Consider the following 55,356-nt stretch of genomic DNA (forward strand, 5'->3'; position numbering starts at 1 on the left):
CATACAGACATCTGACGACGACTGGCCCGGACGGGCCAGTGCGCCATGCCACGCGCCGGCTACGTGGAAAACGCGCGCGCCATGGCGCACATCCTCACCAACTGGCCTGGTTTTGCTCCGCCGCCGTTGCCGACTTTTGCGCCGCCGTTGACACTTGTGCCGCCCTTCACTTTGGAATATATTAAACAATTTCAGCATGTTGCACTGCCCGCAATCTTGCGGCGCGTTTCCGTTGCACAAATCACCTGACAGCTGTGTCCTTAGCTGCAAATGGTAGGCCTCATGCCTGTCTGTCGATGAACACCGTGACGCTGCCGGCCGGACCGCTCCACCTCACCCCACAAGCTCGGGCCGCTCTGGCCAGAGTGATCCGGCGACGGCCCTTCGCATAGCAGCCGCAAATCCGCATCGTTGTCGATATGGCGGTCGAAGGGCCAAGCGGCGTGATCTTGCGGGCACATCGCAGATACCGCGCCACGGTGGCGCTGGCTGGCCTGCGACTGTTACCCATGACGAACAGGCTCGATATATCGCCCGAATGCGGCGACAATTTCCGTGTCATCTCTCCCGAACCGGTCGGCGGGCGGGCCGCGGAAATCGACGTGGGCGCGGGTTAGCCAATAGCAGAGCCGAAGGTTGCTGATGCGGGCCGGCTTGTCCTTCAGGATGGCGCCGATCACATCGAAAACACGGCCATTTCTCACGTCGAACTGGAACAGCGGCAACCTGATTTCGCCATTTTTCACAACTGTTACGATGACATCGTCCCGGGCCAAAGCCTGCATGGCACCTTCCGGGTCATCCGTTTCGATGCGCAACAGCACGCATGCCTGCGACGCATTGATCAGGTCGATTCTGGCCAGGAGGCGCGCCTCGACGCTGGATTTGTCGGTGGAGTTTTCCGGTGTCATCCTATTTCTCCCTGGGAACGGCGCGGTTCCGCGTCTCATCGAAGCTGAATCCGGCCGGCAGCGTGACCTCCCTGACGGAAAGATAGCCGCCGATGCATTCGTAAGCGTTCTCAGACGACCACGGGCTGCTTAGCTTGACGGCCTGAAGTTCCATGGGAGGAGATCGTCTAGTCGCCAAGGCTCTGTCTTTGGCCTCCTGGAGAGGAGGTCGGACAAAACGCGAAGCCGGGCCTGATATGGTCCGGAAGGGCATATCGGAACCGACATCCCGCCAAGCTGCGTTGTCAGCCTGAACTTCGGCGCGTCGGCTATTCCTTCGAATAGCTACCCAAAGCATGGCGGATCTTGCTCGATGAAGGCGATGACAGGTCCGGCCCGGAAGGTGCCGCCCGCACCATGTGTCGTCATTCGTCCTCTTCATCTGGCGGCACATCCGGAACCACCCGGTTCAGGATATGGAGGGCGGCATCGACATTGTCACGTGCGGCGCGGCGGCGCATCAGTTCATGGCCTTCTGCGTCTTTGAGCAGGACCGGAACCTCGGAAAGGCTTCGGATCCGACCTGGGGCCGGCACCGCCATTGACAGCGCCAGATGCAGGGTGGGCATCCCGGCCGCCGCCGCGCCCCGAATATCGGAACCGAGGCTGTCGCCAATCATGAGAATCCTTGAGGCGGGCAGGCCCAGCCTGGTTCGCAGCACCTCGAAGAATTCGCGCTCCCGCTTCAGCGCCCGCATATCCGGATCGCAGGAGAAACAGGTGACGTCGACCCGATCGCCCAGCAGCCGTTCCACGGCCGGAACATAGGCCGGAGCCAGATTGCTGGCCAGCGCCAGTCGGAACCCGGTTGCTCGCAGGCGACGAAGAACATCGGGGGCATCCGGCGCCACCTCGATCGATGCGATTTCGGCATCCAGATCGCGGCCCCATTCCGGTCGGAATTCCACCCCGCAGGCCGCAGCAAACGCCTCGATCGTGGGGATGGGCTCGCGGCGCGGGTCGAGTTTCAGGCTACCGCCTTTTCGGCGCGCTTCGGCCAGCAGCGCTTTCCAGGGATTTCGGGGAGAGCGGATATGCAGGAGCGTGCCGAAGCAGTCGAAGGCCACGGCGCGGATAGCTTTCATCGGCATATCGGGTCTCCCTTGGGAAGGCTCAATTCATATGGTCGCCATGAAGACGGAGACCCGATAAGGTCATCTCCCTGATCAGGAGATATTCCCCAATTGGGGGCGATAACACCGACGCCTATCAAAATCATCACGGCGCACTTCGTGGCTCGACCTGATGCCAATGCGCGTTTACCGGCAAGCGTTCGGCCCGCCGCTCGATCTCCGGCAGCGTGACTGGCCGGAAATCCCAGACATCGACCCCGACATTGACGCTGTTTCGCGACCCCTGCCAGTTCTGATGGACATGGCCGAAAAGCTGCAGACCCTGGTGCCGGGCACCGGGCCAGGTGATCATCGGGTAATGGCAGAGGAACAGCCGCCGGCCATCGACGGTGATGTCCGCCGTCTCCGTCACGCTGCCCCACGGCAGGTCGCAGACCCATGGCTGATCGTGGTTGCCGCAGATCAGGTGCTTTCGGGCGGGAATGGCGTGGAATATAGTCCGGACTTCGCGCCGCTGCGCATCCGTCGCCTTGCCCGCGCTGAAATCCCCCAGAATCCAGAGATCGTCATCTGGCTGAACCCGCGCGCGGCATTCACCCAGAAGACGGGCATTCATCGCGGCAATATTTACGAAAGGACGATCACAGAAGCCAATGATCCTGTCATGGGCGTAGTGCGGATCTGCGGTGAACCAATGCATGTCAGCGCTCATCTTCAGAGGCGGCGATCGCGTTCAGCAACTTGTCATACCAGATGCGCTGGTCGGGGGAGGGTTTCATAGGGGTGTTCCTGCGTGGCAAATGAATAAACACCGCGCCGCTTCACTGCAGCAACGGTCGCTGTTGCATCTGTTCGGCCCGGTCGAGCATGCGCAGCACGGTGCGCAGGGTCGGCAGGCGATCCTGCCGTTCGGCCCATTCCAGCGCGGCCCGGATAGCGTCGATCGCCTCGGGCGAGAGGCCCCGCCGTGCGCCCTCATGGGCCGCAAACCCCAAAAGGTGTGCCAATGTCGGCGAAGCGAGCCGGATCGGCGGGCATCGGCTGAGCAGCGGATCCGGCAGCAGGCGGTAATTGTTCGAGGTCAGCACCCAGATGATCCAGCCCATGTCGAACGGCAGCTCGAAATAGGGGCAGGTCCAGTTCCGGGCGCTGAGCGGCTCGAGCAGCGGCAGCAGCGCCGCGGTCAGATCGAACGACCGGCCCTTGTCGGACTGCGCCGTTCCGGCCTTTTCCACCTCGTCGACCACCACAACCGGGTTCGCCACCCGCTCGGTCAGGATCAGGTTCACAAGCCGCCCCGGCGCCGAATTGCCCCAGCCGCGCTGGCTGCCGACCAGGCCGAAGGAGGCGTTCTCGGTGGTGGCGTCATAGACCATGCCCGGCACGCCGATCAGCGATCCGAGACGCCGGGCCCAGTGGCTCTTGCCGATCCCCGGTGGACCGTCGAGCAGGATCGGCGGCAGCCGCAACCCCGCATCGCCACGCTGGACCGAGCGCCGCATCGCATGCCAGACCACCTCGGTCGCCGGGCCCATCCAAGGGAATTCCGCATGCAGCGCGGCGGCCAATTCATCCGCCCGGTGCTCGTTCGGGACGCCGATCAGAGCGACCCCGTCGCGCAGGGGCATGATCCGTTTCCGGTCCTCGGCCTTCATCCGCGACAGGGGCGATTTCGCGGTCCGGCGCTCAACGATCCTCTCGGCGCGCTCGCGCAGGCGCTTGGTCTTTGAATAAGGTAGATCGATGCTCTCCAGCATCACTTCGTGCCCGGCCTCATCAATGGTGCCATTGGCGTTCAGGGGCGGCTCGATGCCGATCTTCGTGGCAATCAGCCTGACAAGATGCTGGCGCAAGCGCCGCTCGATCACGTCGGCGGAGAGGTTCGGATCCGGAAAGGGGAACAGGGCGAAGGGAATGCGGGTCATGGCGAATCTCCGGACATGAGGGGGCCGTCAGTCGGGGGATCCCGCCTGCGCAAAAGAGTTGGGATCGGGAACGTCAGGCGCCGGTGAAGATCAGGCCGCGCAGCAGGAGGTCTGTCTCCTCGCCTTCGGGCACCTCGTCGGGCGTGCCGAGCGAGACGTTGATGACCGGCACGCCGTGGATCTGGGCGGAGAGCGGCCGATGCGTGTGGCCGAAGAACCAGTAATCGGGCCGGTGCGCGCCAATCCAGTCCTCCAGCTCGGAGGCAAAGGCCGGGCTGAGGCCCGAGAGCGGCCCCGAAACGGTTGCGCTCGGAGCGTGGTGCGTGACGATGACCGTCTGGCCGGGCCAGGGTTTGGTAATCTCCCGGGTCAACCAGTGGAGATGATCGTGGTGGATCGCGGCAGTATCCTCGGGGGTGAGGAGTTCACCGTCTGCCCCGCAGATCCGGGCATAATCCGGCATTGCCATCGCGGCCCGTGCCATGGCCGTCTCGGTGTCGCCCATCAGCGCAAAATCGGTCCAGAGCGTGCAGCACAGAAGGCGCGTGGTGCCGAAGGTCAGGACCTGATTCTGGGCGAAGTTCGCCCCGGCGCCCTCAGTAATCCGAAGCAGCAGCCTGTCGTCGAGCCTGGCGCCATAATAATCGTGATTGCCCGGAATGACCCTGATCCGTTCCGTCGCGACCAGCCGCGTGAGCCGGGCCAGCGCCGGAGACCAGTTCCGGTGCGGATTGTCTGCAAGGTCACCCGCGACGATCAGCGCGTCCAGATCGCGCAGCACCGGAACGATCCCGGCGAACGGATCACGCCCCGCTCGGGCCCAAAGGTCGAGGTGCAGATCGGCGGTGATCAGGATGTTCATTGGTCTCGCGCCTCCGCAGCCAGACGGCGGATCTCGTCCGCGTGGGCAGCCAAGGCTGCGGCCAGAACATCTGGATTCGCCAGCGGGCGGAAACCGAACGGGTCGGGGAACTCCCCTTTATCAGGGGCGAGCGGCCGCCCGAGCCGATACCAGCGGCTGAGCGTTCGCGCCCAGCCCGCCTTGGCGTCGATTCCGAACAGCTGCGACGTGACGATGCCGGTGTCGTGCAGGAGCGGGTGCCCGGTCACGTCGCCGAAGAGCACGATCCGGCCAGTGAACTCCCGCATCGTGATCCAGCGGTCGAGATAGGGGGCGTTGGTCAGGTCAGCGACGGTGGGACCGGCCTCGACCGAGGCGATGACGGGGAGATGGGCGGCGACCAAGTCGCGCAGGTGTTCGGGGAGCATGGCGGATCTCCGATGCGGGTATGAGGCTCCGATCCGGAAAGCGGGGCTTTCCGGGCGGTGTGTTGCGAAGGGTGGCGGACCCCGGATCGGCCAGGCTCGGGGGGTTGCGGCCGGTTCGAGGAGTGATCCGGACGATGCGGAGAGGGGGTGGGGTCGTCAAGGTGGGCGAGTTGCCAGCTCTGGTGGCAGGGTGCTGTGACGGGTCGGCTATGCCGTTTTGGAGGGATTCCGGCAACTTATTGAATCATAATAAGATTTCTGGTTCCTCGCCAAGGGTGGGCGATAACTGCCTTGGAAATGGTCGCCGAAATCCCGAAAATGGGTCTCAACTGGCTGTCGTTTCAAAAAGTCGCAACCGTCCGCCGTTTCGCGCGCAAAACGCCTCGAAATTTGGGGTGCTTTGATACCTATATTTTAAATAACTGATTCTGAATGAAAAAAATGCGCGCTTGGCCCTTGATTTTCACACCCGGATCGCGGAAAAGCCCCCATCTGAATTCCACAACCCTTCAAAGGGCGATCGACAATGAAAACCTATACCGCGAAACCTGCGGAGATCGAAAAGAAGTGGATCCTGATCGACGCCGAGGGCGTCGTTCTGGGCCGCCTCGCTTCGATCGTCGCCATGCGTCTGCGTGGCAAGCACAAACCGACCTTCACGCCGCACATGGACATGGGCGACAACGTGATCATCATCAACGCCGACAAGGTGCAGATGACCGGCACGAAGCGTGAAGACAAGCGCTACTACTGGCACACCGGCCACCCGGGCGGGATCAAGTTCCGCACCGCGCGTCAGGTGCTGGAAGGCAACCACCCCGAGCGTGTGGTGATCAAGGCGGTCGAACGCATGATCTCGCGCAACCGTCTGGGCCGCGAACAGATGTCGAACCTGCGTGTCTACGCCGGTGCCGCGCATCCGCATGAAGCCCAGCAGCCCGAAGTTCTCGACGTCAAGTCGCTGAACAAAAAGAACACCCGGAGCTAATCATGGCCGAAGAACTCAAATCCCTCGACGATCTGAAGTCGGCCGTTGCTGGCACCCCGGCCGCCGTGGTCGAAGACGCCGCCCCGCGTGAGCCGGTGCGTGACGCGCAGGGCCGCGCCTATGCGACCGGCAAGCGCAAGGACGCCGTGGCCCGTGTGTGGGTCAAGGCCGGTTCGGGCAAGATCGTGGTCAACGGCAAGGACATGACGGCCTATTTCGCCCGTCCGGTGCTGCAGCTGATCGTGAACCAGCCGTTCTCGGTCGCCGGTGTCGAAGGCCAGTACGACGTCTACGCCACCGTTGCCGGTGGTGGTCTGTCGGGCCAGGCCGGTGCGGTGAAGCACGGCATCTCGAAGGCGCTGCAACTGCACGAGCCCGCGCTGCGCGCGCCGCTCAAGGCTGCGGGCTTCCTGACCCGCGACTCGCGCGTCGTCGAACGGAAGAAATACGGCAAGGCGAAGGCCCGCCGGTCCTTCCAGTTCTCGAAGCGCTGATCCTTCGGAACAGAACATCGGAAACGCGGTCCTTCGGGGCCGCGTTTTCATTTGGCGGGATGTGATGCGGGCATGAAAAAGGGGCGCGAAACCGCGCCCCTTCATTTTCCGGTGGGGAAGGGCTCACCAGTAGCCCAGAACCTTCCACCACAGCCCGCCGATCACCGCGAAGACCAGCAGCTCGACCAGGCACATCACCAGACCGACGCCCCACCAGCGGCCCATCGAGACATAGCCCGAGCCGAAGATGATCGGCGAGGTCCCCGTCGCGTAATGCGTCAGCGTCATCATGATGCCCGAGGCGGCGACCATCATCAGGATGAAATAGCCCTGATATTCGCCGGGGATCAGCGCCACGCCCACCGTCAGGAAGGCCAGCATCATCGCGCTGATATGCGCCGTGGTGGAGGCAAAGATGTAGTGCGTCAGCGTGAAGACCAGCACCAGCACCGCCGCGATCATCTCCCACCCCATGCCGGAGGAGGCGATGGCCACCTTCATCCCGTCCGAGAACCAGGCGATCACGCCGAGCTTGTTGAGCTGTTCGGCCATCATCACCAGCGCGCCGAACCAGATCAGCGTGTCCCAGGCGCTTTTCTCGCCAAGGGCGTCCTGCCAGGTGATCGTGCCCGTGATGAGCATCGTGAACAGGCCGATCATCGCCACCGCCGTCGGGTCGAGCGTGAAGGCCGGCCCGAAGATCATCGCCGGCACGTTCGCCCAGAGCAGCAGCAGCATGACGAAGGTCAGCAGCATGATGATTTCCTTGGGCGCAAGCGGCCCCATCTGCTGAAGCTCGCCACGGGCGAAGGTCACCGCATCGGGCGTCTTCTTGATGTCGGGCGGCGAGATCAGATAGATCACCAGCGGCATCAGGAACAGCGCGCAGACACCCGGGACCAGCATCGCCACCGCCCAGCTCGTCCAGGTCAGGTGCACCGCGCCGTTCGTCGCCGTGGCGACGAAATTCTGCACCAGCGGGTTCGGCGCCGTCGCCGTCAGGAACATGGCCGAGGTGATCGGGTTGGCGTGGTAGTTCACCAGCGCCAGATAGGTGCCGACCTTCTTTTCCGTGCTCTTCGCGGGATCGGAATCGAAGGCATTGGCGATCGACTTCATGATCGGGTGGATGATCCCGCCGCCGCGCGCCGTGTTCGAGGGCGTCACCGGCGCCAGCAGCAGCTCGCAGAACGCCAGCCCGTAGCCGATGCCGATCGTGCGCTTGCCGAGCGCGGCGATGAACATCATCCCCAGCCGCCGCCCGAGCCCCGTCTTCTTCAGCCCAAGGGAAATCAGGATGGCGACCACGATCAGCCAGATCAGCGGGTTCGACAGGCTGCCGAGCGCATCGGCCACCGCGCCCTTCGACGTGTCCGAGGTCACCTGCGACAGCGAGACGATCACCATCGCCATCAGCGCCATCACCCCGATCGGCATGACCTTGAGGATGATCGCCACGATCGTCGTCAGGAAGATGGCGAGCATCGCCCAGCCGTTGCTCGTCAGCCCCTCGGGAACGGGCAATGCCAGAAGGGTGAACAGCACAATGGTGGTAATGATCGCCGGGACGATGCGGAAGGGAACCGCCTCGTAGATATGTACAAGCAATGATTTTATGCGTTCATCCATCTTTCTGTCCTCGACTGGAGGGAGGGGCGCGCCGCGTCCGTCTCATGGGTCGGCATTTATGCCTTATCGGGCGCGAATGTCATGATGCAGATCAACTTTATCGGCCGCGTGACGAAAGTTGGCGCAGTGTCTCTTTCCGGTTCCACGCGGCTAGGGGCGCGTGCGGGCATCGTCCCTGCGCAGCCGGGCGACGATCTTTTCCAGAACGTGGTGACGTCCGACGGCCTGCGCCGCGCGGTCCTTCTGCGCCGCTGCCGCATCGTCGATCCGATGCTCCTGCACCGCGATCGCCGCCTGCCGCGCGCGCGTCCAGCGGCCGAACCGTTCCGCCGCTAGCGCCACGGCCGGTGCGTCGGTGCCCGCCCGCAACGCCTCGGCGGTCTGGCGCTGCAACGCCTCCCGTTCCCGGGCCAGTTCGCGCCTGCGGGCGTTGAGCCGCGCCAGTTCCGCAAGCTCCAGCTCCCGTTTCATCCGGGCGATGCCGTCCAGCGCCGCCAGCTTGCCATGCCGGGTCAATAGCCCCTCCTTTCGCGCGCGATGCGGCGCATGCGTTCGGCAAAGCGGATCGCCGCCGCGACCGCCTGATAATGTTCGGTGCTGATCTCGTCGCCGATGTCGAGCGCCTTGTGAAGCGCCCGCGCGGTCGGCGGATCGGGATGGATCGGCACGCCCGCCTCGATCGCCGCGGCGCGGATCCGGGCCGCCACCTCGTCGACGCCCTTCGCCACGCAGACCGGCGCGCGCTTCGCCGCGCGGTCCCATTTCAGCGCGACGGCGTAATGGGTCGGGTTGACGATCACCACATCGGCCTTGCCCACCTCGGCGATCATCTGTTTCGAGGCGATCTCCATCCCGCGCTGACGCCGCTGCGCCTTCATGTGCGGATCGCCCTCGGACCGTTTCATGTCGTCCATCAGTTCCTTGCGGCTCATCCGGTTGCGGCGCAGGAATTCCATGCGCTGCCACAGATAATCCGCCGCGCCGATGACCAGCGCCGTGACCACCAGCAACGCGAGGAACTCGACCAGCATCCGCAGCATTTCGGCGATGGCCGGGCGCACCTCCATCGCCTGCGTGCTCAGCACCCTTTGCACATGGGCGGACAGGAAGAGGCCGAGGATGACCGCGATGATGACCAGCTTGACGAAGCTTTTGGCAAATTCGAACAGGCCGGAGCGGCCGAATTTCTGCCCGGCATTCTTGATCGGGTCGATGCGGCTGAGCTGCGGGGCAAGCTTTTCCGGCGCGAAGACCAGCGAGCGTTGCACCGCGACGACGATCAGCACGAAGATCGCCGGGACGAGGAACCACGGCAGGACCGACAGCCCGACCCACAGCAGCGTCGCCCCGTAGACCGGCCCGGCGCCGCGGATGGACTGCCGGTCGAAGGAATTCGCCTGATCCCAGAAGATCATCAGATGCTCCCCGAGGGACAGGAGGCTCCAGCCGCCGCCCGCCACCGCGACGACAAGCAGCGCGGCATAGCCCGCCGCCACGTTGAGATCGGCCGAGCGGACCACATCCCCCTTGCGGCGCGCCTCCTCCAGCTTTTGCGGGGTCGGGTCGAAGGAGCGTTCGGCGGCTTCCTCCTCGCTCATGGCGGGATCCTGAACGGATCGGCGAGGAAAGCGTCGAACGACCCGAGCCAGAGCGCAAGACCGGCGGGTGCCGCGAGCGCGAGCAGGATCAGCCCGCCGAAGGTCAGCGCCGGCGCCCCGACGAAGGCGACCATCAGCTGCGGCATCGCCCGGTTGATGGCGCCGAGCGCGATATTGTAGACCAGCCCGCCCAGCACGAAGGGCATGGCGATCGAGAAGGCCAGCATGAAGGTCTGGCTGACCCCCGCGACCCCCCAGGCCCGCAGGACGTCCGCATCCGGCAGCCGGCCAAGCGGCATGACCTCATAGGAGGCGATCAGCAGCATCGCCACCTTGACATGCAGCCCCATATGCGTCGCCAGCGCGAGCCCCCCCATCAGCAGCATCTGGCCCACGGCAGGCTGCGGCTGCCCCTCGGTCCCGCCGAAAAGCTGGGAGAGCGAGATGGATTGCGCGATCATCATCCCCGCCGTCTGCAGCGCCAGAATGAACAGCCGCAGCATGGTGCCGATCGCCAGACCCACCAGCGCCTCGCCGAAATAGCCGGGGCGGAAGGCGGGGCCGGTGGGCAGTTCCGTGACCGGCAGGCCGCCGAAGACGATCATGGTGAAGGCGAAGGTCAGGAACAGCCTGACCCGCGCCGGCAGGGATTGCTCGCCAAAGCCGGGCAGCAGAGCCATCGCGCCGCCGACCCGCAGGAAGACCGGGAAGATCATCCCCAGATAGGTCTGGATCTGGTTCAGCAGCTCGGCCGCGGTCTCGTTCACGCCGGCACCATCCCGATCATCGCCGGACGCGCATCGGTGCCAAGCTCGTCATAGCTGAGCACCGGCGTCGCGATCCCCTTGGCCTCCAGCACCGTATGCAGGAACCGGCGCCGGCGGGTCGAGGTGATGACGGCGGGGTAGGTGCCGCTTTCGCCCGCTTTCGAGATCCTGTCCGCGACATTGGCGGCGAGGCGGTTGAACTTGTCGGGCGGCAGGGCGACATCCACCTGCCCGCGGTCGCCGGTGACCTGATAGCTGGTGAACGCCTCCTCCCATTCCGGGGCCAGCTGCAGCAGGGGAATGGTGCCGTCGGGGCGGCGCAGGTCGGCGACGAGCTGGAATCCCAGCCTCTGGCGCACATGTTCGCAGATCGCCTCGGGCGTTTGCAGGGGGCGCCCCTCGGCGATCGCCTCGATGATCAGCAGCAGGTTGCGGATCGACACACGTTCGGCCAAGAGCAGCCGCAGCACCGAGAGCAGCAGATCCACGGGCACCTTTTCCGGTACCAGTTCGTCGCGGATGCGGCGGTTCGATTCCGCCCGCGCCGGGTCCGACAGGTTGACCGTTTCATCCAGCAGCCGGCGCAGCGCGCGCAGGGTCATCAGCCGCGGGAAATTGCGTTTGATCACCTCGAGCAGATGGGTGGCCAGCACCTCGGACGGGCTGACGACGGTCGAGCCGGATAGCGACGCCTCCTCCCGGCTCGCCTGCGGCAGCCAGCGGGCGGGGGCGCCGTAGACCGGCTCGCGCACATCCTCGCCATGCGGCAGGATGTCGGCATTGTCGGAAATCAGCGCCAGCACCCGGTCGGGGCGCAGGCTGTCGCGCGCCTGTTCGACGCCCTGGATGCGGATGCGGTAGCTGCCGGGGGGCAGGGTGGCGTCATCGGTCAGGCGGATCTCCGGCAGGATCAGCCCGAAGCTCGCCGCGACATGGTTGCGCATGTTCGAGATACGGGAATCGAGCCCCGTCGCCGGGTCGAGCGCCATCGCCACCAGATCGGGGGCGAATTCGACATGGATATCGTCGACGTCGAGCACATCGCCGATCCGCTTGGCGCGGCTGGCCTCGGGGGTGGCGGTCATCTTCATCGCCTCCAGCCGCCGCGCCTTCAGCGCGCTTTGCCGGATCGCATAGGCCGCGCCGACCAGCACGAGCCCGGCGGTGGCGAAGGGGACGAAGGGCAGGCCGGGGACGATCCCGAACAGCGCCATCAGGATGCCCACGGCGACCAGCGCCGCCGGATAGCGGCCGAACTGCTGCAACAGGTCGATGTCGGCCGAGCTGCGCGCCCCGCCGCGCGACAGCAGGATCGCCGCCGCGATCGAGATGATGACCGCCGGGATCTGCGTCGTCAGCCCGTCGCCCACCGTCAGGATCGCGTAGGTTTCAAAGGCGGAACCGAGGCTCAGCCCGTGCAGCAGCACGCCGACCGCGATGCCCACCACGAGGTTCAGCAGCGTGATGAGCAGCCCCGCCACCGCATCGCCCTTGACGAATTTCGACGCGCCGTCGAGCGAGCCGAAGAACGTCGTTTCCGCCTGTTCGCGTTCGCGCCTCTCGCGCGCCTCGGCATGGTCGATGGCGCCCGCGCTCATGTCGCTGTCGATGGCGAGCTGCTTGCCCGGCATCGCATCCAGCGCGAAGCGCGCGCTGACCTCGGCCATCCGGCCGGCGCCCTTGGTGATGACGACGAAATTGACGATCATGATGACGCCGAAGATCACCAGACCGACCAGCACCGAGCCGCCCATGATGAAATCGGCGAATCCCTCGATGACATGGCCCGCGGCGGAGGTGCCGGTATGCCCCTCGCCGATGATCAGCTTGGTCGAGGAGACGTTGAGCGACAGCCGCAGCATCAGCGAGCCGAGCAGCACCGTCGGGAAGGCCGAGAAATCCAGCGGCCGTTCGATGAACAGCGTGATGGTGAAGATCAGGATCGCCAGCGCGAAAGAGGCGGCGAGCCCGATATCCATCACCCAGGGCGGCACCGGCAGGATCATCATCACGATGATCGCCATCAGCGCCATGGCGAGCAGGATCGTCGGGTGAAAGACCGTCGCGAAGGTCAGGCGCGGCATCATTCGGTCCCTTCGGGGGCGGCGGCGCGCAGCAGCGATCCGGGGGCCGCGCCCGCCGCGCTGCCCGAGCCGGTGAACAGGCTGGCCGGGGCGGGTGACAGGCCGGCTTGCGGCGCGGGGGCATCGTCCGATGTGGGCGGGGCCTCGGCGGGTTCCATTCCGGTGAACAGGCTCGCCCGCGGCGCGACGCCCGAAGGGGGGCGGATCTCGGCCTGACGCAGTAACAGCGGATAGGTGTTTTCGCGCGGCGCGCGGGGCTGCGCCCCGGCGGGCGTCAGCATGGCGACGATATCCGGGATCTCGGGAATGTCGGACCCGGACGGCGTGTCGAAATTCAGGCTGGCGATCGCCGAAAGCGGCGCATCCGCAGCCAAGCGGGTCCGGGTGACGGAGAGCGGGCCGCCGCCGGTATCCTCGGTCATGAAACGCTGACGGAACTGCGCGAACCGCGCGGCATATTTGTCGGCAAAGCTCTTGGTGCGGGAATGATAGGCGCCCGCCGCGTCGTTCCAGTTGCCCGTCTCGGCGTAAAGCTCGGACAGGAAGCGCGCGGCGTACAGCGCATTGGGCAAGGGCTCGAACATCTGGTCGATCGAGGAAAACGCCTCCCCATGCCAGCGATAATTGATCTGGAAACAGCCGATGTCGAAGCTCTGCGCCCCGCGGGCGTTCTCGCGTTGGACATAGGCGCGCGCCTCGGCCAGCGTCTCGAACCAGTGGCCCGCGCCTTCCATGTTCACGGTCCAGGGCCAGGGGCGAAAGCCGCCCGCCGCCTTGCGCCCGGTTTCGGTCAGCGAAATCGCCTTCAGCACCGAAACCGGCACGCCCGAGCGGCGCGCCGCCTCTTCCGCCGCGCGTTCGCAGACCGAGGCGACCATCTCATCATTCGTCCGCGCCTCCGCCATCGGCGACAGCACGAGCGAAAGGATCAGCATGGCGAGCGAACGCCAAAGGGAAGGCATGGGATTCTCCCGCGCGGCACTTCTGTTCCGCGCAGGTTACGGATCGAATCTTTACAAGCGGTAAGTGCCGTCCGGGATCAGGGCAGGGGCAGGGGCCGGATGCGGCGGATATATTCCGCATGCAGCACCGGCGGTGCCACGACGAGCCCGTTCATCTGCGCCGAAGGAGTGTTGAAATGCAAGGGCTTGCCCTTGCGGTCGGTCGCCAGCACCCCGGCGCGTTCGGCGATCAGGCTGGCCGCCGCGATGTCCCATTCCCACGCCCCGCGCAGCGAGATCGTCGCGTCGAACCGCCCCTCGGCCACCAGACACAGCCGGTAGGCCAGCGACGGGCGGAAGCTGCGCCGGTAATCGGGGATCTCGCCCTCCCACTGGCGCGGATCGTCCGACAGGCGCGAGGTCAGCACCGTGCTGCCGTCGATCTGGGTGGTCTGGCTCGGGTGGATCGGGCGGCCGTTCAGCAGCGAATGGCCGTCCGCCACGGCGGTGTAGTTCAGGTTCATCACCGGCAGATAGACCACCGCGGCGATGACATGGCCGTTCTCGGCCACGGCAAGCGCGTGGGAAAAGCTGCCCTCGTCGTTCAGGAAGGCGCGGGTGCCGTCGATCGGGTCGATGATGAAGATGCGCTTCGCCGACAGGCGGGCGGGATCGTCGACGCTTTCCTCGGACAGCCAGCCGTAATCCGGGCGGGCGCCGCGCAGGCGGCTTTCGAGCAGGTCGTTGACCGCCAGATCGGCGACGGACACCGGCCCCGCGCCATCGGCCTTTTCCCACGCACTCGGCGCGTGTTTCCAGTAGCGCAGCGCAACCTCTCCCGCCGCCTCGGCCGCCTCGGACAGCAGCGCCAGCTCTTCCAGATAGTCATTCGCCGGCAAGGGTGAGCCCTTCCAGCAGAAGCGACGGGACGACATGGCTCAGATGCGGGCGGGCGTCGTTGGCGGGGGTGATGCGGGTCAGCATCTCGCGCAGGTTGCCGGCGATGGTGCATTCGTTGACGGGATACAGCGGCACGCCCCCCTCGACCCAGTACCCCGAGGCGCCGCGCGAATAATCCCCGTTCGTCGGGTTGATCGTCGCGCCGATGAAGGAGGTGACCACCAGCCCGGTGCCCATCTCGGCCAGCAACTCGGCCTGACTGCGCAGCCCCTGCGTCAGCGCGATGTTGCCGACACCGGGCGCGGGCGGCGAAGAGGTCCCGCGCGTGGCGTTCCCGGTGCTTTGCAGGCCAAGCTTGCGCGCCGTCGCCAGATCCAGCGTCCAGCCTTGCAGCACGCCATCCTCGACGATGGCGCGGCGGATGGCGGGCAGTCCCTCGGCGTCGAAGGGGCGGGAACCCGAGACACGCGGGCGACGCGGATCCTCGATCAGCGAGATGCCTTTGGGCAGCACCTGTTCCCCCATCGCGTCGCGCAGCCAGGATGCCCCGCGCGCCACCGCCTGACCGTTGATCGCGCCCAGCAGATGGCCGATCAGGCTGCCGGCGATGCGTTCGTCGAACAGCACCGGAAAGGCGCCGGTCTTCGGGCGGCGCGGATTGGCGCGGGCGACGGCGCGTTCGCCGGCCTGCCGGCCGATGTCCTCGGCATCGGGGAGGTCGGCCTGAAAGACGCGCGATTCCGAGGCCCAGTCCCGTTCCATCCCCAGCCCCTCGCCGGAAATGGCGACGACCGAGGTGGAGCGCGAGGTCCGCGCATAGCCGCCCTCAAAACCATTGGTCGCCGCGATATGCACCCGCCGCCCGGACCATGAGGCCGAGGCCGCCTGCACCTGCGCCACGCCGGACACGGCCAGCGCCGCGGCTTCGGCGCGCAGGGCATCCTCCTCCAGCGCGGCGGCCTGCGGTTCCTCGGACGGATCGGCGAGTTCCAGCGCGGCGGCATCCCGGTCCCGCGTCAGTTGGTCCGGGGCGGCAAGGCCGATGAACGGATCCTCGGGCGCGAGCCGCGCCATTGTCACCGCGCGCTCGGCCATTTCGGCGATGGTGCGCGGCGAGATGTCCGAGGCCGAAACGCAGGCCTGCCGCCGCCCGATCAGCACGCGCAGGCCGACCTCGACCCCCTCCGACCGTTCGGCCTGTTCAAGCGCGCCCTGCCGCACGTCGATCGAGACGGCGCGGCCGTCCACGGCGATGGCATCGGCGGCCTCGGCCCCCGCGCGCGTGGCGGCGGACAGAAGCGATCGGGTCAGATCGGACAGGCGGGTATCGGGCATGGGTCTTCCTTGGTGGGGGATCGCCCGAAACCCGGGCGGTCCGCTGGAATCGTCTTAGCGGATCCGCTGGCCATTGGCGAGGATTTCACCGGATGGTCGGAATTCGATCTGCGAGCTGTAGGCATCATCGCCCGAGGGCACCGCGTAAAGGCCAAGCAGCATCCGCGCCAGCATGATCTGATCGCGCTGCACGAGGCCCATTTCCGACAGGCTTTCCAGAAGCTTGACACCTCCGGTCAGCGACAGGTCCACGGTGCCGTCGGGCACCGGCAGGCCCTGCGAATTGTCGAAGCTGAGCGCCCCGGTCCCGGTCAGTTCCGCCCCCGCCGCATTGGCGTGCAGGGTGTTGATGTCCAGCTGGCTGACCTCGACCGGCAGGCCCTGCGCCGGCGCGGCGGGGCCTTGCGCGAACAGATCGACCAGCGGCCGCGCCATGCCGGTCAGGTCCAGCGTCACCGTGGCCGGGTCATGCGGCAGCCGCCCCGCCTGATCGAGGATCTGCCACGCGGTATCCGAAAGCCGCAGATCCGTCAGACCCAGCTTGGCGGTGAAGGGCTGCGGCGTGTCGGATTTCGCCAGCGGCCCCGACAGGTCGAAATTCGTGGAGGCGAGCGTCGCGCTCAGCGGCGCGGGCAACTTGCTACTGGTCATTTCCAGCGTTGTATCGGTGTTGGTGCCCGCGTAGCGCATCGCCTGCGGCGACAACGCCATGTCGAGGCTGCCGCCCGCCGCCCGTGCCCGGATCGTCATCGGCCCCTCGTCGGAGGTCGTCTCGACGGTGAAATCGCTGGCGCCATAGCGCATGTCGGCATCCATCTGCATCCCGGCGGACAAGGCCGCATCCATGTCCGTGGACATCGCGCCACGCGGCAAAAGGTTCCGCCCCGACATGACCAGATCGGCGACCGCGCCGGTCAGGGTGAAGCCATTGTCCGAATCCGCGTCGGCGCCCGAGGCGTCGATCTGCACCGATTTCACGGTGACCTGCGATTGCTGCTGCTGCTGCGCGTCGCCGGTCAGAAGGTGATTGCCGACAATGTCTTGCGCGGTGATCTTCGTCCTGAGCCTCGGGCTCGCATCGGGCGAAAGCTGCGCCGGCGCGCCATCCGCGCCGGGGGTCGGTGCGGGCGGGGTCTCGGTCATTTCCACCGAAACCTCGGGCGAGGTCACGTCATAGCCCAAGTTGTCGGGCGTGCCCGAGACGATCGCCATGCTGTCGCGCTGCTGCCAGACCATGTCCATCGTGACAGGCGTGCCATCCTCGGGGGTGGCGGTGCTCTGGCCGCGCGCCTCGGGGGAGAAGGTCACCTCGACCCGGCCATCGCCGATCTCGCGCAGGCGGATTTCCGGAACGGTCATGTCGAACTGCGCGGAATCGGTGTGGCTCGACAGCGCGACGTCGCGCAGCACCAGCGTGTCGCCCTGCCGGTCCCGCGCCGCGGCGGCGACGGAATACCCCGCGCCGGAATATTGTCTTTGCCAGATGTCCCAGACTTCGTCGGCGGTGACCGCCTGCGCCGCGCCGCCCGCAAGCGCCATCACGATGGCCGCAGCCGCCGCCGGGGTGAACCGCTGTGCCATGGACCGATCTCCTTTTCCGAACAGCGCGCGAATCATCCTTTGGCGGGGGGGAATGGTCAAGGCCCCCGGCCTTCGCGGTTTCTGTCTTCTCGATTTGTTGTGTATGCGTGAACAAGCCCGGAGGCAGGGCCGCCGGGCCACCGAAACAGGGCAGGGGCCCGGCCGCAAGGGTCAGGCGTAGACCGATTCCTTGCCGAAATGCTTCACCAGCAGGTAGTAGAACACCGCGCGATACTTGTTCCGCTCGGACCGGCCGTAGGTCTCGATCGCCGCCTCGATCGCGTCGGTCAGTTCCGGCCCGTCGGTCAGGCCGAGCTTCCTGATCAGGAAATTCCTGCGCACCGTTTCAAGCTCGTCCGGGCTCGACGAGGCCACCGTTTCCGCATCCGCATCGTAGATGGCCGGGCCGCAGCCGATGGTGACCTTGGTCAGCAGGTCGAGGTCGGGGGTCATGCCGCATTTGTTCGTCAGGTCCGCGGCATATTTCGCGATCAGTTCGTCTCTCTTGCCCATGATCTTTCCTTGCGGTTCGTTTCGTGCGTTTCGGGCGAAGCCTAGGCCAGCCGGCACCGATTACAACCGAAATCTTGGGGTATCGGGGCAGGGCGCGGGTCCCGCAGGCGGAACCCGGCCAGCCGCCCCGCAGGCGATCAGTAGCGGTAGTGATCGGGCTTGTAGGGCCCCTCGACCGGCACGTCGATATAGGCGGCCTGATCGGGGCGCAGTTCGGTCAGCTTGACGCCGATCTTCTTCAGATGCAGGCGGGCGACCTTTTCGTCCAGCACCTTGGGCAGGATGTAGACGCCGGGCTTGTACTCGCCATTCTTGGTGAACAGCTCGATCTGCGCCAGCGTCTGGTTGGTGAACGAGGCCGACATCACGAAGCTCGGATGCCCCGTCGCATTGCCGAGGTTCAGCAGGCGCCCCTCGGACAGCAGGATGATCCGGTTGCCCGAGGGCATCTCGATCATGTCCACCTGTTCCTTGACGTTCGTCCATTTCAGGTTCTTCAGGTTGGCGACCTGAATTTCATTGTCGAAATGGCCGATGTTGCCGACGATGGCCATGTCCTTCATCTCGCGCATATGCTCGATGCGGATGATGTCCTTGTTGCCGGTGGTGGTGATGAAGATGTCGGCGGTGGCGACCTCATCCTCCAGCAGGGTGACCTCGTAGCCGTCCATCGCGGCCTGCAGCGCGCAGATCGGATCGACCTCGGTCACCTTCACCCGCGCGCCCGCGCCGCGCAGGGATGCCGCCGAGCCCTTGCCCACGTCGCCATAGCCGCAGACGACCGCGACCTTGCCCGCCATCATCACGTCGGTCGCACGGCGGATGCCGTCGACGAGCGATTCCTTGCAGCCGTATTTGTTGTCGAATTTCGACTTGGTGACGGAATCGTTGACGTTGATCGCCGGGAAGGGCAGCAGCCCCTTCTTGTGCAGCTCATACAGGCGATGCACGCCGGTGGTGGTTTCCTCGCTGACACCCTTGATCGCGTCGCGCTGTCTGGTGAACCAGCCGGGGGTTTCCGCCAGACGCTTCTTGATCTGCGCGAAGAGCGCCACTTCCTCGTCCGAATGCGGGGTGGCGATCAGATCCGTCTCGCCCGCCTCGACCCGCGCGCCGAGCAGCACATACAGCGTCGCATCGCCGCCATCGTCGAGGATCATGTTCGCCGTGCCTTCCGGGAACTGGAAGATGCGGTCGGTATAGGACCAGTATTCCTCCAGCGTCTCGCCCTTCACGGCAAAGACCGGCGTGCCCGTCGCGGCGATGGCGGCAGCGGCATGGTCCTGCGTCGAGAAGATGTTGCACGACGCCCACCGCACATCGGCGCCAAGCGCCTTGAGCGTTTCGATCAGCACGGCGGTCTGGATCGTCATGTGCAGCGAACCGGCGATGCGCGCGCCCTTGAGCGGCTGCTTCGGGCCGAATTCCGCGCGGCAGGCCATCAGGCCGGGCATCTCGGTTTCGGCGATGTCCAGTTCCTTGCGACCGAAATCGGCCAATCCGATATCCTTGACGATATAATCAGCCATTCCGGCCCCCTTTTTCCGCTTTCGGGCAAGCCTTAGCACCTTGCTCCGGGGGCGGCAATCGGTGGGGGGTCAGGCTTGGGGCAGCAGGCCCTCTTCACGCAGAAGGGCTATGGGATCGGTGCCGCCCTGCCAGCCGATGCCCGAGGATATGACGCAGGAAATCCCGTCCGCGCGGGTATAGACCGCCGTCCAGGTGCCCATTTCCTCGGATGCCCAGAGCGAGACCGACCGGCCCTGCGGCATCTGCGTCTGATGGCGCGGACTTTCGCCGAAATCGTCGCGCAGGACGGTGCTCAGCGTGGCGGGCTGGTCGCAATAGGGGACATCCTCGGCCTGCGCCTCGCCATGTTCGGTGATCGCGTCGAAGACGGACAGGTCGCCATAGAGCGGCCCACCGTGGTCATCCATCGGACGGCCCCAGCCGGGATCGGTGGAATACGGCGCATAGGCGACCGGATCCGGCACCGGATCGGCGGGCGGCAGGGCGCCGCCAAGCGGCAGAAACGCGACGGCGGCCGCCGCGGCGGTCAGGGGGATCTGACTCATCGGCATGGGATCTCCTTTCCGTGCAGGCTGCGCATACAGGGTCCAAACGCCCGTCGCCGTAATCCGGTTCCGCAAACGCCTTGGATGCGTTTACAGCCGCGCCCGGTTTGGGTAGCAGAAGGGCCGGAACAGGAGCACAGGATGAAACGGGCTTGGCAAAGGATGCTGTCGGGGCGCAGGCTGGACCTGCTGGACCCGACCCCTTTCGACATCGAGATCGAGGACATCGCCCACGGCCTTGCCTTCGTCGCGCGCTGGAACGGGCAGACGACGGGCGACTATGCCTATTCGGTCGCGGAACATTGCCTGCTGGTCGAGGAAATCTTCACCCGCCAGAACCCCGCGGCGCCGCAGCAATGGCGGCTGGCGGCGCTGCTGCATGACGCGCCCGAATATGTGCTGGGGGACATGATCAGCCCGGTCAAGGCCGCGATCGGCGAGGGGTACGGCGATCTGGACCGGCGGCTGGCGACGGCGGTGCATCTGCGCTTCGGCCTGCCGGCCGCGCTGCCCGCGACGATCAAGAAGGCGATCAAGCGGGCCGACATCCTGTCGGCGCGGCTGGAGGCGGAACAGATCGCGGGGTTCAGCGCCAAGGAGGCGGACCGGATCTTTGGCCGGGCGAAGCCGGAACTGGTCGAGGGGCTGGCGATTCGGCTGCGTCCCCCGGCGGAGGTGCGCGCGGATTACCTTGCGCGGCACCGGTTGTTGCTGGACCGGATCAGCGGTTGAACGTATATTCGCCCTTGTGCGGGGCGCGGGGAGCATAGCCGCCCATGGCAAGGGTCATGATCTCTGCAAGCATACGGATCATTGTTCGATCTCCTGTTTTTCAATCTGCACGGTATTTAAGCTCTTTTTGTCTGGTTCACGAGTCAGGAATTTTGGTTCTTATGTTAGATAATCTTTACTATGGGTGAAATTGACTGGAAGCACATGCCAGCGCTGACCGCGTTGCGCGCCTTTTGCTGCACCGCGCGCGAAGGTGGTTTCAGCGCGGCGGCGCGCAAGCTCAACGTCACCCATGCGGCGGTCCAGCAGCAGGTCCGGGCGCTTGAGGCCGAACTGGGCGTGGCGCTTTTGTGGCGCGAGGGACGGCATCTGCATCTGACGGCGGAAGGCGAACGGCTGGCCTCGGCGCTGTCCGACGGCTTCTCGATGATGCAATCGGCGATCGAGGGGCTGCGCGGCCTGCACGCCGACCGGCCCCTGACGGTGACGCTGCCGCCCGCCTTCGCCGCTGAATGGCTGATGCCGCGGCTGTCGGGTTTCTGGAAGAAACATCCGGAAATCGCCCTGTCGCTGCTGCCCGAACAGCGGATCACCGACCCGCGCGAGGTGGGGGCGAACCTCGGGATCCGGTTCGGTGCCGGCAACTGGTCGGGGGTGGTGTCCGAATATCTGACGGCGGCACCGCAGGTGGTGGTGGCGGCGCCCGAGCTTCTGGGCGGGCGCACCAAGCTGTCGCTGCGCGAGATGTCGGTGCTGCCCTGGATCCGCGAAGGCGACTGGCCGGAGCAGATGCAACTGCTGGAATCCATCGGGCTGAAGCCGGCGGCGCTGAAATTCGTCGATTTCCCGAACGAGGAACTGGCGCTGTCCGCCGCGCGCGAAGGGATCGGCCTGCATCTGGAGACCGAGGCGCTGATCGGCGAGGACGTCAAGCTGGGCTGGCTGGTGCGGATTCACGAACTGAACGATGAAAGCCTTGGTTACTATCTGATATGGCCGCCGGGACCGCTGTCGCCCGCGGCCCGGATCTTCATCGACTGGCTGAAGGCCGAGGTGCAGAAGGGCTGAGACTCTTTGCGTTCCGGATCCTGTGCTCTATTGTCCCTGCGGCATGCAGAAGGAGAATGACATGAGCGATGGCGCGGCTGGCGATGGTGCGAGGATCGAACAGGCGTTGGAGCGGGCCGAGGATCGTGCCGCCCGGACCGGCCCGGCGGTCGATCCCCGGCAGTTCCGCGATGCGCTTGGCCGCTTCGCGACGGGGGTGACGCTGATCACCGCCTGCGAGGAAGGTGGCGACCATCCGGTGGGGATCACGGTGAACAGCTTCGCTTCGGTCTCGCTCGATCCGGCGCTGGTCCTGTGGTCAGCGGCGCGCAGCTCGCTGCGCCACCGGCATTTCTCGGCGGCGCGGCATTTCGCGATACATGTCCTGAACGAGGATCAGGCGGATCTGGCGCGCCGCTTCACCAAGGACGGCGCGGCTTTCGAGGGGCTGTCTTGGCATGCGGGGCCGCAGGGCGTGCCGCTGATCGACGGCGTGCTCGCGCGCTTCGAATGCGAGACCGAGGCCCGCTACGAAGGCGGTGACCACACGATCATCGTGGGCAAGGTACTGCGCTTCGCGATCGACCGCGCGGCGGCGCCCCTGCTGTTCTTCGGCGGTCGCTTCGGCCGGATCGAGACGGTTCAGGGCTAGCCGCGCGGGGCGCGCCTCCGACTCGTCCGGGTCGATATCGTCTTTCTCCGACCCTTCTGCCTTTCATCTTTCCGAAAGTATCCCGGGGGTGAGCGCGGAACGCGCGAGGGGGCTGGCCCCCTTTCTTCCCGCCCGTTCGCACGACATCGGCTTTGCAGCGCATTCTCGGTAAGCATTTCTGAAGCGGAGAGGTGGAAGGGGGCCAGCCCCCTCGGCGCAAGCGCCTCACCCCCGGGATATTTTCGGAAAGATGAAAAGCAGAAGGGGCTCTGGATGGAAGGGGCCGGGCGGGCCGGCCCCGGGAGGTCAGCCGGCGAGCTTGGCGTCGAGGATGGCCTTCAGTTCCGGATAGCCCATGTTCGAATGCTTCTCGCCGTTGATGACGAGCGTCGGCGTCGCGTCGATCGCATCCTTCTGGGCGTTCTGCTGGAAGGTGTAGACCATCTGCTCGGCCCGTTTCTGATCGTTCAGGCAGGTGTCGAGCTGTTCGTTCGTCAGCCCCGCCTTCAGCCCGATCTTGCGCAGGTTGGCCGCGACGGTCGCATCCTTCATGTCGCCGAGCCAGTCGCGCTGGCCGTCGAAGAGCATGTCCGAGATGCCGTAGTATTTCGGCGCGCCGCCGCATTGCGCGACCATCCCGGCCCAGAGGCCGAACTTGTCGAAATAGACCTCGCGGAGGATGAAACGCACCTTGCCGGTGTCGATATAGTCGCGCTTCAGGCTGGGGTAGACGGTCTCGTGGAAATGCGCGCAATGCGGGCAGGTGAAGGAGGCGTATTCGATCAGCGTCACCGGCGCGTTTTCGCTGCCCTGAACATTGTCGGGAAGGATCGTGCCGGCATCTTGCGCGGCGGCGGGCGTGACGAAGCCAGTCTGGCCCGCCGTGCGGCGGGAGACGAGCCAGTTCCCGGCCACGGCGAGCGCGGCGGCCCCGGCCGTGCCGAGGAGGAGGGAGCGTCGGTTCATGGTCAACCTTTCTTCTGTGGGGACCGCGCGGCGGCCCGTGTCAGCACATTCTGCGCCAGTTGTTCGAGCGCCGCACGCAGCGAATCGTCGCGGCATCCGGCGGCGGTGTCGCGCGCCTCGGCCTGAACGGCGGGGGAGGGCGCGGGGCGCGCCTTTGGCGCCGGGGTGAATTGCGCCTGTCCCTCGGCGAAGCCGGTGGCGGCGGTCTGGGTCAGCACCACGCGGGCGATGGCGTTATAGCCGTAGCAAGCGTTGACCTTTTCGCGGATCTTCTCGCGGCTCATGTCGACGATGGGGGCGGCGGCGCCTTCGACCAGCAGGGTCAGCGTGGCGCCGAAGCCGTTCCGCCCATAGCCGACCTTGACCGGGCGCGAGATGCGGGCCAGTTCCTCGCCCACCACCTCGGGCCAGTGGGTCAGCAGGCGCGCGACAGCGAAACCGCGCGCTTCGCCCGCGGTCCGGATCCGTTCCTTCAGCAGGCGCGAGGCGGCCTCGAAGCCGCGGTTGCGCCGTGATGCATTGGGAGCAGAGGGAAACTCCGCGCTCATCCCTGTCCTTCCATTCGTTTGCCGCTATTCTAGGCGACTTCAGGGCCGATGCCACCGGATAGATGACAGGGAGCATAAAGATTGCGTGACGGGGAAGAGGCAAGGGCGGCTCAGGCCTTGCTGGACTGGTATGACGTCCATGCGCGGGAAATGCCCTGGCGGGTCGGTCCGGCGCGGCGGGCGGCGGGGGAACGGCCCGATCCCTATCGCGTCTGGCTGTCCGAGGTGATGTTGCAGCAGACGACCGTGGCGGCGGTGCGGGACTATTTCCGCCGGTTCACCGCGCGCTGGCCGGATGTGGCGGCGCTGGCGGCGGCGCCGGATGCCGATGTGATGGCTGAATGGGCGGGGCTTGGCTATTACGCCCGCGCCCGGAACCTGCTGAAATGCGCCCGCGCGGTGGTGGCGGATCATGGCGGGGTCTTTCCCGACACGGCCGAGGGGCTGCGCGCCCTGCCGGGGATCGGTCCCTACACGGCGGCGGCGGTGGCGGCGATCGCCTGCGACGAGCCCGCCGTGGTGGTGGACGGCAATGTCGAGCGGGTGGTGGCGCGGCTCTGGGCGGTGCGCACGCCGCTGCCGGCGGCAAAGCCGGAACTGGTGCGGCTTGCCGGACGGCTGACGCCCGCGCTGCGGCCCGGCGATCATGCGCAGGCGATGATGGATCTGGGTGCGACGATCTGCACGCCGCGCAATCCGGTCTGCGCGCTCTGCCCGGTGTCGGATTTCTGCGACGCAAGGGCCGAAGGGATCGCCGCCGATCTGCCGCGCAAGGCGCCGAAGGCCGAAAAGCCGCAGCGCCTGGGGTTCGCCTATGTCGCCGTCGATGCGCAGGGCGGCGTTCTGCTGGAACGCCGACCGGAAAAGGGGCTTCTGGGCGGGATGGCGGGGTTTCCCGGCTCGGCTTGGGAGGCCGCGCCCGCGCCCGCGCCGCCATTCGCGGCGGACTGGCGCGAGGCGCCCTCTGCCGTGCGCCACACGTTCACGCATTTCCACCTGACATTGCGGGTTTTCGTCGCTAATGTCGGCGGCGCCGGCTTCACCCCCCGAGCCGATTTCCATCCCGCCGCCTTGCCGACGGTGATGCGCAAGGTCTGGGATGCCGCGCAGGCTGTTCTTGTGCCGCAGCGGAGCGTTTAGATCCCCGGCGCCGAGGGAGGTTTCATGTCCACGCGCGAAGAGATCCGCCGTCCCGCCCGGGCGCTGCCCTTCTGGATGTCGCTGGGGATGATTCCGATCGCCGTTCTGGGCGCGGTGGCGGGCGGCTGGACGGTGGTTCTGCTGCCGGTCTACGGCTGGGTGATGGTGACGGTTCTGGACGGGGTGCTGGGCCTGAACGAGGATCAGCCCGACACCCAGACGCCCGAGGCGGATCTGTTCTGGTATCGGCTGATCACGCTGATCTGGTTCCCGGTGCAGGTCGTGACGATCTACGCGATGATCTGGTGGGTGACGCATACGGACCACCTGTCCACGCTGGAAACCGTTGTGCTGTTCTTTGGCGTCGGAGTGATTTCCGGAACGATCGGGCTGGTTTACGCGCATGAGCTGATGCATCAGAAGAACCGGCTGGAACGGTGGATGGCCGATCTGCTGCTGGGGACGGTGCTCTATTCGCATTTCCGCTCGGAGCATCTTTTGGTGCATCACCTCTGGGTCGGCACGCCGCGCGACGCGGTGACGGCGCGCTATAACGAAGGCTTCCACCGCTATTTCGTCCGCGTCCTGCGCGATTGCCCGCGTTCCGCATGGAAGGCGGAGCGGATGAAGCTTGCCCGTGCGGGGCGGCCGGTCTGGCACCGCTCGAATCCGTTCTGGCGCTATGCGGCGTTGCAGGGCGGGTGCCTGTTGCTGGCCTTCCTGATCGGCGGATGGGCGGGGCTCGGGCTATTCGCGTTTCAGGCTTTCGTCGCGGTCTGGCAGCTGGAGCTGACGAATTACGTCGAACATTACGGGCTGACGCGGGAATACCGGGGAGAGGGGCGCTATGAACATGTCCTGCCCCGGCATAGCTGGAACGCGACGCAAAAGGCCTCGAACTGGCTGCTGATCAACCTGCAGCGCCATTCGGATCATCACTACAAGCCCGACCGGCGCTTCCCCCTCTTGCAGACCTATTCCGAGGACGAGGCCCCGCAACTGCCTTTCGGCTATCCGGCGATGACCGCGATGGCGATGATCCCGCCCCTGTGGCGGCGGCGGATGAATCCGCGTGTGCGGGCGTGGCGGCGCAGATATTACCCGCAGGTCGAGGACTGGAAGCCCTACAACAAGGGTCTCACCCCCATGCCGCGCGGATCCGTCTGACGGCGCAGGGGGCCAGCCCCCTCGCGGCTGCGCCGCTCACCCCCGGGATATTTTTGGAAGAATGAAGGGGATAGATGTTTTGCATCCCTCGGTTCATTCTGAAAGCCACCCGTCTCCCACCATTTTTCCATGAGTATCCCGGGAAGTGAGGCGGGCCAGACGGCCTTCCAGTGGAAGGACGTCCCGTCGAATGCTGAAAGAGATGGGGGCAGCGCCCCCCTGCGGGAGTGACGTTCGCGGAACCTTCGTCAGGTGACGACGCGCAGGGTCAGGTTGATCCGTCCCGGTCTGTCGAGCAGCGTCGATGTTCCCGGCGCGATGCGGTCGATGCCGTGGTGGAGGAGCCGCGCCTCGTTTCCCATCACCATCACGTCGCCGGAGCGGAGCCAAAGGCTTTGCGTGCGCCCGCCGCGGGTGGTGTTGCCGATGCGGAACAGCCCGTCGTCGCCGAGGCTGATCGAGACCACGGGTTGGGTGAAATCCGCTTCGTCGCGGTCCTGATGCAGGCTCATGCGGGCATCCGGGCCATAAAAGTTGATCAGGCAGCATTCCGGTTCGCGGGCGCCCGGCGCGACGGCGCGCCAGACGGTCAGGATGCTTTCGGGAATCGCGGGCCAGGGCTGGCCGTTCGGATGGGTCTCGCTGTAGCGATAGCCCCGGCGGTCGGAGAGCCAGCCGAAGCGCCCGGCCGAGGTCATCCGCACCGACATCGGCCTGCCATGGGGCGTCATCGGCGAGAAGAGCGGCGCCTTTGCCACCAGCGCGCGCAGCTCGGCGACGATCCGCTGCTGCCCGGAAACCTCAAGCCAGCCTGGATAATGCAGGAAATGCCGGACCTCGACCGGCGCGGGGCGTGGGGGGATTTCCGTCATTTGTTCCAACTCTCTCCGCGCGGGTGCTTGCAGCGCGATTTTGGCCTTCTTATATACGGCGGGAAGCCCGAAACGGACAGGGTCCGCGGACGGGCGTCAATCGAAACCCAGGGATAGGGGGCGGGGGCCTCATGGGACCCGACCCCGCCAAATCGCCGAAAGAAGAGGTAATTCATATGGCCAAAGTCATCGGTATCGACCTCGGGACCACGAACTCCTGCGTCGCCATCATGGATGGTTCGCAGCCGCGTGTGATCGAGAATTCCGAAGGGGCGCGCACGACGCCGTCGATCGTCGCCTACACCGACAGCGAACGGCTTGTCGGTCAGCCCGCGAAGCGGCAGGCCGTCACCAACCCGACCAACACCATTTTCGCCGTGAAGCGCCTGATCGGGCGCAAGGTGAGCGATGCGGAAGTCCAGAAGGACAAGAAGCTCGTTCCCTATGCCATCGTCGATGGCGGCAATGGCGATGCGTGGGTCGAGGTGCACGGAGAGAAATATTCCCCCGCGCAGGTTTCCGCCGTCATCCTGCAAAAGATGAAGGAAACCGCCGAAAGCTATCTGGGCGAGTCGGTGACGCAGGCCGTCATCACGGTGCCCGCCTATTTCAACGACGCGCAGCGTCAGGCCACCAAGGACGCGGGCAAGATCGCGGGTCTGGAAGTCCTGCGCATCATCAACGAACCCACGGCCGCCGCGCTGGCCTACGGGCTCGACAAGAAGGAAACCAAGACGATCGCGGTCTATGACCTCGGCGGCGGGACCTTCGATATCACCATTCTGGAAATCGACGACGGTCTGTTCGAAGTGAAATCGACCAACGGGGACACGTTCCTTGGCGGTGAAGACTTCGACATGCGCATCGTCAACTATCTGGCCGACGAGTTCAAAAAGGAACACGGGGTCGATCTGACCAAGGACAAGATGGCGCTGCAACGGCTGAAGGAAGCCGCTGAAAAGGCGAAGATCGAACTGTCCTCGAGCCAGCAGACGGAAATCAACCAGCCGTTCATCTCGATGGATGCGTCCTCGGGCACGCCGCTGCACCTGGTCATGAAGCTGACCCGGGCGAAGCTGGAAAGCCTTGTCGGCGATCTGATCAAGAAGTCGCTGAAGCCCTGTGAAGCCGCGCTGAAGGATGCGGGCGTTTCCAAGGCCGACATCGACGAGGTGGTTCTGGTCGGCGGTATGACCCGTATGCCCAAGGTCGTCGAAGCGGTGACCGACTTCTTCGGCAAGGAACCCCACAAGGGCGTGAACCCGGACGAAGTCGTGGCGCTTGGCGCGGCCATTCAGGCCGGCGTGCTGCAAGGCGACGTGAAGGACGTGGTTCTGCTCGACGTGACGCCGCTGTCGCTGGGCATCGAGACGCTGGGCGGCGTGTTCACCCGGCTGATCGACCGCAACACGACGATCCCGACGAAGAAGTCGCAGATCTTCTCGACCGCCGAGGACAACCAGTCGGCCGTGACCATCCGCGTCTTCCAGGGCGAACGGGAAATGGCGGCGGACAACAAGCTGCTGGGCCAGTTCAACCTTGAACAGATCCCGCCGGCTCCGCGTGGCGTGCCGCAGATCGAAGTGACCTTCGACATCGACGCGAACGGCATCGTGTCCGTCAGCGCCAAGGACAAGGGCACCGGCAAGTCGCAGAACATCACGATCCAGGCGTCCGGCGGTCTGTCGGATGAAGAGATCGAGAAGATGGTCAAGGACGCCGAGGCCAATGCCGAAGCGGACAAGAAGCGCAAGGAACTGGTCGAGGCGAAGAACCAGGGCGAAAGCCTGCTGGATTCGACCAGGAAGTCGCTGACCGAGCATGGCGACAAGGTCGACCCCTCGACCGTCGAGGCCATCGAGCTTGCCTGCAACGCGCTGGAAGAAACGCTCAAGTCGGATGACGCCGGCAAGATCAAGGGTGCCATCAGCAACCTGACCGATGCGGCGATGAAGCTGGGCGAGGCGATCTACAAGGCGAACCAGGCCGAAGGCGAACATGCCGAGGATGGCGAGACCGCGCGTCGCGACGACGATGACATCGTCGATGCCGATTTCGAGGACATGGGCGACAACAAGCGCAAGTAAGCGCACTGGAAACGGCGGAGCGGGCCCTGCGGGGCCCGCTCCCTGTTCCCCGAGGGGACTTCTGAATGGCAAAACGTGATTTCTACGAGGTTCTGGGCGTTGTCCGGACGGCCACCACCGAAGAGATCAAGAAGGCCTATCGCACCAAGGCGAAGGAACTTCACCCCGATCGGAACAAGGACGATCCCGACGCGGAGGCCAGGTTCAAGGAAGTGAACGAGGCCTATGACTGTCTGAAGGACGCGGACCGGAAGGCGGCCTACGACCGTTACGGACATGCGGCCTTTGAAGGCGGTATGGGCGGCGGTGCGCGGGGCGGCTTTGGCGGCGGGGCCGATTTCTCCTCGGCCTTCTCGGATGTGTTCGAGGATCTGTTCGGCGATTTCATGGGCGGGCGCAGCCCGGGCGGACGGTCGCGCGCGACGCGCGGGTCCGATTTGCGCTACAATATGGGCATCACGCTGGAAGAGGCGTTCCGCGGCGTGCAGAAGACCATCTCGGTTCCGGGATCGGCGAGCTGCACCGCCTGCAACGGCACCGGCGCCGAAGGCGGGGCCGAGCCGCAGACCTGCCCGACCTGTTCGGGCATGGGCAAGGTGCGGGCACAGAACGGCTTTTTCACCGTCGAGCGCACCTGTCCGACCTGCGGCGGCGCGGGGCAGGTGGTCAAGAACCCCTGCCGGGTCTGCCACGGTGCGGGCCGGATCGAGAAGGAACGCAACCTGTCCGTCAACATCCCCGCGGGGGTGGAGACCGGCACCCGCATCCGTCTGGCGGGTGAGGGTGAGGCGGGGCTGCGCGGCGGTCCTTCGGGCGATCTCTATATCTTCATCGAGGTGCGCGAGCATGCGCTGTTCCAGCGTGAGGGCGTGCATCTGTTCTGCCGCGTGCCGGTGAGCATGGCGGCGGCCGCGCTTGGCGGCGAGGTCGAGGTGCCGACGATCGATGGCGGCCGGTCGCGCGTCAAGGTGCCGGCGGGCAGCCAGTCCGGGCGGCAGATGCGCCTGCGCGGCAAGGGAATGCCGGCGCTGCGCGGTGGCGGCTCGGGCGACATGGTGATCGAGCTGGCGGTCGAAACGCCGGTCAACCTGACCGCGCGGCAAAAGGAACTGCTGCGCGAGTTCGAGAAGATCGAGGCGTCGAACAACCCGGAAGGCGACAGTTTCTTCAAGAAAGTGAAGAACTTCTGGGACAGCATGACGGGCTGACGGCCAGTGGGAAGGACGATGGGGACGGGCGCTTTCGGGCGCCCGTTTTCATTCGTGCGCGTTGCCTTTGGCAGATGGTAGGGCTAGGAATTGGGGCAGAATCCCGGGGCAGCCGAAGCAGGGGGCGCTGCCCCCTCTTTGCGCCTTCGCGCAAATTCACCCCTGGGATATTTATGGAAGAATGAAGGCAGGAGCAGGTTCGATACCTCGGCCTGGCCATGAAAGGAAACCGCCATGCCCGTCGTCACCTGCATTCAGGATCTGAAGGATCTGCACCGCAAGCGGACCCCGAAGATGTTTTACGATTATTGCGAAAGCGGGTCGTATACCGAACAGACCTTCCGCGAGAACACCTCGGATTTCGCGCAGATCCGGTTGCGGCAGAAGGTGGCGGTGGACATGTCGGGCCGCACGACCGAGGGCACGATGCTTGGCCGCAAGGTGGCGATGCCGCTGGCGCTGTCGCCCGTGGGCATGACCGGGATGCAGCGCGCGGACGGCGAGATCAAGGCGGCGCGGGCGGCGGCGAAATTCGGCGTGCCCTACACGCTGTCCACCATGTCGATCTGTTCGATCGAGGATGTGCATGCGGCCTCGCCCGAGCCGTTCTGGTTCCAGCTTTACGTGATGAAGGACGCGGAGTTCGTCGATGCGATCGTCGAGCGGGCGAAGCGCGCGCAATGTTCGGCGCTGGTGCTGACGCTGGATCTGCAGATCCTCGGGCAGCGGCACAAGGATCTGAAGAACGGGCTGTCGGCGCCGCCGCGGCTGACCTTGCCGAACATCGTCAACATGGCGACGAAGGTGCAATGGGGGCTGGAGATGCTGGGCACCCGGCGGCGCTTCTTTGGCAATATCGTCGGCCATGCCAAGGGGGTGTCGGATGCGGCCTCGCTGATGACCTGGACGAGCGAGCAGTTCGATCCGCAGCTCGACTGGGCCAAGGTGGCGCGGATCCGCGATCAATGGGGCGGGAAGTTCATCCTCAAGGGCATTCTGGATGCCGAGGATGCGCGTATCGCTGCCGATTTCGGGGCCGATGCGATCATCGTGTCGAACCACGGCGGGCGGCAGCTGGATGGGGCGCTGTCCTCGATCCGCATGCTGCCACAGGTTCTGGAGGCTGTGGGCGGCCGGTGCGAGGTCTATCTGGACAGCGGCATCCGGCAGGGGCAGGACATCCTCAAGGCGCTGGCGCTTGGCGCGACGGGGACGATGATCGGCCGCGCCTATATCCACGGGCTGGGCGCGATGGGGCAGCAGGGGGTGGAAACCGCCCTCGAGATCCTGCGCAGGGAACTGGACACCTCGATGGCGCTGTGCGGTGAACGCGACGTGGCCAATCTGCGGCGTGGGAATCTGATGATTCCGAAGGGCTTCTTCGACCATTACATCTGAGGCGATGCGCGCGCCGGGGGACCGCATGACCCCGCCCGGATCCGGGCGGGGATTGTTTTTCTGTTCCGTTCAGGGATTTTTCAGGACTTGCCGGCAAATCTTCGCCGGCGGGGAATGGGCGTTGGCTGTTTCCCGCCTGTCGAAAATCCCGGGGCTTTTTTCCGGGAACCGAATCTGGAAAACATTTGCGTGCGCGATTTGTTACCTCGTCGCGCCAATCGCAAAACATAACGGACCTGGGACGAATGGGCTTCAAAAACCGCCTGCTGGCCGCGCTTTGCGGGGGCATGATCGTGATGTCTGCGTTTTCTCCGGCAAGGGCGCAGGCCGTGCCGCAGCCGGTGATGATCGCCGCGCTCGACCCGGCGGAGGTCAAGGCGAATGTCGCGCGGACGAGCGCGGTGACGAAGAGCACGAAGGGGCGGATCTGGTGCGTGCCCTTTGCCCGCGAGGTGACGGGGATCAACATTCAGGGCAATGCCTCGACCTGGTGGCGCAGCGCGGAAAACGTCTATCCGAAGGGGAAGAAGCCCGTCGTCGGTTCGGTGCTGAACTTCCGTTCGACCAAGAAGATGCCGATGGGGCATGTGGCCGTGGTCTCGAAGGTCATATCGGAACGCAAGATCCTTGTGGATCACGCCAACTGGCAGCGCAACAAGGTGTCGCTGAACATGGCGGTGGTCGATGTGTCGCCGAAGAACGACTGGTCGGCGGTGCGGGTCGAGTCGCTGCCGAACACGCTGGGAAGCGTCTATCCGACCTATGGGTTCATCTATCGCGTCGCCGACAACGGCTGAGCGGACGGACAGGCTGTTTGCGGGGCGTTTCCGGAAGGGACGCCCTTTTGCATGCCCGGCGCACGGCGGCGTTCTGCGCGCCGGGAGCCGGGGGCGTTGCACCCATTGCGCCCTGCGTGTATCAGGTGCCGGATGGAGATCACGCTGAAGAGGTAGAGCATGCGTCGCGTCGTCGTTACAGGTCTGGGTCTGGTCACGCCCCTGGCCTGCGGTGTCGAGGAAACCTGGTCGCGGCTGATCGCCGGGCAATCCGGCGCGGGTCCGATCACGCGGTTCGATGCCTCGAACGTTCTGACGAAATATGCCTGCGAGATTCCGCGCGGCGACGGCAGCGACGGGACGTTCAATCCCGACGACTGGATGGAGCCCAAGGATCAGCGCAAGGTCGATGATTTCATCCTCTACGGGATGGCGGCCGCGGTGCAGGCGGTGAAGGATTCCGGCTGGGAACCGTCGGGCGAAGAGGATCGGGAACGCACCGGCGTGATGATCGGATCGGGCATCGGCGGATTGCAGGCGATCGCCGATACCGCGGTGCTGATCAAGGAGCGCGGCGTGAAGCGGGTGAGCCCGTTCTTCATCCCCTCGGCGCTGATCAACCTTGTTTCCGGGCAGGTGTCGATCCGCTTCGGCTTCAAGGGGCCGAACCATTCGGTGGTGACGGCCTGCGCGACCGGCGCCCATGCGATCGGCGATGCGGCGCGGCTGATCATGCTGGGGGATGCCGACGTGATGGTGGCGGGCGGCGCGGAAAGCCCGATCTGCGAGATCGGCATCGCCGGGTTCAACGCCTGCAAGGCCTTGTCCACCCATGCCGAGGATCCGACGAAGGCGAGCCGGCCCTATGACAGGGACCGCGACGGTTTCGTCATGGGCGAAGGCGCGGGCGTGGTGATCCTTGAGGAATATGAACACGCCAAGGCGCGCGGCGCCAAGATCTATGCCGAGGTTCTGGGCTACGGGCTTTCGGGCGATGCCTATCACATCACGGCGGTGGCCGAGGATGGCAGCGGCGGTTTCCGCGCGATGAAGGCGGCGGTGGACCGGGCCGGGCTGCAACCGTCGGACATCGATTACGTGAACGCGCATGGCACCTCGACCATGGCGGATACGATCGAGATGCGCGCGGTGGAGAGGTTCCTCGGCGATGCGGCGGCGAAGGCCACGATGTCCTCGACCAAATCGGCGACGGGGCATCTGCTGGGGGCCGCGGGCGCGGTGGAGGCGATCTTCTGCATTCTCGCGATCCGCGATCAGGTGGCGCCGCCGACGTTGAACCTTGAGAATCCCGAGGAGGAGCCGGTGATCGATCTGGCCCCGAAGACCGCGGTGAAGCGCAAGATCGATGTGGCGCTGTCGAACAGCTTCGGCTTTGGCGGCACCAATGCGAGCCTTGTGATCGGCAGGGTTCGGGACTGATGTGGCGCCATATCGCCTCCAACTTCCTGACGCTGCTGATCGTGGTGCTGGTGGCCCTGGGCGGGCTGATCGCCTGGGGGAAAAAGCAGTATGACGGGCCGGGTCCGCTGACGCAGGGGGTTTGCCTGCGCGTCGAGCAGGGGGCGAATTTCGCCCGCGTGTCCGAGGATTTGCGGGCGAAGGGGGCGATTTCCTCGGCCTATATCTTTCGGGTCGGGGCGAGTTACGAGGACAAGACCAGTCAGCTGAAGTTCGGGTCCTATCTGATCGAGCCGGGCAGCTCGATGCAGCGGATCATCGGGCAGATCACTGCGGGCGGGCCGTCGACCTGCGGGACGGAGCTGAACTATCTGATCGGGGTGAACGGGCAGCAGATGATCCTGCGCGAGCTGGACGCGGCGACCGGGCTGTATGTCGAGGCGGCGAAGTTCGACCCGACGGCCGACACGGCGCCGGAGGGCTTTGCTGCGGCGGCCGGGCAGGCGGATGTGCGGTTGCGGGTGACGCTGGTCGAGGGGGCGACGAGTTGGCGCGTGGCCGAGGCGCTGAAAGCGGCGGATTTCCTAGAAGGCACGATCCGCGCGGTTCCGGATGAGGGCAGCCTTGCGCCCGACAGCTACGATCTGCGGCGCGGTTCCGACCGGGCGGCGCTGATCGCCGAGATGCAGCGGCGTCAGGCGGCGATTCTGGCGGCGGCCTGGGAAGGCCGGGACCCGGGATTGCCCTATGACACGCCGGAAGAGGCGCTGGTCATGGCCTCGCTGATCGAGAAGGAAACCGGGGTGCCGGAGGAGCGGACCCGGGTGGCGAGCGTCTTCGTCAACCGGCTGGAACAGGGCATGCGGTTGCAGACCGATCCGACGGTGATCTATGGCGTGACCGGCGGCAAGGGCGTGTTGGGGCGCGGTATCCGGCAGTCGGAATTGCAGCGGCGCACGCCCTACAACACCTATGTCATCGCCGGGTTGCCGCCGACGCCCATCGCGAATCCGGGGCGGGCCTCGATTCTGGCGGCGATGCATCCGGACAAGACGCCTTATCTGTATTTCGTGGCGGACGGATCGGGCGGCCATGCCTTTGCCGAGACGCTGGAGGCGCATAATGCCAACGTGGCAAGGTGGCGGGCACTGGAAAGAGGCCAGCCGCAACAGCAGGGCGTGCAGAACTGAGCCACCGGGAGTGCCGCGAAGGTTGACGATATCCTAAAGGATCGCGCGCAAGGCATTGAGTGCAAAGGATTTTCCGATTGACTTAGCGGACGGTCCAATGTAGACCTTGTGACATGCTAGGAGAAGTGGGCAAGCGCCGCGGTGAAACCGTCGGCGCTTTTTCATTTCGCTCGTGCGGAACAGGCATGAGAGGCGGGTTCAGGATATATGGATGAGGACTTCTCGGGTGGGAAAAATTCTCCGGCGGATTTGCTGGAGGAGACCGAAGCCCTTTATCGGGAAATGGCCGAAGAACTTGCCCGGGCGCTGAAGGGGGCGCGCCGGGGCGAGGCGAAGGATGCCAAGGTCGCCGTGCAGGCGGTCAAGGACATGCGATCGGCCTTTCAGCTATTGATGGAAGAAAGGACGCGTGTTGAAAAACTCCGCAAACAGGTTGCCGGGGCGGTCGGGGGGCGTGAGCTCGATTTCGACGCCGCGCGGGCTGAAATCGGGCGCCGCCTGGCTCGCCTGCGCGACGCAGGAGACGGTTGATGCGTTTCTGGAGGGTCTGGACGAGAATGCCTTGCTGGCGTTGCCGTGGGTGTTCGAGTTCTGGGCGCTGCCACATCAGCTGCCGCCCGAGGGAGCGTGGAAAAGCTGGGTGATCATGGGCGGGCGCGGCGCGGGCAAGACCCGCGCCGGGGCAGAATGGGTGCGCGCGCAGGTCGAGGGCGCGGGGCCGGTCGATCCGGGCCGGGCGCGGCGGGTGGCGCTGGTGGGCGAGACCTTCGATCAGGTGCGCGATGTGATGATTTTCGGTGACAGCGGGATTCTGGCCTGTTCGCCGCCCGACCGGCGCCCGGAATGGGAGGCGGGGCGGCGCAGGCTGGTCTGGCCGAACGGGGCGGTGGCGACGGCCTTTTCGGCGCATGAGCCGGAGGCCCTGCGGGGGCCGCAGTTCGATGCCGCCTGGGTCGATGAGCTGGCCAAGTGGAAGAAGGCCGGGGAGACCTGGGACATGCTGCAGTTCGCGCTGCGGCTGGGGGAGCATCCGCAGCAGGTGATCACCACGACGCCGCGCAATGTCGGTGTGCTGAAGGCGATCCTGAACAACCCCTCGACCGTGGTGACGCATGCGCCGACCGAGGCGAACCGGGCCTATCTGGCGGCCTCGTTCCTTGAGGAGGTGACGGCGCGGTATGGCGGCACGCGGCTGGGGCGGCAGGAGCTGGAGGGGGTGTTGCTTGACGATGTGGAAGGGGCGCTGTGGACGACGGCGGGGCTTGAGGCCGCGCGGGTCGAGACGGCGCCCGAGCTGGACCGGATCGTCGTGGCGCTGGATCCCTCGGTTACCGGGAATTCCGGGTCGGACGAATGCGGGATCATCGTTGCGGGGGCGGTGACGCGCGGGCCGGTGCAGGACTGGCGGGTCTGGGTGCTGGACGACTGCACGGCGCGCGGCCGTCCGACGGATTGGGCGCGGGCGGCGATCGCGGCGATGGAGGCATGGGGGGCGGAAAAGCTGGTGGCCGAGGTCAATCAGGGCGGCGACCTGATCGAGAGCGTGTTGCGGCAGGTCGATCCGCTGGTGCCGTTCCGGGCTTTGCGGGCCGCGCGCGGCAAGGCGGCACGGGCGGAGCCGGTGGCTGCTTTGTATGAGCAGGGCAGGGTGAAGCATCTGCGGGGCGGTCGGCTGGGCACGCTGGAGGATCAGATGTGCCGGATGACCACGCGCGGCTTCGAGGGGCGCGGCTCGCCCGACCGGGTGGATGCGCTGGTCTGGGCAGTGACGGAACTGATCATCGAGCCCGCGGCGCATTGGCGAAGGCCGCAGGTGCGGGTGCTTTGAACATTCCAGACGGGACGGAAGGCCGGGGTTTCCCCGGCCTTTTTCATGTGCGGGCAGAACGGGGCGGGACGAATGGCCTTCAATCTATTTCGAAAATCCGGGAAGGCGGCGCCGGAGCGCAAGGCCTCGGTCACCGGGCGGATCGTGGCGATGGCGACGGGGACGGGGCGCACGGTCTGGGGCGCGCGCGATACCGGGTCGCTGACGCGGCTGGGGTTCACTGGCAATCCGGTGGGCTTTCGATGTGTCAAGCTGATCGCCGAGGCGGCGGCGGCGGTGCCGCTGATCTGTCAGGATTGCGAGCAGCGTTACGACAGCCATCCGATGCTGTCGCTGATCCGGCGGCCCAACATGGGTCAGGGGCAGGCGGAGCTGTTCGAGGCGCTGTATGGGCAGATCCTGCTGTCGGGGAACGGCTATCTGGAGGCGGTGTCGCCGGAGCCGGGCGTACCGCGGGAGCTGCATGTGCTGCGTTCGGACCGTATGTCGGTGGTGCCGGGGGCGGATGGCTGGCCGGTTGCCTATGACTATGAGGTCGCCGGGCGCAAGCATCGGTTCGACATGTCGGGCCATCCCGATCCGATCTGCCACATCAAGAGCTTTCACCCGCAGGACGACCATTACGGGCTGAGCCCGATGCAGGCGGCGGCGGTGGCGCTGGACGTGCACAACGCGGCGAGCGGCTGGTCCAAGGCGCTTCTGGACAATGCGGCGCGGCCCTCGGGGGCGATCATCTACAAGGGGGCGGACGGGCAGGGCACGCTGTCGCCGGAGCAATACGACCGGCTGGTGTTCGAGATGGAGACGCACCATCAGGGCGCGCGGAACGCCGGGCGGCCGATGTTGCTGGAAGGCGGGCTCGACTGGAAGCCGATGGGGTTCAGCCCCTCGGACATGGAGTTCCACGAGACCAAGGCGGCGGCGGCGCGGGAGATCGCGGTGGCCTTCGGGGTGCCGCCGATGCTTTTGGGGATTCCGGGGGATGCGACCTATGCGAATTACGCCGAGGCGCACCGGGCGTTTTACCGGCTGACGGTGCTGCCGCTGGCGACGCGGGTCAGCGCGGCGATCGCCTGGTGGCTTTCGGGGTTCTGCGGCAGCGAGATGACCTTGCGGCCGGATCTGGACCTGATCCCGGCGCTGGCCTCGGAGCGCGAGCAGCTTTGGCAGCGGATCAGCGCGGCGGATTTCCTGACCGAGGGGGAAAAGCGGCGGCTGCTTGGCCTGCCGCCGGTGAGTGATGAGTGAGATGACCGGGGGCGGGTCGCGGTTCCTCAAGGAGCCTTTCGAGGCGCATGAACGCCGGTTCGAGGTGACCGAGCGGATCATGGAATTGCAGTTCGGCCATCTGGAGAAGCGGCTCGAAAAGATCGAGGCGCTGATCGAGGGGCTGGAGAAGCGGTTGTGGATGACCGTCTACGGCGTCGTGGCGGTGATCCTGACGCAGGCGATACAGGGCATTTTGCAATACGCGCCGAATTAGGGAAATGGCATGGAAACAATGGATTATCGCCTTGAGCGAAAGTTTTGCGCAAGGGATGGCGCGCTGGTGCGGGATGGCACCCGGATCGTCGGCTACGCGAGCCTGTTCGACGAGACCGATCAGGGCGGCGACCGGGTGGCGCCGGGGGCCTATGCCGCCTCGCTCGCGCGGCTGAAGGCGGAGGGGCTGTCGGTCAAGATGCTGTGGCAGCACGATCCGACGGAGCCGATCGGCCTGTGGGACGTGATCCGGGAGGATGCGCGGGGCCTCTATGTCGAGGGGCGTTTGCTGCCCGAGGTCGCCCGGGCGCGGGAGGCGGCGGCGCTGATCGGGGCCGGGGCGATCGACGGTTTGTCGATCGGCTACCGGGCGGTGCGGGCGACGAAGGACGCTGCCGGGCGGCGGGTGCTGCATGAGATCGAGCTTTGGGAGGTGTCGCTGGTCACCTTCCCGATGCAGCGCACGGCGCGGGTGGCGGCGAAATCCGAGGGCGGCGATCTGCGTGCCCTTGCGCAGGCGCTGCGGGCGGCGACGGCGGATCTGGCCGCGCTGCGATCCGCGGAAAACGGGGTTCAGAAAGCGAGGCGGAAATGAGCCGGAACGATCCGACGCAAGCAGATGGAGAGGCCGTCGAGGTGACGGAAGCTCTTCAAGGGTTTCTGAGGGAAATCAGGTCCTTTCAGGACGAAGTGAAATCACGGGTTCAACAACAGGATGAGCGTTTGACCATGATGCAGACCAAGACCGCCTTCGGGCGTCCCGCCCTTTCCGCCGCCGCTTCGGAAGAAGCGCCGCATCAGAAGGCCTTTGCGGCCTATGTCCGCACCGGCGATGACGACGGGCTGCGTGGGCTGGTGCTGGAAGGCAAGGCGATGAACACGACCGTCGCCGCCGAGGGGGGCTATCTGGTCGATCCGCAGACCTCGGAGACGATCCGGTCGGTACTGCGCTCGACCGCCTCGATCCGGCAGATCGCCTCGGTGGTGAATGTCGAGGCGACCTCGTTCGACGTGCTGATCGACCGTTCGGATCTGGGCTCGGGCTGGGCCACGGAAACCGCCGCGCTGACCGAGACGGCGACGCCGCAGATCGAGCGGATCTCGATCCCGCTGTTCGAGCTGGCGGCGATGCCGAAGGCGTCGCAGCGGCTGCTGGACGATTCCGCCTTTGACATCGAGGGCTGGCTGGCGGGGCGCATCGCCGAGAAATTCGCGCGTGCGGAGGCGGCGGCCTTTGTCTCGGGCGATGGTGTCGACAAGCCGAAGGGGTTCCTTGCGCATGAAAAGGCGGCCAATGCCGCCTGGGTGTGGGGCAAGCTCGGCTATGTCGCGACCGGCGCGAACGGGGATTTCGCGGCCTCGAACCAGGCGGATGCGATCGTCGATCTGGTCTATGCGCTGAACGCGGAATACCGTGCCAATGCGAGCTTCGTGATGAATTCCAAGACCGCTGGCGCGGTGCGCAAGATGAAGGATGCAGACGGCCGTTTCCTGTGGTCGGACGGTCTGGCGGCGGGCGAGCCCGCGCGGCTGATGGGCTATCCGGTGCTGATCGCCGAGGACATGCCGGATATCGCCGCGGGCAGCTATGCCATCGCGTTCGGCGATTTCTCGGCCGGGTATACGGTGGCGGAGCGCCCGGATCTGCGCATCCTGCGAGATCCCTTTTCGGCCAAGCCGCATGTGCTGTTCTACGCCAGCAAGCGCGTGGGCGGTGATGTCAGCGATTTCGCGGCGATCAAGCTGCTGAAGTTCGCCGCCTCGTAAGGGCGGCGGAGGCCGGGGAATCCGGTCCGGGCGCGGGGCGTTTTCGCCGCCTAGCTGCTCCCTCCGTCCGAGCGGCGAAGGGGTCCCGCGCCCGATCCGGCCGGCTGGCGTCTGGCGGGAATATTGCGGAGAAAACATATGTTTCTGAAAGAACTGACCGCCGTTCCGGAGACGGCGCTGCCGGTGGGTGCGTTGCGCGATCATCTGCGGCTTGGCACCGGGTTCGCGGATGCCGGGGCGCAGGATGTGGCGCTGGCGGCCTATCTGCGGGCGGCGATCGCGGCGATCGAGGGGCGCACGGCCAAGGCGCTGCTGGCGCGGGATTACCGGCTGCGGCTGTCGGGCTGGCGGGGGGCGCAGCTGGCGCTGCCGCTGGCGCCGGTGGCGGAGGTGCGCGCGGTCCGGTTGATCGACGCGGCGGATGCGGAGCAGATCGTGGCGCCTGCGCGCTACCGGCTGGTGCAGGATCTGGCGCGGCCGCGGATCGCGCCGCGCGGCGGTGTGTTGCCTGCCGTTCCCGATGGCGGCGCGGTCGAGGTGGATTTCACCGCCGGGTTCGGCCCGTTCTGGTCTGATCTGCCGGCCGATCTGGCGCAGGCGGTGATGCTGCTGGCGGCGCAATATTACGAATTGCGCCATGACGGGGCGGGTGCCGTGGCGGCCATGCCCTTTGGCGTCGCGGCGCTGATCGAGCCCTGGCGCACGGTGCGCGTGCTGGGGGGACGGGGATGAGCGTGCCGCGTCTGAACCGTCTGCTGGTGCTGGAGGAAGCGGCGCGCAGCCCCGATGACGGCGGTGGACATCGGCTGAGCTGGCAGGTGCTGGGGCAGCTCTGGGCCGAGGTGACGCCGGGCACCGGGGTCGAGCGGGCGGGGGAATTCGTCACGCTGGCCTCGGTGCCGTTCCGGATCGTGGTGCGGGCGGCGCCGGTCGGATCGCCGGCGCGGCCGCGGCCTGAGCAACGGTTTCGCGATGGCAGCCGGATCTTTCGCATCCTTGCCGTCGCCGAGGCGGACCCGGGTCAGCGTTACCTGACCTGCTTTGCCCGCGAGGAGGTGGTGGCATGAGCTATGGCACGGCGGCCGCATTGCAGGCGGCGGTCTATCAATGCCTGCGGGATGCGCCCGGGGTGGCGGCGCTGGTGGGCGCGGACATTTACGACGCGGTGCCGCCTGGCACGGTCACGGGGACCTATGTGGCGCTTGGGCCGGAGGATGTGGTCGATGCCTCGGACAAGACCGGGCGGGGCGCGCAGCATGATTTCATCGTCTCGGTGGTGACGGACGAGGCGGGATTTTCGGCGGCGAAAGAGGTGGCGGTGGCGATCTCGGACGCGCTGACGGGCGCGCGTCTGGTGCTGTCGCGTGGGTCGCTGGTGGCGATCTGGTTTCTGAAGGCGCGGGCGCGGCGGGTCGAGAAGGGCGCCGTGCGGCGGGTCGATCTGACGTTCCGGGCGCGGGTCGAGGACGATCCCGCCACGATCTGATCGGCGGGGCTGATCGGCGGCCTGATCGGCGGATTTCAATTCATTGGAGAAAGACATGGCGGCGCAGAATGGCAAGGATCTTCTGATCAAGCTCGACCTCAACGGATCGGGCCTGTTCGAGACCATCGCGGGGCTGAGGGCCTCGCGCATCAGCTTCAATGCGGAGACGGTGGATGTGACCTCGCTCGAAAGCCCCGGGGGGTGGCGCGAGCTGCTGGGGGGTGCGGGGGTGCGGTCGGCGGCGATCTCGGGCTCGGGGGTGTTCAAGGATGCCTCGACCGACGAGCGGGCGCGGCAGATCTTTTTCGACGGTGAGATGCCGCGGTTTCAGGTGATCGTGCCGGATTTCGGCATCGTCGAGGGGCCGTTCCTGATCACCGCGATCGAATATTCGGGCAGCTACAACGGCGAGGCGACCTATGAGATGAGCATGGCCTCGGCCGGGGCGCTGACGTTTACGGCGCTGTGATGGCGAATCCGATGGCGGGAGAGGTCGTGATCCGGCTGGACGGCCGCAAGCGGGTGGCGCGGCTGACACTGGGCGCCTTGGCCGAGGTGGAGGCGGAACTGGGCGGATCGGTTCTGGATCTGGTACGGCGGTTCGAGAGCGGGGCGTTTTCGGCGCGCGACATTCTGGTGCTGCTGTTCGCGGCGCTGAAGGCGGGCGGCTGGAAGGGCAGCGAGGAGGATCTGCGGCAGGCCGAGATCGGGGGCGGGCCGCTGGAAGCCGCGCGCATCGCGGCGACGTTGCTGGTGCGGGCCTTTACCGTGCCGGGGCAGGAATGAGCGGGCTGGACTGGCCCGGTCTGATGCGGGCCGGGATGCATGGGCTGGGCCTGAAGCCACGCGATTTCTGGGCGCTGACGCCCGCCGAGCTGGCGCTGATGCTGGGGCGGGAGGCGGGGAGGCCGCCTCTGTCCCGGGCGCGTCTGGCGGAACTTGCGCGGAAATGGCCGGACCGGGCGGCCTCGGGTGAACCTTTGGAAGGATGAACGGATGATCGAGGTGGACGGGCTCGACACCCTCGGCCGGCAGGCCGCGGAGCTGGAGCGCAATCTGGGCGGCGCGGGGGAGAACGCCGGGGCGTTCAACGACGAACTCACCCGGATGCGGGAGGGGATGGTCTATACCTCGCGCGAGATGGCGCAGTTGGGGGACCGGATCGGACGCTCGCTCGGCCGTGCGTTCGACGATGTGGTGTTCGACGGGATGAAGCTGTCGGACGCGCTGAAACAGGTATCGCAGACGATGGCGGACAGCGCCTATCGCATCGCCATGCGGCCGGTCGAGCAGGCTGCCGGCGGGGCGATGGCGACGGGGATCAACAATCTGCTGAGCGGGATGTTGCCCTTTGCCGATGGCTCGGCGTTCAGTCAGGGGCGGGTGGTGCCGTTCGCCTCGGGCGGGGTGGTCAGCGCGCCGGTGGCCTTTCCGATGCGCGGCGCCACCGGCCTGATGGGCGAGGCGGGGCCGGAGGCGATCATGCCGCTGACCCGTGGGGCCGATGGGCGGCTGGGCGTGCAGGCGCAAGGCGGCCGTTCGGTCAATGTGACGATGAACATCTCGACCCCCGATGTCGCGGCTTTCGCGCGCAGCCAGAGCCAGATCGCCGCGCAGGTGAACCGGGCGCTGTCGCGCGGACAGCGGAACGCCTGAGGAGGAAACATGGCTTTTCATGAGGTTCGATTTCCCGCCAATCTGAGCTTCGGCTCGGTCGGCGGGCCGGAGCGGCGCACGGAGATCGTGACGCTGACGAACGGGTTCGAGGAACGCAACAGCCCCTGGGCGCATTCGCGGCGCAGCTATGACGCGGGGGTGGGGCTGCGGTCGCTGGACGACGTGGAGCGGCTGATCGCCTTTTTCGAGGCGCGCGGCGGGCAGTTGCACGGGTTCCGCTGGAAGGACTGGGCGGATTACAAGAGTTGCCCGGCCTCGCAGGAGGTCGGTTTCGAGGATCAGGTGATCGGCACGGGGGACGGGCAGACCCGGACCTTTGCGCTGGCAAAGACCTATCGGTCGGGCGATTTCAGCTATGTGCGCCCGATCCTGAAGCCCGTGGCGGGCACGGTGGTGACGGGCATTCAGGGGCATCACCAGTCCGAGGGGGACGCCTTTACGCTGGATACCGCGCGGGGTGAGGTGACATTCGCCGTCGCGCCGGGCGCGGGTGCGGTGGTGACGGCGGGGTTCGAGTTCGACGTTCCGGTGCGGTTCGACACCGACCGGATACAGGTTTCGGTGCAGTCCTTCCGGGCGGGCGATCTGCCGCAGGTGCCGGTGGTGGAGGTGCGGATATGACGGGCTACCCGGAGGCCTTTCAGGCCCATCTGGACACCGGCTGCACGACCATTGCCCGTGCCTGGGCGGTGACGCGGCAGGACGGGGTCACGCTGGGTTTTACCGATCATGACCGGGCGCTGGACTTCGCGGGTATCCGGTTCGAGCCGGACAGCGGCATGACGGCCAAGGCGCTGACGCAGGGCACGGGGCTGTCGGTCGACAATACCGAGGGCTATGGCGCGCTGAATTCCGATGCGATCAGCGAGGCCGATCTGCTGGCGGGCCGCTATGACGGGGCGGAGATCCGCAGCTGGCTGGTGAACTGGGCGGAGCCCACGTCGCATGTGCTGATCTTTCGCGGCACATTCGGCGAGGTCAGCCGGGGCGCGGGAGCCTTTACCGTTGAGCTTCGGGGATTGAGCGAGCCTTTGGGGCAGGCGACCGGGCGGGTCTATCATCCGCGTTGTTCGGCGGTGCTGGGGGACGGGGCCTGCCGGTTCGATCTGACGCGCACTGGGTATTTCCGCGAAACCGTGGTCGAGACGGTCGAGGATGCGCTGGTGTTCCGTTTCGCGCCGTTCGACGGGTTCGAGGACCGCTGGTTCGAGAAGGGGCGGCTCAGGGTGCTGGGCGGTGCCGCTGTCGGGCTGATCGGCATGGTGAAGAACGACCGCATCCAGACGGATGGCACGCGCCGGATCGAGCTGTGGCAGCGTCTGGGGGCGGAGGTCGCGCCGGGCGACGTGATCCGGCTTGAGGCGGGATGCGATCGCCGGGGCGAGACCTGCCGGTTGAAGTTCGACAATTTCATGAATTTTCGTGGGTTTCCGCATGTGCCGGGGGAGGATTGGATGAGCTCCTACCCGGTGAAGGCGGGCACGAACGACGGGGGGAGCCTGTTCAAGTGACCGGAACGGACAACGGCATCGGGCTGCGCGCGGTTGGCATCGCGCGGCAATGGATCGGGACGCCCTATCTGCATCAGGCCTCGGTCCGGGGGGTGGGGACGGATTGTCTTGGGCTGCTGCGCGGCATCTGGCGCGCGCTTTACGGCGAAGAACCGGAGGCCGTGCCGCCCTATACCGCCGACTGGGCGGAACCCGCGCGGCAGGAGCGTCTCTGGCAGGCGGCGGAGCGGCATCTGCTGCGCGCCCCGGACGGCGTGCCTGCCCCGGGACAGGTGCTGTTGTTCCGGATGCGTGCGGGATCCATCGCCAAACATCTGGGCATTTCGGCGGAGCCGGCGCCGGGCCGTAAAAGCTTCATCCATGCCTATACCGGGCATGGCGTGATCGAGAGCCCGCTTTCCACACCATGGCAGCGCCGCATCGTGGCGCGCTTCACCTTTCCCGCAGGAGCCTGACCATGGCGACGATCCTTCTTTCCGCGGCAGGCGGCGCGATCGGGGCCGGGTTCGGCGGCACGATCCTTGGGCTTTCGGGCGCGGTGATCGGCCGGGCGGCAGGCGCCGTCGTCGGTCATGCGATCGACCAGCGGCTGCTTGGCTCGGGCTCGCAGAGCGTGGAGACCGGGCGGGTCGAGCGGCTGCGCATGACCAGCGCCGCCGAGGGCGAGGCGGTTGGCATCCTTTGGGGGCGGATGCGGGTTGCCGGGCAGGTGATCTGGGCGACGCGCTTTTTCGAGAGCGCGGTGACGACGAAGCAGTCCTCGGGCGGCAAGGGGTCGAGCCGGTCTGGCGGCAGCGTCACGACGACGAGCTACAGCTATTCCGTCAGTCTGGCGATCGCGCTGTGCGAGGGGGAGATCCTGCGCGTCGGGCGGATCTGGGCGGATGGGACGGAGGTCGACCGCTCGACCCTGAACATGCGGGTCTATCGCGGATCCGAGGATCAGTTGCCCGACCCGAAGATCGCCGCGGTGGAGGGGGCCGAGGAGGCACCGGCCTATCGCGGCATCGCCTATGTGGTCATCGAGGATCTGCAGCTTGCGCCCTTCGGCAATCGCGTGCCGATCTTTTCGTTCGAGGTGATGCGGGCGTCGGGCGGCGCGGGGCTGCCCGCATTGCCGGACCTGACCCGCGCCGTTCGGGGCGTGTCGATGATCCCGGGGACGGGGGAATATTCCCTTGCGACGACGCGGGTCTATCAGCCGGGCGCGGATGGCCAGACGGTCGCGGTGAATGAGAACGCGCCGGGCGGGATCACCGATTTCAGCCAGTCGGTGCAGGCGCTGGACGAGGAACTGCCCGCCTGCGGCTCGGTTTCGCTTGTCGTGTCGTGGTTCGGGACCGATCTGCGTTGCGGGGAATGCCTGATCCGGCCCGAGGTTTCGGAAAAGACCGCGGATGGCAGCAACATGCCGTGGCGGGTCTCGGGGCTGACGCGGCAGACGGCGTTGCAACTTCCGCAGCTGGACGGTGGGGCGGTCTATGGGGGAACGCCGGCGGATGCCTCGGTCATCGAGGCGATCCGTGCCTTGCGGGAGGCGGGGAAGGCGGTGACCTTCTATCCGTTCATCCTGATGGAGCAGATGGCGGGCAATACCTTGCCAGATCCCTGGAGCGGGGCGGTGGGGCAGGCCCCCTTGCCTTGGCGGGGGCGGATCACCCTGTCCGCGGCGCCGGGGCGCGACGATAGCCCGGATGGCACTGCCGCTGCCGAGGCCGAGGTGGCGGCGTTCTTTGGCGCGGCCGTGCCGGGGGATTATCATGTCCGGACCGATACCGTCGATTACGCCGGGCCGCAGGAATGGTCGATGCGGCGCTTCATCCTGCATTACGCGCATCTGTGCGCACTGGCGGGTGGGGTCGATGCCTTCTGTATCGGCACCGAGATGGTCGCGCTGACGCAGATACGGGGACCGGGGAACAGCTTTCCGGCGGTCGCCGCGTTGCGCGCGCTGGCACGGGATGTGCGCGAGATCCTCGGCCCGGACTGCAAGATCGGCTATGCGGCCGACTGGTCGGAATATTTCGGCTATCATCCGGGAGATGGGGAGTGCTTCTTCCACCTCGATCCGCTCTGGGCCGATCCCGAGATCGACTTCATCGGCATCGACAATTACATGCCGCTGTCGGACTGGCGCGACGGGATCGGGCATCTGGATGCGGGATGGCGCTCGATCTACAACCCCGATTATCTGAAGGCGAATATCGAGGCCGGGGAGGGCTTCGACTGGTATTACGCGCATCCCGAGCATCGGGATGCGCAGATCCGGACACCGATCACCGATGGCGAGGGGGAGCCGTGGCTCTGGCGCTACAAGGACATTCGCAACTGGTGGACGAATTTCCATTATCAGCGGGTAGGGGGTGTGCGCGATCCGGACCCGACGGAATGGGTGCCGCAATCAAAGCCCATCTGGTTCACCGAGCTTGGCTGTGCGGCGGTCGACAAGGGGACGAACCAGCCGAACAAGTTCCATGATCCCAAAAGCTCTGAATCCGCGCTGCCCTATTATTCCAACGGCCGGCGGGACGAGCTGATCCAGATGCAATATCTGCGTGCGATGCTGTCATACTGGGAGGATCCCGCGCGCAATCCGGTATCGCCGGTCTACGGCGGTCCGATGATCGACATGGGACGGGCGCATGTCTGGGCCTGGGACGCGCGGCCCTATCCGCAGTTTCCGCAACGCTCGGATCTGTGGGCGGACAGCGACAATTACGCGCGCGGACACTGGATTTCCGGCCGGGCGGTGTCGCAGCCGCTGGATTGCGTGGTGGCCGAGATCTGCCATCGGTCCGGAGTGAGGGATGTCGATACGCGCGCGGTCCATGGCGTCGTGCGGGGCTTTGTCATGGAAGGGGGACAGAGCGGGCGGGCCGCGCTGCAATCGCTGTGCCTCGCCTATGGGATGGAAGCGGTCGAGCGCGACGGGACGCTGGCTTTCCGCATGCGGGACGGGTTGCCCGTGGCGCGGCTGACGGCGGAGGATATGGCGCTGGGCGAAAATGACGGCGCGGTCGAGACCATCCGGGCGCCCGAGGCCGAAAGCTCGGGGCGGGTGCGATTCACTTATGTCGAGGCGGACGGGGATTTCGAGACGGCTTCGGTCGAGGCGGTCTTCCCCGACGAGGAGGCCGGAGGCATCACCGGATCCGAGATCCCGGTGGCGCTGACGCGCGCGTTGGCGCAGGGCACGGCGGAACGCTGGCTGGCCGAGGCGCGCGTGGCGCGGGACACGGCGCGTTTCGTATTGCCGCCCTCGCGGGGGCATCTGGGCGCGGGGGATGTGGTCACGCTCGATGCGGAGGAGGGTCATCGCCATTACCGGATCGACCGGGTGGAGCGCGCGGAAGCCGTGAGCATTGAGGCGGTGCGGGTCGAGGCCGGGGTTTACGAAGCCTCGGACGAGGCGGACGTTCGGGTGATCGGGCGGCCCTTCGCCGCGCCGGTGCCGGTGACGACGGTCTTCCTCGACCTGCCGCTGATGACCGGGGAGGAGGACCCGGTCGCCCCGCATCTGGCGGTCAATGCGACGCCGTGGCCGGGATCGGTGGCGGTCTATGCCGCGGTCGAGGATGCGGGCTATGCGCTCGATCAGGTGATCGACACGCGCGCCGCGATGGGGGTAACGCTGTCGCCGCTGCACCGGGCGCAGGCGGGCGTGTGGGATCGCGGAGCGCCGTTGCGGGTGCGGATGGATTGGGGGTCTCTGGCCTCGGTCTCGCCCTTGCAGCTGTTTTCGGGCGACAATCTGATGGCGATCGGCGACGGGCTTGGAAATTCGGATTGGGAATTGTTCCAGTTCGCCGGGGCCACGCCGGTCGCGCCGGGGGAATGGGAGCTGACGATGCGTCTGCGCGGGCAGCTTGGCACGGACGGGATCATGCCGGATGTCTGGCCGGAGGGAAGCCGGGTGGTGGTGGTCGATGCCGCCTTGCGGCAGATCTCGCTGCCCGCTTCGGCAAGGGGGCTGATGCGGCATTACCGCATCGGGCCGGCGCTGCAAGGCTATGACGATCCGTCCTATGTGCATCGTGAAGAGGCTTTCTTCGGCATCGGCCAGCGCCCGCTGAGCCCGTGCCATCTGCGGGGCGAGACTGTCGGGGAAGGCGTGCGGTTTCGCTGGACACGGCGGACGCGGATCGATGGGGACAGCTGGGAGGGCTATGACGTTCCCCTTGGCGAAACGCGGGAGGCCTATCTGGTGCGTGTCCTGACGGATGGGGTGATCCGCCGCGAGGTGGTGGTGACGGAGCCGGTCTGGCTGTATTCCACCACGGCGCGTCTGGCCGATGGGGTGGGCGGCGCGTATCGGGTGGAGGTGGCGCAGATCTCGGACGCATTCGGGGTGGGGCCTGCCGCACGCTGGCAGGCTTCGGAATGATCCGGCCCGTGCGGGCACTGGTCGCCTGCCGCGTCCTGTGCTAGTTTGGCCGCCAAAATTCAGGAGAACCGCCATGGCCGAGATGCGCCCCAAGATTGCAGCCGTTGATCCCGTCTGGGGCCGGATCTGTGCCGAGGCGGTCGAGGCCGTGCGCGATGAACCTTTGCTGGGGGCGCTGATCCACGCGGGGCTGCTGCACCATGCGACGATGGAAAGGGCGCTGGCCTATCGCTTTTCGCTCAAGCTGGCCTCGGGCGAGATGAGTGAGCAGATCCTGCGCGAGATCGCCGACGAGGCCTATGGCTCCACGGCGGAACTGGGTGTCGCGGCGCGGGCGGATCTGGTCGCGGTCTTTGAACGCGATCCGGCCTGCCATCGGTTCCTGCAGCCGATCCTGTTCTTCAAGGGCTATCAGGCGTTACAGGCCTATCGCATCGCGCATTGGCTCTGGCAGCGGGGGCGGCGCGACATGGCCTATTTCGTGCAGATGCGCACCTCGGAGATGTTCGGCGTCGATATCCATCCGGCGGCGAAGATCGGCAAGGCGGTGATGATCGACCATGCCCATTCCATCGTCATCGGGGAAACCGCGGTGGTCGGGGACAATGTCTCGATGCTGCATTCGGTGACGCTTGGCGGCACCGGCAAGGAAGAACAGGACCGCCATCCGAAGATCGGCGATGGCGTCCTGATCGGGGCCGGGGCAAAGGTGCTTGGCAATATCAAGGTCGGCAACAACAGCCGGATCGCCGCGGGGTCGGTGGTGCTGAGCGATGTGCCCCCGTGCAAGACCGTGGCCGGCGTGCCCGCGAAGATCGTGGGGGAGGCGGGATGCGATCAGCCCTCGGTCAAGATGGACCATCGTCTCAAGAACTGTGCCGGCGGCGAGTGATTTCCGCCGCCCGCCGATGGGGTGGGCGAACCGGAATTGCGAGCCGTCAGGCGGGGTTGCCTGCGGTGGGGAGAGGGAACCTTCTGCCTGCGACCGCGTTTGACGATCGACATGCGCCGCCATGCGGGGATATGCTCCGCCTCGGGCGACGCGCTGTCTGCGAGCCGGAATGAAGGAGCGATTCAATGGCCTCCAAGACCACCCATGCGACCAAGAACGATGTGCCTTCCAATGCGAAGGCCACGGTGATCGCATTGCTGAACAAGAACCTTACGGCGATGATCGACCTCGCGCTTGTGACCAAGCAGGCGCATTGGAACCTCAAGGGGATCCAGTTCATCGCCATTCACGAGATGCTGGACGATTTCCGCGCGATGATCGACGAACATGCCGATACGATCGCGGAACGCGCCATCCAGTTGGGGGGAACGGCCTATGGCACCGCGCAGACCGTCGCGGAAACCACGGAGCTGAAGCCCTATCCCACCGATATCTATGCGATCCGCGATCATCTGGATGCGCTGATCGATCGCTATGGCGCGGTGGCGAACCTGCTGCGCAAGTCGATCGACGATTCCGATGAAGCGGGCGATGCCGATGCGGCCGATATTTTCACCGCCGCCTCGCGGGCGGTGGACAAGGCGCTGTGGTTCCTCGAGGCACATATTCAGGAATGATCCGGCGGGATCGCCTGTGAATTGCAAAACCCGGCGGGATGTTCCCGCCGGGTTTTTTCATGTGGCGGGCGAGGTTTCGTGCCTCGCCCCGTGTTTCAGGCGATCTCGACCAGCAGATCCTTGGCGTCGATCTGCGCGCCGGGCGCGACGTGGAGCGCCTTGATCGTGCCGGCCTTGTCGGCCTGCAAACCCGTCTCCATCTTCATCGCCTCGATCGTCAGCAGCAGATCGCCCGGCTTCACCGACTGACCGACCGTGACCGCCACCGAGGCGACCGAACCGGGCATCGGTGCGCCGATCTGGCCGGGGTCGGCGGGATCCGCCTTCGGCCGCGCCTTGACCGCCGATTTCGCCGCGCGGTTCGGCACGCGGGCGGAACGCGGCTGGCCGTTCAGTTCAAAGAAGACCTTCACCTCGCCGTTGTCGTCGGTTTCCGACTTGGTCTGGAACCGGATTTCCAGCGTCTTGCCGGGATCGATCTCGACCGAGATCTCATCCCCCTGGGTCATGCCATAGAAGAAGACCGGCGTGGGCAGGGTCCGCACCGGGCCATAGGTGCGGTGCCGCCCCATGTAGTCGAGGAAGACCTTCGGATACATGAGATAGGAGGCCAGCTCCTCGTCCGAGACCTCGTATCCTTCAAGCTCTTCACGCAGCTTTTGCCGCGTGGCATCCAGATCGACGGCGGGCAGGTGCTTGCCGGGCCGCTCGGTCGAGGGCTGCTCACCCTTCAGCACCTTGGCGGTGATGCCCTCGGGCCAGCCGCCCGGAGGCTGGCCGAGATTGCCCTTGAGCATGTCGGCGACCGAATCCGGGAAGGAGACGTCCTTTGCCGGGTCGAGCACGTCCTCCTTGGTCAGGTTCTGCGCCACCATCATCAGCGCCATGTCGCCCACCACCTTGGACGAAGGCGTGACCTTGACGATATCCCCGAAAATCTGGTTCGCATCGGCATAGGCCTGCGCGACCTCGTGCCAGCGTTCCTCAAGCCCGAGGGAGCGCGCCTGCGCCTTGAGGTTGGTGAACTGGCCGCCGGGCATTTCGTGCAGATAGACCTCGGAGGCCGGGGCCTGAAGGCCGCTTTCGAAGGCCGCGTATTGCGTCCGCACCGCTTCCCAGTAGTTCGAGATCCGCCGGATCGTGCCGATGTCGAGCCCGGTGTCGCGGTCGGTATGGGCAAGCGCCTCGACGATAGACCCGAGGCAGGGCTGCGACGTGCCGCCCGAGAAGGCATCCATGGACGCATCGACCGCATCCACCCCCGCTTCGGCGGCGGCGAGGATCGAGGCCCCGGAAATCCCCGAGGTGTCATGCGTGTGGAAGTGGATCGGCAGGTCGACCTCTTCCTTCAGCGCCTTGATCAGCACCCTGGCCGAGGCGGGCTTCAACAGCCCCGCCATGTCCTTCAGGCCAAGGACATGGGCGCCCGCGGCCTCCAGCTCCTTCGCCATTCCGACATAGTATTTCAGGTCGTATTTCGCCCGGTCGGGGTTCAGGATGTCGCCGGTGTAACAGATCGTGCCTTCGCAGATCTTGCCCGAGGCGATCACCGCATCCATCGCGACGCGCATGTTCTCGACCCAGTTCAGGCTGTCGAAGACGCGGAACACGTCGACCCCGGATTTCGCCGCACGATCGACGAAATAGGTCACCACGTTGTCGGGATAGTTGGTGTAGCCCACCCCGTTCGAGGCGCGCAGCAGCATCTGCGTCATGATGTTGGGCATCTTTTCGCGGATCTGGTGCAGCCGGTTCCACGGGCATTCCTGCAAGAAGCGATAGGCCACGTCGAAGGTCGCGCCGCCCCAGCATTCGACCGAGAACAGATCCCCCAGATTGGCCGCATAGACCGGCGCCGCCTTGACCATGTCGATCGAGCGCATCCGCGTCGCCAGCAACGACTGATGCCCGTCGCGCATCGTCGTGTCGGTGATCAGCAGTTTCTTCTGCGCCTTCATCCAGTCGGCGACGGCTTTAGGGCCTTTTTCGTCCAGCAACTGCCGCGTGCCGGGCTTCACCTCGCCCTTGAGCGGCGGCAGTTGCGGCGGCTTCGCATCCGCCGGAGGCTTGGCGCGCCCCGTGGTTTCGGGATGACCGTTGACCGAGATATCCGCGATATAGGTCAGGATCTTGGTCGCGCGGTCGGCGCGGCGGGCGAATTTGAACAGATCCGGCGTCGTGTCGATGAACTTCGTCGTATAGCTCATGTCCAGGAAGGTCGGATGCTTGAGCAGGTTGACGACGAATTCGATATTGGTGCTGACGCCTCGGATTCGGAATTCGCGCAGGGCGCGGTCCATCCGGTGGATCGCCTGATCGGGCGTCTGCGCCCAGGCGGTGACCTTCACCAGCAGGGAATCATAGTAGCGCGTGACGACGCCGCCCGCATAGGCCGTGCCGCCATCCAGACGGATGCCCATGCCGGTCGCGGTGCGATAGGCGGTGATCCGGCCGTAGTCGGGGATGAAGTTGTTCTGCGGATCCTCGGTCGTCACCCGGCATTGGAGCGCATGGCCCGACAGATGCACATCCGCCTGGCTGGCGGCGCCGGTCGCTTCGGCCAAGGTCGCGCCCTCGGCGATCTTGATCTGCGCCTGCACGATGTCGATGCCGGTGACCTCTTCGGTGACCGTATGTTCGACCTGCACGCGGGGGTTCACCTCGATGAAGTAGAACTTGCCCGTGTCCATATCCATCAGGAATTCGACGGTGCCCGCGCATTCGTAGTTCACATGGGCGCAGATGCGGCGGCCCATCTCGCAGACTTCGGCACGCTGTTCGTCGGTCAGGTAGGGGGCGGGGGCGCGTTCGACGACCTTCTGGTTGCGCCGCTGCACGGTGCAGTCGCGTTCGTAGAGGTGGTAAATGTGGCCGTATTTGTCGCCAAGGATCTGCACCTCGACATGCCGGGCGCGGATGATCATCTTTTCCAGATAACCCTCGCCATTGCCGAAGGCGGCCTCAGCCTCGCGCCGGCCTTCGCGCACCTTGGCCTCAAGCTCGTCGGGGCCGAGAATCGGGCGCATGCCGCGTCCGCCGCCGCCCCAGGACGCCTTGAGCATCAGCGGATAGCCGACCTCGGCGGCCTCCTTGCGGATCGCGTCGAAATCCTCGCCCAGAACCTCGGTCGCGGGAATCACCGGCACGCCCGCCTCGATCGCCACCCGGCGGGCCGAGGCCTTGTCGCCCAATGCCCGCATCGTCGCGGCCTTCGGCCCGATGAAGGTGATTCCGGCGGCGTCGCAAGCCTCGACGAAATCGGGGTTTTCCGACAGCAGGCCATAGCCCGGGTGAATCGCATCCGCGCCCGATTCTTTCGCGACCCGAATGATTTCCGGAATGCTCAGATAGGCGCCGACGGGGCTCAGCCCCGCGCCGATCCGGTAGGCCTCATCCGCCTTGAAACGGTGCAGGGAAAGCTTGTCCTCCTCAGCATAGACCGCAACGGTTTTCTTGCCCAATTCGTTCGCCGCGCGCATCACCCGGATGGCGATTTCCCCGCGATTGGCGATTAGAATTTTGCTGAACATTTCCTGAACCCTCTCCCTCGGTCAATGTATGGAGCCTTATCTATGCCGCGTTGCAGCGCAAGATAGAAATGAACAAGGCTATGCAATTTCTGTTGCAGGGCCATTGCAGTCCGTTGCAGGCGGCGAAATCAGCCGGGTTGCCGCGATTCAGCGCAACCGACGCGCACGGTGATCGCCGCCGCCCGGCGGGCGAGTTCGGCGGGCGCAAGATCCGCCGCCTGCGCGGGGGAGGCGGCCGGGCTGAGGCCGCGGGCCCGCAGCGCCTCGGCCACGGGTTTCGCCTGCACCGCCTCGCCCAGTCCCTCGGGCAGGATCCGGTCGGGGGTGGCGGGCAGGGCCATGCCCAGCACCGCGCCCGCCGCATCCAGCACCGGCCCGCCCGCGTCGCCGGGCAGCATCCGCACAGAAAGCCGGGCGTTCTGCGGCTGGCCGTCGATCCCGCTCGCCGCGCTGAGCGTGCCGAGGGTGACGACCGGCGCGGTCATCGCCTCGGGATAGGAAAAGCCGGCCAGCGCGATCTTGCCGCCGGGGGCGGGCAGGGGCGCGCGCAGCGCGGCGATGCCGGGCGGCACATGCGCCTGTTCCGGGGTCAGCACCGCGATGCCCAGATCCGGGTCGCGGAAGGTGATCTTCGCGGGCAGATCCTCGATCAGCGGGGTTTCGCACTGCGCGATCCCGGCGGCGGCGGTCAGCACCGCGCCCGAAGCGTCGATATAGAATCCCGATTGCGCCGGATGCGCGGGCGCGGGCAGGGTGCCGCGCGTCAGATCTTCCCGCCCGACGGACAGCGCCGGGCCG

At 66.2% G+C, this 55,356-nt stretch carries 56 protein-coding genes (1 of these 56 only partly in view); 33 read left to right on the plus strand and 23 right to left on the minus strand.

The window, feature by feature from the left end; translation table 11 throughout:
* Positions 1-45 precede the first annotated feature (45 nt).
* Complete coding sequence (locus tag D2T30_RS22985) at positions 46-249, plus strand: hypothetical protein (RefSeq protein WP_164884180.1); 204 nt, start codon at positions 46-48, stop codon at positions 247-249.
* Positions 250-503: 254 nt separating this feature from the next.
* On the opposite strand, the gene D2T30_RS01690 is transcribed toward D2T30_RS22985, so the two are convergent.
* The 6 genes from D2T30_RS01690 to D2T30_RS01720 all read right to left on the minus strand — a co-directional run bounded on the left by D2T30_RS01690 (position 504) and on the right by D2T30_RS01720 (position 5,217).
* Positions 504-911, minus strand: coding sequence for a hypothetical protein (locus D2T30_RS01690; RefSeq protein ID WP_128207389.1), 408 nt, complete (start codon positions 909-911; stop codon positions 504-506).
* 404 nt (positions 912-1,315) lie between these two features.
* Positions 1,316-2,017, minus strand: a complete 702-nt coding sequence (locus D2T30_RS01700) for an HAD family hydrolase (protein WP_164884181.1) — start codon at positions 2,015-2,017, stop codon at positions 1,316-1,318.
* Between the two features lie 151 nt (positions 2,018-2,168).
* Positions 2,169-2,723 carry a metallophosphoesterase gene (locus D2T30_RS01705; RefSeq protein WP_128207391.1) on the minus strand — a complete coding sequence of 185 codons (555 nt, stop codon included), beginning with the start codon at positions 2,721-2,723 and terminating at the stop codon, positions 2,169-2,171.
* A 121-nt stretch (positions 2,724-2,844) separates the two neighbouring features.
* A complete protein-coding gene (locus D2T30_RS01710) occupies positions 2,845-3,948 on the minus strand; it encodes an AAA family ATPase (protein ID WP_128207392.1) in 1,104 nt (367 codons plus the stop codon).
* 73 nt (positions 3,949-4,021) lie between these two features.
* The gene (locus D2T30_RS01715; RefSeq protein WP_128207393.1) at positions 4,022-4,810 is read right to left on the minus strand and encodes a metallophosphoesterase; all 789 of its coding nucleotides are present in this window, start codon (positions 4,808-4,810) and stop codon (positions 4,022-4,024) included.
* Positions 4,807-5,217: a DUF6634 family protein gene (locus D2T30_RS01720; RefSeq protein ID WP_128207394.1), complete on the minus strand. Its 411-nt coding sequence runs from the start codon at positions 5,215-5,217 to the stop codon at positions 4,807-4,809. Before D2T30_RS01720 ends, D2T30_RS01715 begins: the two co-directional genes overlap by 4 nt.
* Positions 5,218-5,743: 526 nt before the next feature.
* On the opposite strand from D2T30_RS01720, the gene rplM reads away from it, so the two are divergent.
* Positions 5,744-6,205, plus strand: coding sequence for a 50S ribosomal protein L13 (gene rplM / locus D2T30_RS01725; protein WP_128181214.1), 462 nt, complete (start codon positions 5,744-5,746; stop codon positions 6,203-6,205).
* Positions 6,206-6,207: 2 nt separating this feature from the next.
* A complete protein-coding gene (gene rpsI / locus D2T30_RS01730; protein WP_128207395.1) occupies positions 6,208-6,699 on the plus strand; it encodes a 30S ribosomal protein S9 in 492 nt (163 codons plus the stop codon).
* 123 nt (positions 6,700-6,822) lie between these two features.
* Here the strand turns inward: rpsI and D2T30_RS01735 are convergent, their stop codons facing one another.
* The 12 genes from D2T30_RS01735 to D2T30_RS01790 form a co-directional block, all read right to left on the minus strand.
* A complete protein-coding gene (locus D2T30_RS01735; protein WP_128181210.1) occupies positions 6,823-8,328 on the minus strand; it encodes a DASS family sodium-coupled anion symporter in 1,506 nt (501 codons plus the stop codon).
* Between the two features lie 150 nt (positions 8,329-8,478).
* Positions 8,479-8,844, minus strand: a complete 366-nt coding sequence (locus D2T30_RS01740) for a hypothetical protein (RefSeq protein WP_128207396.1) — start codon at positions 8,842-8,844, stop codon at positions 8,479-8,481.
* The gene (locus D2T30_RS01745) at positions 8,841-9,926 is read right to left on the minus strand and encodes an EscU/YscU/HrcU family type III secretion system export apparatus switch protein (RefSeq protein ID WP_128207397.1); all 1,086 of its coding nucleotides are present in this window, start codon (positions 9,924-9,926) and stop codon (positions 8,841-8,843) included. Before D2T30_RS01745 ends, D2T30_RS01740 begins: the two co-directional genes overlap by 4 nt.
* Positions 9,923-10,642: a flagellar biosynthetic protein FliR gene (locus tag D2T30_RS01750; protein WP_128181271.1), complete on the minus strand. Its 720-nt coding sequence runs from the start codon at positions 10,640-10,642 to the stop codon at positions 9,923-9,925. Before D2T30_RS01750 ends, D2T30_RS01745 begins: the two co-directional genes overlap by 4 nt.
* Positions 10,643-10,689: 47 nt before the next feature.
* Positions 10,690-12,777: a flagellar biosynthesis protein FlhA gene (gene flhA, locus D2T30_RS01755; protein WP_128207583.1), complete on the minus strand. Its 2,088-nt coding sequence runs from the start codon at positions 12,775-12,777 to the stop codon at positions 10,690-10,692.
* Positions 12,777-13,739 (minus strand): transglycosylase SLT domain-containing protein, encoded by a 963-nt coding sequence (locus D2T30_RS01760; RefSeq protein WP_128207398.1) that lies wholly within the window; start codon positions 13,737-13,739, stop codon positions 12,777-12,779. Before D2T30_RS01760 ends, flhA begins: the two co-directional genes overlap by 1 nt.
* A 77-nt stretch (positions 13,740-13,816) precedes the next feature.
* Positions 13,817-14,617 carry a 3'(2'),5'-bisphosphate nucleotidase CysQ gene (locus tag D2T30_RS01765; protein WP_241560531.1) on the minus strand — a complete coding sequence of 267 codons (801 nt, stop codon included), beginning with the start codon at positions 14,615-14,617 and terminating at the stop codon, positions 13,817-13,819.
* Complete coding sequence (locus D2T30_RS01770; RefSeq protein WP_128207399.1) at positions 14,604-15,953, minus strand: TldD/PmbA family protein; 1,350 nt, start codon at positions 15,951-15,953, stop codon at positions 14,604-14,606. Before D2T30_RS01770 ends, D2T30_RS01765 begins: the two co-directional genes overlap by 14 nt.
* Before the next feature lie 54 nt (positions 15,954-16,007).
* Positions 16,008-17,534: a DUF2125 domain-containing protein gene (locus D2T30_RS01775; protein ID WP_128207400.1), complete on the minus strand. Its 1,527-nt coding sequence runs from the start codon at positions 17,532-17,534 to the stop codon at positions 16,008-16,010.
* A gap of 171 nt (positions 17,535-17,705) precedes the next feature.
* Positions 17,706-18,047, minus strand: coding sequence for a DUF2853 family protein (locus tag D2T30_RS01780; RefSeq protein WP_128207401.1), 342 nt, complete (start codon positions 18,045-18,047; stop codon positions 17,706-17,708).
* A 137-nt stretch (positions 18,048-18,184) separates the two neighbouring features.
* Complete coding sequence (gene ahcY / locus D2T30_RS01785; RefSeq protein WP_128207402.1) at positions 18,185-19,576, minus strand: adenosylhomocysteinase; 1,392 nt, start codon at positions 19,574-19,576, stop codon at positions 18,185-18,187.
* A 69-nt stretch (positions 19,577-19,645) separates the two neighbouring features.
* Positions 19,646-20,122, minus strand: a complete 477-nt coding sequence (locus D2T30_RS01790) for a hypothetical protein (protein WP_128181190.1) — start codon at positions 20,120-20,122, stop codon at positions 19,646-19,648.
* 141 nt (positions 20,123-20,263) lie between these two features.
* Between D2T30_RS01790 and D2T30_RS01795 the strand changes: the two genes are divergently transcribed.
* The 3 genes from D2T30_RS01795 (at position 20,264) to D2T30_RS01805 (ending at position 22,553) form a co-directional block, all read left to right on the plus strand.
* Complete coding sequence (locus D2T30_RS01795) at positions 20,264-20,854, plus strand: HD domain-containing protein (RefSeq protein ID WP_128181188.1); 591 nt, start codon at positions 20,264-20,266, stop codon at positions 20,852-20,854.
* A gap of 204 nt (positions 20,855-21,058) precedes the next feature.
* Positions 21,059-21,922, plus strand: a complete 864-nt coding sequence (locus D2T30_RS01800) for a LysR family transcriptional regulator (protein ID WP_164881666.1) — start codon at positions 21,059-21,061, stop codon at positions 21,920-21,922.
* Between the two features lie 61 nt (positions 21,923-21,983).
* On the plus strand, positions 21,984-22,553 hold the full coding sequence (locus D2T30_RS01805; RefSeq protein ID WP_128181184.1) for a flavin reductase family protein: 570 nt from the start codon (positions 21,984-21,986) through the stop codon (positions 22,551-22,553).
* 306 nt (positions 22,554-22,859) lie between these two features.
* Here D2T30_RS01805 and D2T30_RS01810 read toward each other — a convergent pair whose 3' ends face one another.
* Positions 22,860-23,519 carry a DsbA family protein gene (locus tag D2T30_RS01810; RefSeq protein WP_128207403.1) on the minus strand — a complete coding sequence of 220 codons (660 nt, stop codon included), beginning with the start codon at positions 23,517-23,519 and terminating at the stop codon, positions 22,860-22,862.
* A gap of 2 nt (positions 23,520-23,521) precedes the next feature.
* Positions 23,522-24,067, minus strand: a complete 546-nt coding sequence (locus D2T30_RS01815) for a DUF721 domain-containing protein (protein ID WP_128207404.1) — start codon at positions 24,065-24,067, stop codon at positions 23,522-23,524.
* Positions 24,068-24,148: 81 nt separating this feature from the next.
* Here D2T30_RS01815 and mutY point away from each other — a divergent pair, with 81 nt between their 5' ends.
* Together mutY and D2T30_RS01825 are read left to right on the plus strand one after the other, a co-directional pair.
* Complete coding sequence (mutY, locus tag D2T30_RS01820) at positions 24,149-25,207, plus strand: A/G-specific adenine glycosylase (protein WP_380727870.1); 1,059 nt, start codon at positions 24,149-24,151, stop codon at positions 25,205-25,207.
* 24 nt (positions 25,208-25,231) lie between these two features.
* Positions 25,232-26,374 (plus strand): alkane 1-monooxygenase, encoded by a 1,143-nt coding sequence (locus tag D2T30_RS01825; RefSeq protein WP_128207405.1) that lies wholly within the window; start codon positions 25,232-25,234, stop codon positions 26,372-26,374.
* 248 nt (positions 26,375-26,622) lie between these two features.
* On the opposite strand, the gene D2T30_RS01830 is transcribed toward D2T30_RS01825, so the two are convergent.
* Positions 26,623-27,246: an alpha-ketoglutarate-dependent dioxygenase AlkB family protein gene (locus tag D2T30_RS01830; RefSeq protein WP_128207406.1), complete on the minus strand. Its 624-nt coding sequence runs from the start codon at positions 27,244-27,246 to the stop codon at positions 26,623-26,625.
* A gap of 176 nt (positions 27,247-27,422) precedes the next feature.
* Between D2T30_RS01830 and dnaK the strand changes: the two genes are divergently transcribed.
* From dnaK to dps, 25 genes are all read left to right on the plus strand, one after another.
* Positions 27,423-29,333 carry a molecular chaperone DnaK gene (gene dnaK / locus D2T30_RS01835; RefSeq protein ID WP_128181174.1) on the plus strand — a complete coding sequence of 637 codons (1,911 nt, stop codon included), beginning with the start codon at positions 27,423-27,425 and terminating at the stop codon, positions 29,331-29,333.
* A 65-nt stretch (positions 29,334-29,398) separates the two neighbouring features.
* Positions 29,399-30,541, plus strand: coding sequence for a molecular chaperone DnaJ (gene dnaJ / locus D2T30_RS01840; protein WP_128207407.1), 1,143 nt, complete (start codon positions 29,399-29,401; stop codon positions 30,539-30,541).
* A 234-nt stretch (positions 30,542-30,775) separates the two neighbouring features.
* On the plus strand, positions 30,776-31,939 hold the full coding sequence (locus D2T30_RS01845) for an alpha-hydroxy acid oxidase (RefSeq protein WP_128207408.1): 1,164 nt from the start codon (positions 30,776-30,778) through the stop codon (positions 31,937-31,939).
* A 245-nt stretch (positions 31,940-32,184) separates the two neighbouring features.
* Positions 32,185-32,736: a CHAP domain-containing protein gene (locus tag D2T30_RS01850; RefSeq protein ID WP_128207409.1), complete on the plus strand. Its 552-nt coding sequence runs from the start codon at positions 32,185-32,187 to the stop codon at positions 32,734-32,736.
* Positions 32,737-32,895: 159 nt separating this feature from the next.
* On the plus strand, positions 32,896-34,155 hold the full coding sequence (fabF, locus tag D2T30_RS01855; protein ID WP_128207410.1) for a beta-ketoacyl-ACP synthase II: 1,260 nt from the start codon (positions 32,896-32,898) through the stop codon (positions 34,153-34,155).
* Positions 34,155-35,324: an endolytic transglycosylase MltG gene (mltG, locus tag D2T30_RS01860; protein WP_128207411.1), complete on the plus strand. Its 1,170-nt coding sequence runs from the start codon at positions 34,155-34,157 to the stop codon at positions 35,322-35,324. Before fabF ends, mltG begins: the two co-directional genes overlap by 1 nt.
* Before the next feature lie 207 nt (positions 35,325-35,531).
* Positions 35,532-35,855, plus strand: a complete 324-nt coding sequence (locus D2T30_RS01865; RefSeq protein ID WP_128181162.1) for a hypothetical protein — start codon at positions 35,532-35,534, stop codon at positions 35,853-35,855.
* Positions 35,806-37,152 (plus strand): DNA-packaging protein, encoded by a 1,347-nt coding sequence (locus tag D2T30_RS01870; RefSeq protein WP_128207585.1) that lies wholly within the window; start codon positions 35,806-35,808, stop codon positions 37,150-37,152. Before D2T30_RS01865 ends, D2T30_RS01870 begins: the two co-directional genes overlap by 50 nt.
* Before the next feature lie 72 nt (positions 37,153-37,224).
* The gene (locus D2T30_RS01875; protein WP_128207412.1) at positions 37,225-38,400 is read left to right on the plus strand and encodes a phage portal protein; all 1,176 of its coding nucleotides are present in this window, start codon (positions 37,225-37,227) and stop codon (positions 38,398-38,400) included.
* Positions 38,393-38,635 carry a GTA head formation protein, RCAP_rcc01685 family gene (locus D2T30_RS01880; RefSeq protein WP_380727860.1) on the plus strand — a complete coding sequence of 81 codons (243 nt, stop codon included), beginning with the start codon at positions 38,393-38,395 and terminating at the stop codon, positions 38,633-38,635. The genes D2T30_RS01875 and D2T30_RS01880 overlap by 8 nt, the downstream gene beginning before the upstream one ends.
* Before the next feature lie 9 nt (positions 38,636-38,644).
* On the plus strand, positions 38,645-39,229 hold the full coding sequence (locus D2T30_RS01885; protein WP_380727857.1) for an HK97 family phage prohead protease: 585 nt from the start codon (positions 38,645-38,647) through the stop codon (positions 39,227-39,229).
* Positions 39,226-40,401 (plus strand): phage major capsid protein, encoded by a 1,176-nt coding sequence (locus tag D2T30_RS01890; protein ID WP_128207413.1) that lies wholly within the window; start codon positions 39,226-39,228, stop codon positions 40,399-40,401. The genes D2T30_RS01885 and D2T30_RS01890 overlap by 4 nt, the downstream gene beginning before the upstream one ends.
* Before the next feature lie 138 nt (positions 40,402-40,539).
* Positions 40,540-41,133: a head-tail connector protein gene (locus D2T30_RS01895; RefSeq protein ID WP_128207414.1), complete on the plus strand. Its 594-nt coding sequence runs from the start codon at positions 40,540-40,542 to the stop codon at positions 41,131-41,133.
* Complete coding sequence (locus D2T30_RS01900; protein ID WP_128207415.1) at positions 41,130-41,468, plus strand: head-tail adaptor protein; 339 nt, start codon at positions 41,130-41,132, stop codon at positions 41,466-41,468. Before D2T30_RS01895 ends, D2T30_RS01900 begins: the two co-directional genes overlap by 4 nt.
* A complete protein-coding gene (locus D2T30_RS01905; RefSeq protein ID WP_128207416.1) occupies positions 41,465-41,887 on the plus strand; it encodes a DUF3168 domain-containing protein in 423 nt (140 codons plus the stop codon). The genes D2T30_RS01900 and D2T30_RS01905 overlap by 4 nt, the downstream gene beginning before the upstream one ends.
* A 55-nt stretch (positions 41,888-41,942) precedes the next feature.
* The gene (locus D2T30_RS01910) at positions 41,943-42,356 is read left to right on the plus strand and encodes a phage major tail protein, TP901-1 family (protein ID WP_128181148.1); all 414 of its coding nucleotides are present in this window, start codon (positions 41,943-41,945) and stop codon (positions 42,354-42,356) included.
* The gene (locus tag D2T30_RS01915) at positions 42,356-42,673 is read left to right on the plus strand and encodes a gene transfer agent family protein (RefSeq protein ID WP_128207417.1); all 318 of its coding nucleotides are present in this window, start codon (positions 42,356-42,358) and stop codon (positions 42,671-42,673) included. Before D2T30_RS01910 ends, D2T30_RS01915 begins: the two co-directional genes overlap by 1 nt.
* Positions 42,670-42,879 carry a rcc01693 family protein gene (locus D2T30_RS01920; RefSeq protein ID WP_128207418.1) on the plus strand — a complete coding sequence of 70 codons (210 nt, stop codon included), beginning with the start codon at positions 42,670-42,672 and terminating at the stop codon, positions 42,877-42,879. Before D2T30_RS01915 ends, D2T30_RS01920 begins: the two co-directional genes overlap by 4 nt.
* A gap of 4 nt (positions 42,880-42,883) precedes the next feature.
* Complete coding sequence (locus D2T30_RS01925; protein ID WP_128207419.1) at positions 42,884-43,543, plus strand: phage tail tape measure protein; 660 nt, start codon at positions 42,884-42,886, stop codon at positions 43,541-43,543.
* Between the two features lie 9 nt (positions 43,544-43,552).
* On the plus strand, positions 43,553-44,185 hold the full coding sequence (locus D2T30_RS01930; protein WP_128207420.1) for a DUF2460 domain-containing protein: 633 nt from the start codon (positions 43,553-43,555) through the stop codon (positions 44,183-44,185).
* Complete coding sequence (locus D2T30_RS01935; protein WP_128181138.1) at positions 44,182-45,075, plus strand: DUF2163 domain-containing protein; 894 nt, start codon at positions 44,182-44,184, stop codon at positions 45,073-45,075. Before D2T30_RS01930 ends, D2T30_RS01935 begins: the two co-directional genes overlap by 4 nt.
* Positions 45,072-45,530: an NlpC/P60 family protein gene (locus D2T30_RS01940; RefSeq protein WP_241651170.1), complete on the plus strand. Its 459-nt coding sequence runs from the start codon at positions 45,072-45,074 to the stop codon at positions 45,528-45,530. Before D2T30_RS01935 ends, D2T30_RS01940 begins: the two co-directional genes overlap by 4 nt.
* Positions 45,531-45,532: 2 nt before the next feature.
* Positions 45,533-49,459: a baseplate multidomain protein megatron gene (locus D2T30_RS01945; RefSeq protein ID WP_128207421.1), complete on the plus strand. Its 3,927-nt coding sequence runs from the start codon at positions 45,533-45,535 to the stop codon at positions 49,457-49,459.
* Between the two features lie 73 nt (positions 49,460-49,532).
* Positions 49,533-50,351: a serine O-acetyltransferase gene (cysE, locus tag D2T30_RS01950; protein ID WP_128181134.1), complete on the plus strand. Its 819-nt coding sequence runs from the start codon at positions 49,533-49,535 to the stop codon at positions 50,349-50,351.
* Between the two features lie 185 nt (positions 50,352-50,536).
* Positions 50,537-51,028, plus strand: a complete 492-nt coding sequence (gene dps / locus D2T30_RS01955) for a DNA starvation/stationary phase protection protein Dps (RefSeq protein WP_128181132.1) — start codon at positions 50,537-50,539, stop codon at positions 51,026-51,028.
* Positions 51,029-51,123: 95 nt separating this feature from the next.
* Here the strand turns inward: dps and D2T30_RS01960 are convergent, their stop codons facing one another.
* Both D2T30_RS01960 and D2T30_RS01965 read right to left on the minus strand, forming a co-directional pair.
* Complete coding sequence (locus D2T30_RS01960) at positions 51,124-54,558, minus strand: pyruvate carboxylase (RefSeq protein ID WP_128207422.1); 3,435 nt, start codon at positions 54,556-54,558, stop codon at positions 51,124-51,126.
* Between the two features lie 128 nt (positions 54,559-54,686).
* Positions 54,687-55,356, minus strand: partial view of a serine protease gene (locus tag D2T30_RS01965; protein ID WP_164884182.1) — the 3' portion only. Its footprint extends 1,067 nt past the window's final position; the window shows 670 of its 1,737 coding nt (coding positions 1,068-1,737); its start codon lies off the right edge, out of view — the gene reads right to left on this strand; its stop codon occupies positions 54,687-54,689.

It is taken from the genome of Paenirhodobacter populi, from assembly GCF_004022215.1.
Classification (GTDB): Bacteria; Pseudomonadota; Alphaproteobacteria; order Rhodobacterales; family Rhodobacteraceae; genus Rhodobacter; species Rhodobacter populi.

What these genes read in the sequence shown, in the direction of transcription:
- D2T30_RS22985 (WP_164884180.1), top strand. Translation starts at nt 46, where the DNA reads ATGCCACGCGCCGGCTACGTGGAAAACGCGCGCGCCATGGCGCACATC.
- D2T30_RS01690 (WP_128207389.1), bottom strand. Translation starts at nt 911, where the DNA reads ATGACACCGGAAAACTCCACCGACAAATCCAGCGTCGAGGCGCGCCTC.
- D2T30_RS01705 (WP_128207391.1), bottom strand. Translation starts at nt 2,723, where the DNA reads ATGCATTGGTTCACCGCAGATCCGCACTACGCCCATGACAGGATCATT.
- D2T30_RS01710 (WP_128207392.1), bottom strand. Translation starts at nt 3,948, where the DNA reads ATGACCCGCATTCCCTTCGCCCTGTTCCCCTTTCCGGATCCGAACCTC.
- D2T30_RS01715 (WP_128207393.1), bottom strand. Translation starts at nt 4,810, where the DNA reads ATGAACATCCTGATCACCGCCGATCTGCACCTCGACCTTTGGGCCCGA.
- D2T30_RS01720 (WP_128207394.1), bottom strand. Translation starts at nt 5,217, where the DNA reads ATGCTCCCCGAACACCTGCGCGACTTGGTCGCCGCCCATCTCCCCGTC.
- rplM (WP_128181214.1), top strand. Translation starts at nt 5,744, where the DNA reads ATGAAAACCTATACCGCGAAACCTGCGGAGATCGAAAAGAAGTGGATC.
- rpsI (WP_128207395.1), top strand. Translation starts at nt 6,208, where the DNA reads ATGGCCGAAGAACTCAAATCCCTCGACGATCTGAAGTCGGCCGTTGCT.
- D2T30_RS01735 (WP_128181210.1), bottom strand. Translation starts at nt 8,328, where the DNA reads ATGGATGAACGCATAAAATCATTGCTTGTACATATCTACGAGGCGGTT.
- D2T30_RS01745 (WP_128207397.1), bottom strand. Translation starts at nt 9,926, where the DNA reads ATGAGCGAGGAGGAAGCCGCCGAACGCTCCTTCGACCCGACCCCGCAA.
- D2T30_RS01750 (WP_128181271.1), bottom strand. Translation starts at nt 10,642, where the DNA reads ATGATCTTCCCGGTCTTCCTGCGGGTCGGCGGCGCGATGGCTCTGCTG.
- flhA (WP_128207583.1), bottom strand. Translation starts at nt 12,777, where the DNA reads ATGCCGCGCCTGACCTTCGCGACGGTCTTTCACCCGACGATCCTGCTC.
- D2T30_RS01760 (WP_128207398.1), bottom strand. Translation starts at nt 13,739, where the DNA reads ATGCCTTCCCTTTGGCGTTCGCTCGCCATGCTGATCCTTTCGCTCGTG.
- D2T30_RS01770 (WP_128207399.1), bottom strand. Translation starts at nt 15,953, where the DNA reads ATGCCCGATACCCGCCTGTCCGATCTGACCCGATCGCTTCTGTCCGCC.
- D2T30_RS01775 (WP_128207400.1), bottom strand. Translation starts at nt 17,534, where the DNA reads ATGGCACAGCGGTTCACCCCGGCGGCGGCTGCGGCCATCGTGATGGCG.
- D2T30_RS01780 (WP_128207401.1), bottom strand. Translation starts at nt 18,047, where the DNA reads ATGGGCAAGAGAGACGAACTGATCGCGAAATATGCCGCGGACCTGACG.
- ahcY (WP_128207402.1), bottom strand. Translation starts at nt 19,576, where the DNA reads ATGGCTGATTATATCGTCAAGGATATCGGATTGGCCGATTTCGGTCGC.
- D2T30_RS01790 (WP_128181190.1), bottom strand. Translation starts at nt 20,122, where the DNA reads ATGAGTCAGATCCCCCTGACCGCCGCGGCGGCCGCCGTCGCGTTTCTG.
- D2T30_RS01795 (WP_128181188.1), top strand. Translation starts at nt 20,264, where the DNA reads ATGAAACGGGCTTGGCAAAGGATGCTGTCGGGGCGCAGGCTGGACCTG.
- D2T30_RS01800 (WP_164881666.1), top strand. Translation starts at nt 21,059, where the DNA reads ATGCCAGCGCTGACCGCGTTGCGCGCCTTTTGCTGCACCGCGCGCGAA.
- D2T30_RS01805 (WP_128181184.1), top strand. Translation starts at nt 21,984, where the DNA reads ATGAGCGATGGCGCGGCTGGCGATGGTGCGAGGATCGAACAGGCGTTG.
- D2T30_RS01810 (WP_128207403.1), bottom strand. Translation starts at nt 23,519, where the DNA reads ATGAACCGACGCTCCCTCCTCCTCGGCACGGCCGGGGCCGCCGCGCTC.
- D2T30_RS01815 (WP_128207404.1), bottom strand. Translation starts at nt 24,067, where the DNA reads ATGAGCGCGGAGTTTCCCTCTGCTCCCAATGCATCACGGCGCAACCGC.
- D2T30_RS01825 (WP_128207405.1), top strand. Translation starts at nt 25,232, where the DNA reads ATGTCCACGCGCGAAGAGATCCGCCGTCCCGCCCGGGCGCTGCCCTTC.
- D2T30_RS01830 (WP_128207406.1), bottom strand. Translation starts at nt 27,246, where the DNA reads ATGACGGAAATCCCCCCACGCCCCGCGCCGGTCGAGGTCCGGCATTTC.
- dnaK (WP_128181174.1), top strand. Translation starts at nt 27,423, where the DNA reads ATGGCCAAAGTCATCGGTATCGACCTCGGGACCACGAACTCCTGCGTC.
- dnaJ (WP_128207407.1), top strand. Translation starts at nt 29,399, where the DNA reads ATGGCAAAACGTGATTTCTACGAGGTTCTGGGCGTTGTCCGGACGGCC.
- D2T30_RS01845 (WP_128207408.1), top strand. Translation starts at nt 30,776, where the DNA reads ATGCCCGTCGTCACCTGCATTCAGGATCTGAAGGATCTGCACCGCAAG.
- D2T30_RS01850 (WP_128207409.1), top strand. Translation starts at nt 32,185, where the DNA reads ATGGGCTTCAAAAACCGCCTGCTGGCCGCGCTTTGCGGGGGCATGATC.
- fabF (WP_128207410.1), top strand. Translation starts at nt 32,896, where the DNA reads ATGCGTCGCGTCGTCGTTACAGGTCTGGGTCTGGTCACGCCCCTGGCC.
- mltG (WP_128207411.1), top strand. Translation starts at nt 34,155, where the DNA reads ATGTGGCGCCATATCGCCTCCAACTTCCTGACGCTGCTGATCGTGGTG.
- D2T30_RS01865 (WP_128181162.1), top strand. Translation starts at nt 35,532, where the DNA reads ATGGATGAGGACTTCTCGGGTGGGAAAAATTCTCCGGCGGATTTGCTG.
- D2T30_RS01875 (WP_128207412.1), top strand. Translation starts at nt 37,225, where the DNA reads ATGGCCTTCAATCTATTTCGAAAATCCGGGAAGGCGGCGCCGGAGCGC.
- D2T30_RS01880 (WP_380727860.1), top strand. Translation starts at nt 38,393, where the DNA reads ATGAGTGAGATGACCGGGGGCGGGTCGCGGTTCCTCAAGGAGCCTTTC.
- D2T30_RS01885 (WP_380727857.1), top strand. Translation starts at nt 38,645, where the DNA reads ATGGAAACAATGGATTATCGCCTTGAGCGAAAGTTTTGCGCAAGGGAT.
- D2T30_RS01890 (WP_128207413.1), top strand. Translation starts at nt 39,226, where the DNA reads ATGAGCCGGAACGATCCGACGCAAGCAGATGGAGAGGCCGTCGAGGTG.
- D2T30_RS01895 (WP_128207414.1), top strand. Translation starts at nt 40,540, where the DNA reads ATGTTTCTGAAAGAACTGACCGCCGTTCCGGAGACGGCGCTGCCGGTG.
- D2T30_RS01900 (WP_128207415.1), top strand. Translation starts at nt 41,130, where the DNA reads ATGAGCGTGCCGCGTCTGAACCGTCTGCTGGTGCTGGAGGAAGCGGCG.
- D2T30_RS01905 (WP_128207416.1), top strand. Translation starts at nt 41,465, where the DNA reads ATGAGCTATGGCACGGCGGCCGCATTGCAGGCGGCGGTCTATCAATGC.
- D2T30_RS01910 (WP_128181148.1), top strand. Translation starts at nt 41,943, where the DNA reads ATGGCGGCGCAGAATGGCAAGGATCTTCTGATCAAGCTCGACCTCAAC.
- D2T30_RS01915 (WP_128207417.1), top strand. Translation starts at nt 42,356, where the DNA reads ATGGCGAATCCGATGGCGGGAGAGGTCGTGATCCGGCTGGACGGCCGC.
- D2T30_RS01920 (WP_128207418.1), top strand. Translation starts at nt 42,670, where the DNA reads ATGAGCGGGCTGGACTGGCCCGGTCTGATGCGGGCCGGGATGCATGGG.
- D2T30_RS01925 (WP_128207419.1), top strand. Translation starts at nt 42,884, where the DNA reads ATGATCGAGGTGGACGGGCTCGACACCCTCGGCCGGCAGGCCGCGGAG.
- D2T30_RS01930 (WP_128207420.1), top strand. Translation starts at nt 43,553, where the DNA reads ATGGCTTTTCATGAGGTTCGATTTCCCGCCAATCTGAGCTTCGGCTCG.
- D2T30_RS01935 (WP_128181138.1), top strand. Translation starts at nt 44,182, where the DNA reads ATGACGGGCTACCCGGAGGCCTTTCAGGCCCATCTGGACACCGGCTGC.
- D2T30_RS01945 (WP_128207421.1), top strand. Translation starts at nt 45,533, where the DNA reads ATGGCGACGATCCTTCTTTCCGCGGCAGGCGGCGCGATCGGGGCCGGG.
- cysE (WP_128181134.1), top strand. Translation starts at nt 49,533, where the DNA reads ATGGCCGAGATGCGCCCCAAGATTGCAGCCGTTGATCCCGTCTGGGGC.
- dps (WP_128181132.1), top strand. Translation starts at nt 50,537, where the DNA reads ATGGCCTCCAAGACCACCCATGCGACCAAGAACGATGTGCCTTCCAAT.
- D2T30_RS01960 (WP_128207422.1), bottom strand. Translation starts at nt 54,558, where the DNA reads ATGTTCAGCAAAATTCTAATCGCCAATCGCGGGGAAATCGCCATCCGG.